We start from the raw sequence: 55,387 nt of genomic DNA, 5'->3' as shown, positions 1-55,387 counted from the left end.
ATCCGGCGTCGTTCGCGAGGCGTGGCTTCCTCATCCCCGACGTGGCGTCTCCGATGCCGACCCTGGCTAGCCTCCCGGTTCACCAGGTGAACCCATCCCGCGGGCGACGGCACCCTGCCCACGGGATGACCCGATCCTCGCCAGGCCGGAGGAGGAGGACGCACAACCGCTGCCTGACATGCGACATGGCTTCCAGGGAGCCTGGAGGCACGGCCTATTCTGAGCGGCATGAGCGATCTTGAAATACGCCCGGCCGCCGAGGACGACCTCCCGTCCATCGTCGCGATGCTCGCCGACGATGCCCTGGGCGCACAGCGCGAATCCCCCGACGACCTCGCCCCCTACCTCGCCGCCTTCGAGCGCCTGGCGAACGATCCGAACCAGCACGTGGTCGTGGCCGTTCGCGGGGGCAAGGTGGTCGGCACCCTCCAGCTGACGATCGTTCCGGGACTTTCCCGCCGGGGTACCACCCGCTCGATCATCGAGGGGGTCCGCGTGCACGCCGACGAGCGCGGCAGCGGCCTGGGAACGCAGTTCATCGAGTGGGCCGTCGAGGAGTCCCGCCGCCAGGGCTGCCGGCTTGTTCAGCTGACCTCCGACGTCACACGCACCGACGCCCACCGCTTCTACGAGCGGCTCGGCTTCGAGGCCTCCCACGTGGGCTTCAAGAAGACGCTCTGATCGAGGACGGGGACTCCGTCGCTCTGTTCTGCCGGAGCATGGGGCGAGTGCCAGGCGAGTTGCCCAGCCGACTCGTGCGGTCCGCGCAGGGCCGGCTGGACAGGCGTCCTACAGCATGCTGAGTGCCCGCATCGCATCACGTTCGATACGCGAGAGCTCATGGAGGACGGAGCCGGCCTCCACGAGGTGCTTCACGTCACCGGATTCGCCTGCTGCCGTGATGAGAGCGGCCACTTCTGTCCAGAGCGTGGCCGCCTCGGCATACAGGCTGTGGCCGGTGCGCAGATGACTGCTGTCGATCAGCTGGGCGCACTCGGCGAGGAAGTCCCGGTACAGATTGCGGAACAGGGCGCCGCCGGTGCCGGCCTTCTCCATGAGGACGGCGGCGCGGGGCAGGTCCTCGTGCGGGTTGTCGCTGCGCTGCAGCCATTTCCGCACTTGTTCCCCGGTCCGCTCGATGCCCCGGTGACCCAGGTTCGCGATGGGCGGGTTGAGGAAGGCGTCGGCGCAGGATGTGATCGCGGGGACGATCCGGTCTGTCGGTGGCGTCAGACCGGTGGGCGCTGTGACGGTGAAAGAGCGGTGCTTGGCGGTCATGGGGCCGCGCTCGGCTCTGGCCCTGGCCAGGCTGGCCAGGCTGGTCGAGACGGCTCCGCCCTGTGGGGCGGTGTCCACCAGATGGGCGTCCTGTTCGTCGTAGCCGTACATGGCCACGATGTGACCGCCGAAGTGCACCTTGGTGCTGAAGTAGTCCAGGTGGTAGCTGTCGAGTTGCAGGCCGACCGGCCGTCCGGCATCGACGGGTGCCGCCACGTTCTGCCACGCCTTGCGCGGGGAGGTGGTCTCCTTGACCACAAGCCCCAGTCCGAGTGCGGCGGCCAGGTTTTTGGTGAGCTCGAACGGCTTGACCCGGCCTCCCAGGAAGGGAAAGCCCATGGTCTTGCTGTCCCAGTAGATGAAGGACAGCCCGGAGCCGAGTCCGAAGAGCATGGGTTCGGACAGGTCGAGTCCCTCGTGCCGCAGCAGCACGCCCAATGCCGTCGTCTCACAGTGCTGCATACCGCGGACGTCGATGTCTTCCACTATGGCCATGCCGCTCATTCTGCTCCGTCGTCCTGGTCCGTCCGCTGCCGCCCCGCGGATGCCCGCGCCGGAGCACCGTTGCCGACTCTTCGCCGTACCGCTGCCGAGGTCGTCCGGCCGCCGCCGTCCTCCTGTCCTCAGCCCGGGCCGCGTGCCGCCCGCTGAAGGTGACCCGTGTTTGCTACCGCCGCTCTGTGCGGACCGCCTGCTGTGTTGCTGGCAGCCCTGCTGCTGTCTGTCCGACGTGCGCACGGGCGCCGCGCGCCGTCCGTTGCCAGGGGCGTCGCCGGTCCGCGTCTCACCGCTGCCACAGCAGCGTCGGACCGGGGCGTGGGCAGCGGCGCGCCGGGGGGTGTGACCGCACGGAGGCGAAGCAGTCCGGGAAGCGCTGGCGATGCCGGCCGTTACGCGGGGGTTCTCACTGCTCCGGTCGAGCGGGTTCGAGGGGGCAAGGGCGGCGGTGCGGGCCGGATGACGGGGGCCGAGGGCGGCGGCGTGGCCGGTTCCGCCGGGTGCGGGATGGGTGATCCGCGTCCAGCCGGCCCGTTGGTAGAAGGCCATGGCCGGTCGCGTGCTCTCGCGCACCGTGGTCGGAGCACATGATCGGAGGACGGCCACCCCGCGTCCGGTGCATCCCCGGGTGAGCGACTCGGTTCGAGACGCTATGCATCGGTCCACCCGGCAGTGTTGGAGTAGGACGCGTAGCTGTATCGGGTGCTGCGGTCCCATGCGTCGCCGGTGAGGCGCTTGTATGCGCTGTCGGGTACGTAGAGCAGTGCCTCGGCCCAGATGAGGGCGTTGGCGTATGGCATGAACCGCTGTGGGTCGCGAAGTACGCTCTCGTACTCCTCACGGCCGGCTGCGACGACCGCCGCTCGGGTGTAGAGAAACTGATCGCTCGACAGGCCATCTCCGTACTCCTTGCGGTCAAGCCTGTACAGGGCCCAGGAGAGTTGTTCGGCGAAGCCGACCACGTCGGATACGGGGCCGTGCGCCATGCGGGCTGTCAGGGCGGCAGCGAGCTCCTCGCCCTCGGGGTCGGGGAGGGACGGGCTGCACGCGTCGATGAGCTGCCAGAATGCGTTCTCGTTCATGTCGGGGAGCATGCTTGATGGGTGTGACAAGCCGGGGTGCGAGGTGCTTGCCCTGGCTGGCCGCCGGCAACCGATGAGGGCTGCGGCTGAGGGACCAGGGTGAGGAAGGGGTCGGCCTTGCGACAGAGGTGCCGCCCTGCACCTCCTGGAGATCGCGGAGTTCATCCACCGCTCGGTCGACAAGGCGCGTCACCGATGCGGGAGTTGATATCGATTGCGTGAACTTCCTGTCCCGGCCCTGTCCGGGGCAGGAAGACCCGTGGCCGGGTCGCCGCCCTCGTGTCACTGTGGAGACGGGACGGGTACCACGGGGGAGGTACAGCATGACGGGGGCGCGCGTAGAGGAGTTGCGTGGGGACGATCCACGTCAGCTCGGTCGCTACCGGCTGCTCGGTCGGCTCGGTTCGGGCGGCATGGGCCGTGTCTATCTCGGCCGCACACGCGAGGGACGGCTCGTCGCCGTGAAGACACTGCTCGCCGAGGGAGTCGTCGAGGAGACCGACCGCCGTCGCTTCGCGCGCGAGGTCGCGCTCGCCCAGCGGGTGACCAGCGTCCACACGGCTCAGGTGCTGGACGCGGACGCCACCACCGACCGGCCCTGGATGGCGATCGAGTACATCGCCGCTCCCTCGCTGGCGGAGCTGGTGCGCGCGAAGGGCGTGCTGCAGGCCTCGGCCGTACGGTGGGTCGCTGCCGGGACAGCGGAAGCGCTGGTCACCCTGCACCGGATGGGCATCGTCCACCGGGACGTGAAGCCGCAGAACGTCCTGCTGCCGCTGGACGGGCCACGCCTGATCGACTTCGGCATCTCGCACGCCAGCGACCTCACCCGGACCCAGCTGACGCTGGGGACCATAGCGTTCACCTCGCCGGAGCAGGCGAGGGGCGAGGAGTCGACGGCGGCGGCGGCGGACGTCTACTCGCTCGGTGCGACCCTCTTCCACCTCGCCGTGGGCCGGCCGCCTTACCCGGCGGACGGGGACACGCTGCGGCTGCTTTCCCGCGTCCAGCGCGGCGACCTGGACCTGGGTGGGCTGCCGAAGGAGCTGATCCCGCTGATCCGTCCGTGCCTGGCGACGGAACCGGCCGCGAGGCCCGAACCGGCCGAGGTCCTGGAGCAGTTCACCGCCTCGCTCGACGGCCTGCCGCACTCCCCGAGCGGCAGCCGCTGGTTGCCGCCGCGGTGGACGGAGCTGATCAGGGCGTACGAGAGCCAGGGGCGCCGCTTCCAGGAAACGGGGGAGGCCGAGGGGCCGACCCTGGACCGGAGGACGAGCCCGCTCCCGCCGCCGGACCCGACCCGGCTGCTCCCGGAGGAGCTGGCACGGCGCGCAGAACGGGCGCGGGCTGCGCAGGCCGCCATGGCCGCGGCCCTCGCCGCCCACGAGGAGCAGCTCAGGCGCGCCCGCGCCTCCAGGACACCGCCTGCGGCCTCCTCGACCAGTACGCCGTCGCCACCGCGCTCAGCACTGGCACCAGCGGCGGCGGCACCGACGGCGGGGAAAAGCGGCGGCGGATGGTTCGGATTCATCCTGCTCGCGGTCGTGGCGTTCTTCGTCTACCAGGTGAATACCGACAATTCCGGCTCGACGGGCAGCGGTTCGTCCTCGCCGCGCTCCACCTACGGCTCGTCGTACGGCTCCGGCTCCATCTCTGGGCATACCCCCGCGCCGACCCCTGCACCGGATGCCGTGGACCTGGCGTTCCGCTCGGTCGACAGCGGCGACTGTCTCACCGCGTACGACGACGGCTATGAATCGTGGTCGACGCGGACCCCACAGACGGTCCCCTGCTCCGCCGCCAACGCCTATCTGCGCGTGAGCTCGGCGAGGGAGGGAATCCACTTCGCCGACTGCCCCTCCGGCAACGGCCGCAGCTACTGGTACCACTCGGGCTCGCGCCATTCCTTCGCCACCACGCTCTGCGTGGAGCGCCAGTTCCGCAAGGGGCAGTGTTTCGTGGCCAAGCGCAGCGGCCACACGATCACCCCGTCGCGGACCCTGAATCTCTGGAACTGCGACGCGGCCAAGGTCCCCAGTGGTTTCAACACCGTGCTGCAGATCACCGGCTACCACAAAGCCCAGAAGTTCTATCCGGCCGGGTACTGCTCACGCAGCCGGGACGACCGGAACGTCTACTGGACCTACGAGGTCGACGGGGGAAGGAACGTGCTGTGTACGACGGCGGTCTGACCTGGCTCGTACCGCTCGTGGCGGCCGGGGCGACGCTGGTCGTGCTGGTGCGCAGACGGTCCCAGGGCGGTGCGCCGGCGGGGGCATCGGAGATGACCGACCCGCCCGATCCGCCCGACCCGACCGATCCCCTCGCCATGGCGCTGCTCGCCGGCGGTCCGGAACGCGTCGCGGACACGGTGCTCCTCCGGATGCACCGGGCCGGTCTCCTCGTGCTGGAAGGGAAGAAGGCCCGGGCGGGCGCAAGTGAGGCGTACGGCTCGGAACGCCTGCACCTTCTCGTACGGGAAACAACAGCCGGAGGGGAGACGAAAGCGCACCGTCTGCACGAGGCGCTGGTGACGTCCGGTCGCATGAATGTCCTGGATCAGGAACTCGTCGAGGAAGGGTTGTTGCGTCCGCTCCCGCCTCTGCGGGCGTGGCGGCGGGCCTGGCGATGGCACGTCGCGGTCCGCCTGATGTCCATTTTCCTCGGGCCGTTCGCCGCGCGCCGGGAAGAGCGGATCGGCGGCCTGGTTGAACGCCACCTCGCTGCTGGCGTTCGCGCTCCTGGCAGCGGGCCTCTTCCTTGCGCCCTTCGACCGGTTCTCGCCGGAGGGCCGGCTGACCCCGGCGGGCGCGGCGGCCCTGGCCCGGCTGCGGGAAGCCCACCGCCACCTGGACGGCTCCTCTTGGGCAAAGGCCCCGGCCTGCCCTCACGCCCAGGCCCACACCGACCGGGAAGTGGTCGGCGTAGCCCTCTTCGGGACGCGCACCATCCATGACAAGAGCCTGCGCCGAGCGATCCGCAAGGCGAGCGAGCGCCCGTCGTCCGGAGGGGGCGGCTGCGGCGACGGAGGAGGGTGCGGCGGCTGCGGCGGGTGAGGGCACACCGGCAAGGATTCAGACAGCGGGACTGAGGGCGGCCGCGCCGGCCAAGCCGACCAGGGCGTGCGGTGTTCGGCGGCTGCTCCCCGCCGGCAGGTGGCCTATGGTGTCCCGTCGGCAGCTCGGCGGAACCGCTCGAACTCCGAATCGCCTGGCGGCAGCAGGCCGGCCCGCACCATTGCCGTGCCCAGTTCCAGCTCGCGTTCCCCGTCAGCGCATTCCAGGCCGCACTGGACGATCTGTGCGACCATTTCGGTGGTCCCGGCCAGGAAGATCGACCCGCTGTCCGACTGGTAGAACCAGGCCTCGTAGAGGGGCGACCCGTCGGCCACAACGTCCCACAGCTCGCAGAAGTTCAGCACGGACTCGTCGTCGGGATCCGAGGAGAGCCGACGGTCGGCCGGGAGCTGTTCGTCGTCGTAAGCGGCACCGCAGAGTGCGATCTGCTCCCTCTGGATGGAATTGAGCTGCGCCACCGAAGTGATCCGTCGCCTGTTGGTGAAGTCGGCCATGTGGGAAAGCTAGCAGGACCGTACTGTCCGGCGCCCCGCCCCCTTGTGCGGCCTCCTGGAGGCTGCTGAACGGGCCAGACTGCTCAGCCACTCCGCCTGCCCCACTGCTGCGCTGCTGGCACCGTCCCACGATCCCTGCGGTGCGGAAGCGCACTGATGGCCGTCGGCAGCGGGCACCGTCGATCGGTCGTGGGCCCGCCGCCCCCGGCCGTCCGGCCGTTCATCCGTCGCTGCGTGGAGCTACTGGCCAGTCCCCAGCGCGCGGGCACGCAGATCATGGGTAGGAACGGCGCTTCACTCGGCTGACGTGTCGAGCGGCTGCGGACGTGTCGGCCTCGGTGGAGCGATGTCCTGGTCGGGAGCTCGGGTATGCGCTGCCCGGACCTGGCGAGGTCTGGCGCCCGCGGGTGCCGGCAAGGGTCGTGATGGTGGAGGCGCCGACGACGGCGGCGATGCCCAGTCCCCACTGGGCCGGGCCGAGACGCTGTCCGAGGATGAGCAAGCCGAACACGGCGCCCGCCGCGGGCTCCAGGCTGGTGAGAACGCTGAAGACGCGGGGCGGGATACGGCGCAGGGCCTCCAGGTTGAGTGTGTAGGGCAGCGCACTGGACGCGACTGCCACGATGGCCGCGATGCCCAGCACGTCCGGGTCGAGCAGGGCACTGCCGGCGCGGGCGATGCCGTAGGGGGCGCTGAGCAGGGCTACCACGGCCAGGCCCTGGCCCCACTGAGTTGGGTGGCCATGCGGGAGGAGACGAGGATGTATCCGGTCCAGCAGCATGCTGTTCCGGCCGCCAGAACGAGGCCGGCCGGGGGAAGGGGCCGGTGCCGGTGTTGCTGAGCACGATGACGCCACCTGCCGCCAGGCACGCCGGCAGGAGATCGATCAAGCGGCGCGAGCCGACCAGGCGATGGTGAAGGGGCCGAGGAATTCGATGGTGGCGACGACGCCGAGCGGGATGTGGTCGACGGCTTCGAAGAAGGCGATGTGATGGCCGGCGAGGAGGGTCCCGGCGGCGGGTGCTCGCCCCGCGTACGACGTGGCAGGCGCGACGCCTGGCCGCCGACTTCGGCGAGGGTATGGACGCGAGGACCGCGTGGGTGATGGCCCGCCTCGCCCGCCATCCGGACGAGCACGATTACGCCATGGCCTACCTGGACGACGACCGCCGCACTGCGAACTGAGGACATTGCGGACTGTCCTGCGCTCCGTCAGCTCAGGTCCGGCCGGGAGTCAGGCGAAGGCCTCGCGGTTCGCCTCCGCGACCATCTCGCGGCGCCGGGGCAGCAAGGATGCGGCCCACTTGGGCCGTCGCGCCCGCGAGGGGGACCCGCCGAGCCCGTCGGGCGGCACTCCCGTGCGCCGCGCGAGCTCAGCCGCCGTGCTCTCCAGGAACAGGGGGCCGGGTGGCTGAATGTCCGTGAACCGGCGCCTGCCGCGCCGGGGGCGCCGGTACGGTCCGACCCAGAGCGGGCTGGCAGCACGGTGGGAGGGTGGATGCCGACGACGGTGGTGGGGTTCCGGCTGGGGAACGGCATGTATCAGATGACGGCGATCGTGACGCAGACCGGCCGACTGCACCTGGCGAGCGGTGCGTACGGACTGCCCGGGCACACCTCGAAGCCGAGGATGCCGATCGGCGAGCATCCCGTGCACGTTCGTGTCGGGGATCTGCGGGGGCCTGTGGGGGAAGTACCAGGGCCGTGGGTACGAGGAGGCCCTCGTCCCGCCGGCCTGTGTGCGTCTGGCGGTCACCGAGGCTCCGCTGGTCGAACGGGCGGGAACGATCCTGCGCCTGCGTGGACGCCGCGGGCCGCGGAGCTGCTGCGCCTGCTGCGCCGCGGGGCGCAGGTATCGGGCCCTCCCCGCGGGGTGATCGGGTACTCGGTCACGGCGAACGGGGTGCGCCTGCGCGCCGGGCAGGCGGGCGTCGTGCTGGAGCGTGACGAAGTCTCCGAGCTTCATGCCGCGCTGACGGCGTGGCTGTTGCTGAACCCGCCGGCGAGCGGTGCCACATCCGAAGAGGCTGAGGACGTCCGGGGCGGCCGTACGACTCCACCGTGAGCCTTCCCGAACCGGGACCGGGACTTGGCACAGCTCCACCGAGTTCATCTCGTCGACGAACTTGGAGCCCGCAGCGAGCTGGACCTGATCGCAGTGTGCCATTGACTCCGTCAGCCAGAGGGCCGCGCAAGAAAAGGGGGGAGCCACTGACCGGACCGAATCCGACCGACCGAGGCAGGAACGGATCGAAGATCCAGAAAGTATGACTAAGATCGGCTGCAGCACCGCGTGTCGGTCACCGGCTGGGTGAGGCATGGAGGTGCCGGGAGATGCCCTTGGAGGCATTCCTTGTCAGTCGAGCTGAATCACACGATCGTCCATGCCCGGGACAATCGGGAATCCGCTGAGTTCTTCGCGGGCCTGCTGGGCCTTGAGATCACCGCAGAGTGGGGCCCGTTCATCGCAGTCGACCTGAGCAACGGCGTCACGCTGGACTTCGCCACGATCCCCGCGGACAGGATCACCCCGCAGCACTACGCCTTTCTGATTTCCGAGGAGGAGTTCGACGCGGCGTACGCACAAATCGAGCAGCGCGGCATCGAGCATTACGCCGACCCGCAGCGGCAACGGCCCGGCGTGATCAACGACCACGACGGCGGGCGCGGCGTGTACTTCATGGACCCGGCAGGCCACGCCATGGAACTCATCACGGTGCCCTACGGAGGCTGGCCGTCGTAAGCAGGCGCACCAAGGGCCGCGCCCCCGGCACGGGACGCGGCCCTCAACGCCACCGGCACCAAAGGAAACGTCGTCTTAGTGTTCGACGTCTCCGAGACACGCCGGCGCATGGCAGGGAGCCCGGCCGACGCGGACGCTGGGGCCAAGCCGGGGAGAAATCCGTTGTCGCGCCGTCGCTGCGGACACATGCTTGACGGCGTGACCACTGCAGACGACTCCGCCGACACCACTGTCACCATGCGTGTCAGCGTTCGTGATCTGCTGCCCCGGGATCTGCCGGCGTGCACCTGGGCCGGCTCGGCCACCCACCTGCGCCACGTAGGGCGAGAGCTGGCGCGCGCTGCGATGGGCGAGATGGACTACCTGGCGGTATGTACTCCCGTGGACGTGCCGGTGGCGATCGGCGGCATCGACTACCAGGTCTCCGAAGAAGCCGGGACCCTGTGGCAGCTCGCCGTGCTGCCGGCGCTGCAGTCCTGCGGCTTGGGGACGCTGCTGGTCCGAGCTGCCGAACGGCGGATCCGGGACCGCGGGCTGAGCAGGGCCGAACTCGCTGTGGAGGAAGACAACGTCCGGGCGCGCGCCCTGTACGAGCGCCTGGGTTATGTCGCACACGGTCGCGAACCGGACGCCTGGGACGAGGAAGGGCCCGACGGGTCGATCCATCGTCACGAGACGATGTGCGTTCTCATGCGCAAGGGCCTCTGAGCCCCGCCCGGCGGCTCTTGCTCGACAGGCGCAGCCAGGGGGCCGCCCTTTGGCTGCGTCTCTCGGGCACCGGCCGCCGGCACCGCTGGCCACCGTCGGCCGGCCGCCGCTGTGCCGCGATGTCTCCGGACCTGCGTCATGACCCTGGGCCGGGACGTCGGCGCGGTCGGGTCCGCCGTACCGGTGCCGGCCAGTCGTCGAGTGGAGTCGCGTTGCTGCTGGTTCGCTGGGCCGGCCTGTGTGCCGGAGCGCCCGGGGCCGCGCCCGTTGCCCGCCGACCGCCGTCTGGTTGCCCTCCGGTCCGTCGTCCCGAGACAGGGCTGATGCACTGCCCCGCTGAACGGCTGTCAGGGGCCCGGTCTGCTGGCGTGCTGCTGCTCCGGGGCCGGCAGCGCGCCCGGCTGTCCGCGCCGCCGGGCGCCGTGCGTCACGTTCTTCAAGCCGTCGGTCGTCGTGCTCCAGGCCCGGCGGGGTGGGAGAAGGCCGGGGACCTCACCGGATCCGGTTACCGGCAAACCCCTCGCAGGTGTAGTCAAACTTGACTAGGGTTCGGCACGTGAACGAGAAGACGATTCCGATACTGCCGTGCCGCACCATTCAGCCCGTGGTCGACTTCTACAGCGCCCTCGGGTTCGATGTGACGTTCCAGCAGATGAGCCCCAACCCGTACGCGGCTGTCGAACGCGGCGGTATCCAGCTCCAGTTCTTCGGGATGAAGCACTATGATCCGGCCGAATCGTTCAGTACGTGCTACATCAGGACCGATGACGTCGATGGGCTGCACCAGGCCTTCCGGGCTGGACTCAAAGCAAGGTACGGGAGGGTTCCGGCCCGCGGCCTGCCTCGGATCGGGGCGCTGAGGGACGCGTCGCACGGCATGCGGCAGTTCCTCATGACCGATCCGGGCGGTAACTGCATCCGCATCGGTCAGCCGATCAGTAAGGACCTGCATCACCGGCCCGCGCCCAAGGAGACCTTCTCCCGGGCCCTGCACTACGCGTCACTGTTCGCGGACTCCAGGGATGACCCGGAGGCAGCCGCGAAGGTCCTCGACCAGGTACTGCGCCTCGAGGACAAGCGCCCCACCGATGTGCAGTTGCTGCGCCTCCTGGTGCTGCGTGCGGATGTCGCCGGGCGCCTCGGTGACGAAGAGACCGCAAGCTCCGTGCTCTCGGCGGCCGCCGCGATCCACCTCACAGGCGAGGAGCAGGACTCGGTCCGCGACGACCTCGCGCGTCTCGCGGAGCTGCAGGTCTAGCGCTTTCTCCCCAGCGCTCATCCCAGCCGTTCGTTGAGGGCGGCGATCGGTATCGTCGCCGATCAGTTCTCGCCGCCCCGGTCGTCGTGCCGCCTGGCGGGGCCGCCGCCGTGTCGCCGCCCCGCTGCCCGGCTGAAGCGGGCAGCCGGGCGGAACGGCGGGGGCGACGCCCTCGCCGGCCCGGTCAAGAGCACTGCCCGACGCATTCCGGCGCTTGCACCGGCCTCATCGACGGCCGTCCCGTCTCCCGTCTGCGCCCCGCTCCTCGATGGGCGCCCTACGGCCGTCAGTGCTCGCGCGGGCCCGAGGGGCGCGGCAGTCCGGCCCGTACCTGGAGGAAACTGCGCGAGCCTCGCACCAGACTGTCCAAAACCCCGTCGTGCTCCAACGCCGCGATGGACCGAGCTCAGGTGAGGCAGCCGAGGTTCCTCGACTGCACGTCAGACCGGGGCGGACGGATGAGGGCCTGACCGGTCCGGCGAGCTCCGTGTCAGGGCGCCGGCGCGGGCGGCGGCGAGCGTGATCCGCACGGCCTGGTCGGCGGTACCCTCGTCGATCGGGTCGGCGCTGACCAGCAATCGGAAGTAGATCGGCGCGGCCAGTGTTTTGAGCACCTCGACCGGATCGGTTTCCGCCGGAAGTTCGCCTCGTTCGATGGCGCGGGTGATGACGGGCTCGGCGCGCCGGAACCGGTCGGCGAAGACTTTCCGTCGGGCCTCGGCGATCTCCGGCAGCCGGCCTGCGTCGGAGTGCATCGCGGTCTGCACCGCCCTGCCCACCGGTCCTGTCATGGAGTGCGCAAGTGCCCGTGCCAGCGCTTGCAGGTCGGTCTCGACGGCTCCGGTGTCCGGGGCCGGGATGTCGGTCGCGAAGTGCTCGGCCAGCGCGTCCACGACCAGGCTCGCGCGATCCTTCCAGCGCCGGTAGACGGTTGTCTTGTGCACCCCGGCCCGCTGGGCCACGCCCTCGACGGTCAGCTCGGCGTATCCCCGGTCCAGCAACTCGGCGAGAGTGGCGGCGCGGACCGCCGCCTGCGCCTTGCGGCCGCGCCCGACCGGGCGGGCGGGACCGGAGAAATCCTCATCCATTGCAACTCCTAGTTGCGCTACGGGCCGATTGCGTGCCAGGGTCCAGCGTATCGCAACTAAAAGTTGCAATGAGGGTGCGTCCGGTCCAGTTGTGTACCGGACGCCTCACCCGATGACCTAAGAGGAAAGCCATGCCCAGCGCTTGCCGCTCCTGGACGCCTGATTCCATCCCCGACCAGACCGGCCGCCTGGCGGTGGTGACCGGAGCCAACAGCGGCATCGGCCAGATCACCGCAGAGACGCTCGCTCGCCGGGGCGCCCACGTCGTGATGGCCTGCCGCAGTCACCGGCGAGGCCAGGCCGCCCTGGAGCGGCTGCTCGCCCGGGCGCCCGGCGCCCGTGCCGAGGTGCGCCTCCTCGACCTGGCCGATTTTGCCTCCATACACGCGTTCGCCGACGACTGGGACCATGACCGGCTCGATCTGCTGGTCAACAACGCCGGCGTGGCGATGGTGCCGTTCGCCCGGACCGCCGATGGCTTCGAGTCGCAGTTCGGGATCAACCACCTGGGCACCTTCACCCTGACCGGGTTGATGCTGCCCCGTCTGCTCGCCTCGGCCGATCCACGGGTGGTCACCGTCAGCAGCGAAGGCCAGCGGTTCGCTCGCTTCGACCTGGACAACCTCAACGCCGAACGCCGCTATCGCGCGATGTTCACCTACCTGCAGTCCAAGCGTGCCAATCTCTACTTCGCCACCGAACTGCAACGCCGCGCCGACGCCGCCGGCCTGAGGCTGCGCAGCATGGCCGTCGCCCCCGGCCTCACTCGCACCAACGTGCTCACCGGCGGCGCCAACGGCAACCGCGGCCGCCTCTATGCGACATTGACCCGGCTGCTGGTCCGCGTCGCCTTCCGCCCGACCCCCGAAGGCGCCAAGACCTCCCTGTACGCCGCGACCGTCCCGGACCTGCCGGGTGGAGCGTACGTCGTGCCCGACGGGCCGCTGCAGCTGCGCGGCGAGCCCGTGATGCGCAACCAGGAGCGCGCCATCCGTGACGTCACCACCGCCCGTCGGCTGTGGGAGGTGTCCGAGAAGCTCACCGGCGTCCGCTTCCGGCTGCTCGACCATGGTGCATGCCCCTCCCACCCCGTGCCGGATGTGTGAGTCCGCCGCCCGCGACGGCCGCGCCCAGCTGACCAACCCCCGCCAGCTGGAAGCCGTCACGGAACTGCGTACCCTCGACGAGCACGCGGTCCAGGATCCCGCCCCCGCGATGCCGGAGCGCCGCTGAATCACCCCGTCGAGGCCGCCTGTCCACGCGCACGTATGTCCAGCACGGTGTCAGCCCGGTCGGATCGGTCTCAAACGCGCTGAAGCGGGGCAGCCGGAAAGGGAGCGTGCGATGCTTCGCGGACACGTGGTGGTGTTCGTGTGACAATCGCGTGAGATAGGGCGGGGGAGTACATGGAGCAAGCCGCGGGGGACGAAGGACGGAAGACAGGGGACAGCCTGTCGTTGTCGGCGTCTGCCGCCTACGACGGAGACACCTCCTGTATCGGGGCGGCCCGGCATCTGGCGACCGGATTCCTCACCGAGGTGCAGGCCGTGCACGGTCTGCCGGTTTCCGAGCGGGCGATGGGCATGACCCAGTTGGTGGTCAGCGAGCTGGTCACCAACGCGGTGAAGTACGCACCCGGTCCCGTCATGCTCGAACTGCAGATCGTCGCGGGCACGGTGAGGGTGTCGGTGTGGGACAGCGACCCGGCCTTGCCGGATGTCGCCGCCACCGATCCGCAGCGCGTGGGCCGCCACGGCCTGGAGATCACCCATGCTGTCAGCCAGGCCTACGAGGTGCGCCGGGAACCGGTCGGCAAACGCGTCACCGCGGTGATCGCGCTGGCCGACGATCCCGGTGGAGACATCGCCGGGCGCACCACACCCTGACCCCCCTCGCACGACGAGCGCTGGTCAAGCCATGCCGTGCGAGTGGCGTGGTGTCTCCCCTCATCGTGGCTCCGCCAGCCGCTCACGGTAAGCCCGTGGCTCCGGCAGTCACGGGTGTTGCGGAGCCACCTGTTCCAGGGTGATGACCAGGCGCTGGGCGCAAGCCACGGCCTTCTCCAGCCGGCCGGCCCGCTCATAGCCGGAGGTCGGCCTCAGCAGGGTGTTGAGGGTTGTCCGCATGGTGCGGCTCCAACGCGCCTTCGCGGATGGCAAGGGCCCGTTCGAGGTGCGGCAGTGCTCGCTGTGGATGGCCGTCCTCCAGATGGGCGATGGCCAGGTTGTGGCGGAACGCGAGATCGGGGTGGCGCGGGCCGGTGATTTCCGTGAGGCCGTGGATCGCGCGCTCGTAGCAGGCGATGGCACCGGCGAGGTCTCCGGCGTCATGCAGGAGGTGGGCGAGCTTGTCCGTCCAGATGAACACGCTCGGATCGTCCGGCCCGCTAAACTCCGCCTTGTCGGCGATGATTTCCTCGCAGAGCGCGATGGCCTCAGGGTTGCGCCCGGCCTGGTGGTATGCCCGGAACAGCCGTTCTTGCGTTCGCCGAGCATGACGTCGCCGGGGCGGAGCGTACGGCGTCCCGTCTCGACGACCTGCTCCCACATGGTGATCGCTTCGTCGGTCCGGTTGGCCGCCTCGTACGCCTCGGCCAGCCGGGAGCAGCAGAACTGGGTGCGTTCGTCGTCCGGTCCCGCGGCGCGCCGGTATCCGGCGACGGCCTCCTCCGGGAAGCCGATGGACTTCTCGGTCCACCCCGCGGACAGCGCCACGGAGCCTGCGCCTTCCCAGACGGACAGGGCGTCGAAGGAGTCCGCGCCGAGAGCACGGGATGCGTGGATGATGTTCTCCACATGCAGCGCCAGGGCGTGCTCGTGAGCCTGGGTGTCGCCGGGTCGCAGCCGCTCGGCAGCCAGGGCCAGGACGGTCAGCATCGTGGCCAGCCGGCTCCGCATCTCGATGGTGTCCTCGTGGGCCGGGCCGTGCTGGTGCTCCAGCTCGTCCAGCCGTTCGCGCAGCGATCGGCAGCTGTCGGGGAGCAGCCGCTGTGCTCCCGGCTCGGGACGCTCCAGGCCCAGATCGAGCAGGGCGTGTTCGCCGGTCCGCGGCGGTTGCTCCGCCTGTCGGCCGGCAGAGTCCGTTCGGTCCGGTCCGTCCGTCCCGCGACATTTGCGGAACCAATTCCTCGCCATCGGCTCACTCATCCTGTGCGTACGGATTCGGGCGTGCCCTCGCCAGCGTTGCTGCCAGGCTCATCAGTTCGCGGGTGCCGGCGGGCCCGCTCTGTGGCCGGCCAGCGCCGCTGCCTCGGCCGGGGTCAGCGAACTCACCGGCCGGGTCAGCAGCGCGGCCGGGTGGCCCAGGTCGTGCACCACGACCGGGCTCCCGTCTAAGGCGCCGCGCCGCCAGCGTCGTACTGCTCGCGGTGCACCACGTACCGGCCGTCCGCCGAAGCCGTCATCCGGCACGGCCGGCTGCCGGCCGCTGGCGCGAGCGGGCCGGGTAGCGCCATCGGGGCCAGCGTCACCGCGTCGTGGCACAGGGCCCGGCCCTTCTTCCCCGACCCGCCCACAGCGCCCCACGCGGGCAGCGCGAAGAGGCCCTGTCCGTCCGGCCCGTCCCCGCTCACGCACGGTCGGCACCAGCTCGCCGGACTCCACCTCGAAGCGGCCCCACCTTCCCCGCGGGCCGGCGACCACCAGCTCGTCGGGGGACAGGAAGACCGCCTCGCGCACCGGTCCCAGCGCTGCGGGCAGCGGGCGGCGCCCGGCGACCACCACCTTCTCCAGCCTGTCGTCAGTGATCACCAGCCGGCTCCCGACCCGAAGGCAGTCTCGCGCGGCGGCGTCCGCGGACAGGGCGCGACGCAGGGCGACGGTCTCCTCGAGGAGCGGGCCCGCCTCTTGGGAGCGCCCCAGGGCGATCAGCATGTCGGCCGCCCGCTCCAGTCTCCCGGCGAGGCTCTCCCGGTCCTCGGGCCGTACGCGTGGAGGTCCTCGACACGGTGGCTCCGGCCGTGCTGATCAACGCGACGAGCGGCGGAGCGGACTGGGCGGTCACCGCCGAAGGCGGGATCGGACTCGCTCAAGCCTCGGCCGGCCGCATCCGCCTGGTGCTCGTCTCCAGCGACGCCGTCTTCTCCGGCACGGGCCACGACTGGTACGACGAGTCCTGCCTTCCGGATCCGCTCACCCCGTACGGGGCCGCGAAGGCGGCCGCCGAGACCGCCGTACGTCTCCTGTGCCCCGACGCGGCCGTCGCCCGTACCTCGCTGATTATGGGCCGCTCCGGGCACGAGCAGCTGGTGCACGCGCTGGCCGCCGGCCCCTGGCAGGGCGCCTTGTTCACCGACGACATCCGCTGCCCCGTACACGTGGAGGACCCGGCCGCCGCTCTGTGGGAGATCACCCGATCCGACACCGTCGGCATCTTCCACCTTGCCGACCCAAAACTGGTGGACCGTGAGGCCGGCGGGAACGGAGATGGGATGGAAGGGGAAGTGATGGTGGGCTCGGACGGTGCGCAGGAGGCCGACCCGGTCAAGGACGGTCGGGGCGATCGGGAATCCGTCCTCAGGGAACATGAGCCCGGCGCCGCTGATACGGGCGCGGAGCGCGGACAGGGCGCGGCGGGCGTCGCCCGGAGACATCAGAGCGGGCAAGTCAGCCGGCTCGACGAACTCGATGCCGTCGATCTCACCCGGTGCGGGACGGATCGCCGCGATCTGGTGCTCCTGCCAGACGCCGCCGTCGAAGACGTGCAGGAGCTCGCGGGGGAATCTCATGACGGGGGGCGTTGTGCGGCCGGTGAAGGATACCCAGTCGACAGCCAGCCCGCGGGCGACGGGCGCCATGACGCCGAGCTCCTCCTCCTCGCGGGCAGCGCCCTGCGCGGGGGACTCGTCCTTGTCGACGGCGCCACCGGGCAGCAGACGGTGGGGACGGTAGGTCACGCGCTGGAACAGGACCTGACCGCGCTTGCTGGTGATCAGCACGGAGGTGCCAGCCCAAGGGCCGGCGAGGGGCCGCCCGGCCTGCGTCCGGACAGCCCCTCAGCGTGAACCGCGTCAGCCTTCTAGGCGTTGTTGTTGATCCACGGTGCGTCGCTGATGTCACTGGGAGTGCAGGAGGTGTTCAGAAGGTCGCGACGGCAGGTCTGGAAGCGAACCCTGCTGCCTTGGCCTTCGTAGTAGTTGGTGCTGGAGGACTCGTAGTAGTCCTTGTTGCACGCACCCCAGTTGGGGGCACCATGGTTGTTGCTGCACCAGCCGTGCCGGTACGGCTGCCAGACTGCGTTCGCGCCCCTGAGCCAGTTCTCCCAGTAGATGAAGGTCTGGTTTCCATCCGCGAGGGAATCCTGGATGCTCCACTTGTCGCCGTACCTGGTGAAGCAGCCTTTGGCGGTCCTGTCGTACGAAAGCGATTTGGGGTTCCAGACGAAGACTTCCGAGCAGGACTCACCCGCCGATTCATAGGAGAGCGTGGAGATCTGATCTTCGAACGGTTTCTCGAAGTCCGCGGCGAGGGCTTGGCCCTGCCCCGCTATGAGAACGGTGAAGATGACTGCAATCGCTGCGACTGCCGATCGGATGCGCATCTGTCTCCTCGGAGATCACGCGGACGGATGGAGAAGCTTCCGGTGGCTGCCAGGGAGTACCACAGTCCGCCTGGCGATGCCGTACCAGGCCGATGACATCACCTTGGTTTCGGCTTGGTTCCCCGTGGCGTCGAGCTTGCCGACATCGTCCGCGCCGGAGCAACAGTTTGCAATGTCCCGGACAGTCTGCACCTGTCCGACCTGGTCAGCAGCTCGTCCCGGACACTGTCCGGGACGCTGGGCGTGACGCGCAGGGCCTCGCGCGCATCGGTTGTGACAGAGTTCCTCAGCCCGTCCAGGGCTCGCGGCGACATCATCGGCCATCCCGAACTTCTCGTCGCCGAGCCGCTGGTGCGAACCGAGATCAAGATCGGGTACGCGCAAGCGTCGACTGGCAGGCAGAAGCTCGAAGAGCGGATCGACGCCCTCACCGCCGCCGGGTGCCGGAAGATGTTCTCCGACAAGACGTCCGTCTTCGAGCGTCAGCCAAAGCGGACTGGGGACTTCGCCGCCGCCATCCTCACCGCGCACGAGTTCGACCATCACGTGATCCAACGAGCTCCAGATCCAGTACAAGAACAAGGGAGTGGCTGGCCCCCCCCGCCTTGGGAATCGGCCTCGCGTCGGCGACGAAGGCCGCCGACACGGCACGGGAATGCACGACCGAGTACCCGCTCGCGACGTGGCTGGAGCAGCCGCAGCAGCAGCAGTCGGTCGGCGCACGATGGGCTCGGTGGCGGCCCACCGCGCATGCCGCGGCCGCGCGCCCCGGAGGACCGACTCGCGCCGGGTCCTCACCGAGCACGCGGTCCAGGTGCTTGAACGCTCCTGGAGAAACGCGACGTTCTTCAGCGGCAGGTCGGCCGGCTGGGGGAGAAGCTGCAGGCGGCACGGGAGCCACCGCACTGGCATCGGCATCCGCCGCCCTGATCTGGTCGCTCCACCCAGACTGGACCGCAGCACAGGTCCTGCGCGTCATGTTCGACACCGCCGGCCGAAGCGACAACTGGAAACCGGGCACGCGCAGCCGCTACCTCGGCTACGGCACCATCCGCCCCGGCGCACACATCAACCGAGGTCTCGGCAACCCCGGCCCCGCGGACCGCAACACCGCCGCTCCCAGGTACGCCCGGTCAACTTCGTTCCTCCTGCGCAGCCCAGTGCCACTCCATCAAAACCGGCACCGGCAGGGAAGGACAAGACGGCGGCCACCAGTGAGAGCCCCACACCGTCGACTCCGCTGATCACCGGTGCCGCTGCAGTCGCGTCCGTCATCACTGCTGGAGCGGTGGTCGCTGTCCTGAGGCGTCGATCGAGGTAGCTTCGCCAACACCGGAGGAGTACCGCCCCAGCAGCCCGGATCGGCGAGGTCAGGTTCGCCCTGCGGGATGCCCCCGAGGGCGCGGTGCTCGGGTGGGACGCGGCGGGGGTGGTGCACACAGCCGCCGCCGACAGGTCCGGCCCGCCGGCCGGGACGCCGGTCGTCACCTTCGGCGTCGACGGCGCGTGGGCGGAACTGCGCGCCGTCGATACCGCCTGGATCGGAACCGCGCCCACCGGCACCGATCTCGCAGCCGTCAGTACGGTCCCCGTGGCAGGGACGAGCGCCTTCCGCGCATTGCACCGCCTCGGCCCGGTACTGGGCAGGCGCGTCCTGGTCACCGGCGCCACGGGCGGCACCGGGCGCTACGCCGTCCAGCTCGCCCGGCGCGCCGGTGCACACGTCATCGCCTCCACCGGCGACCCCGGCAAGCACGCGGCCGTCCTGCTGGCCCAGGGGGCCCACGAGGTGGTGGCCGGACCGCACGAGGTCGACGAGCCGGTGCACGGCGTCCTGGACATGGCCGGCGGCCCAACTCGTCGACAGCTATGGCCGTTTGGCGGAGGGCGGCACGCTGGTCGCGGTCGGACACTCCGCCCACGAAGGTGAGTCGTTCCCGTACGGCGCCCTGTTCGGCGACGGGGGACGGCACGACCGCTCCGTCGTCTCCTTCTCGCTGCCGGCCTGCACGGGACTGGCGCCGGATCTGAGCTGGCTCGCGGGCGAAGTCGCCGCCGGCCGGCTGGATCCGAACATCTCCTGGCGCGGGGGCTGGGACAGGGCGCGGCCGACGCCGTCGACGCCCTGCTGGAGCGCCGCCTGCACGGCAAGGCCGTCCTGGACATCTCCTGACCCGTGTTCCACCTCCCTGACGGCGGGTGGAACACCGGCGAGGCATGCCGCGCCGTCGCGACCGGCGTCCACCTGGTCGATGACAGCCGCGCGGAGGGAGCGGCGGGCCGGACACGCTTGTCCTACGGGACACAGGGCGCGGTGTGCGGAGCGGGCTGACGCGACGCCGCCTCCTCCAGCGCCTGGAGCAGAGTACCGAGGGGGCCCTGTGCCGGTGTCCCCTCGCGGACGGCCGCGTAAATGTACCTGACAGGCTCCGGATGCCGTACGCGGCGCAGGACCACGCCGTCACGGCGGTCCTGCGCTGCCAGGCGAGGGACGAGCGCGACCCCGAGGCCGGCCGCCACAAACCCCAGTGCGGTGGCGTAGTCCTCGCTCCTCGCGGTGAAGTTCGGGCTGAAGCCGGCCGCGGCACAGGCCTGGAGCGTCAGATCGAGACAGGGTCCCGGCGGTTCGCTGGCGACCCACGGCTCGGCGGCGAGGTCGGCGAGGTCCAGTACGGGTGGGGCCGCGAGCGGGTGCCCGGCAGGCAACGCGACCAGGTACTCGTCGTCGAGCAGGTGCACCAGGCGCAGGCCCCGACGGCGGTTGTCACGCGGTCCGACCACGATGGACACGTCGGCCTCACCGCGCTCGACCTGCGTCAACGGGTCCTCGGTTTCGAGCAACGAGAGGTCGATCCGCACGCCCGGGTGCTCACGGCGGAGCCGGGTCACCGCGGGGGCGACCAACGTGGGGCCGACGGAGGTGAAGTAGCGGATGGCGAGCCGGCCCGTTCGCCCGGCACGTAGATCGGCCAGTGTGGCCTCTGCCTCGGCGATGTCCCGGCTGATGATCTCGGTGTGCCGGGTGAGCAGTCGGCCCGCCTCCGTCGGCCGAACCCCGCGTCCCACGCGTTCGAGCAGGGCGATGCCGACTTCCTTCTCCAGCACCGCCACCTGTTGGCTTATAGCGGAGGGGGTGTATCCCAAGTGGGCCGCGGCCGCGGTGACCGATCCGCTGGTGACCACCGCGCGCAGTACCTGCAATCGCCTCACGTCGAGCATGTAGCACAGCTTAAGGCATGTACACAATCTTGCGATTGTGCTTACGACTTGACGCACGGCATCGTTCCCTGGACGCGGCCCCCGGGAGGAGAGAGACACGGTGAATGGTGCTGCGGGCCGGACGTCGGCCCTGGTGCGGATAGGCGTACTCGCCCTGCTGTGGGGGTCGACCTTCCTCTGGATCAAACTGGCCCTGCAGGCTCTGTCACCGGTCCAGGTCACCCTCGCCCGCTGCCTGTTGGGAGCCGGCTCACTGCTGCTCCTGTGCCTGGCCGCGCGGCAGCGCCTGCCCCGTGGCCGCGCCGTCTGGGGCCACCTCCTCATGGCGGCCTTCTGGTGCAACGCGCTGCCCTTCGCGCTGTTCAGTCTGGGTGAGCAGACCGTTGGCTCCGGGGTGGCCGGCATGCTGAACGCGACGACCCCGCTGTGGTCCTTCCTGCTCGGCATCGCGGTCGGCACGGAACGCGCGGTGCACCCCGTACGGCTGGGCGGACTCCTGCTCGGGTTCGGCGGAGTGGTGGTGATCTTCGCTCCGTGGCAGGGGGTCGGCGAGGTCGCGTGGGCCGGTGCCCTCGCCATCCTCGCCGCGGCGGCGAGTTACGCGGTCGGCTTCGCCTACATGGGACGTCACCTCGTCGGAAAGGGGCACGTGACCTTGTCCCTGGCCACCGCTCAACTCCTCGCAGCCGGCGGGCTGACCGCCCTGTGGCTGCCGATCGGTGGGACGACGCCCGTGCGCCTTCACCCGGCGGGCCTGGTCGCGGTGGTGATCCTGGGGGTTTTCGCCACGGGGATCACCTTCCACCTCACCTACCAAATCATCGCCGCCGAAGGCGCGACCAACGCGGCGACGGTCGGCTATCTGCTGCCCGTGGTGTCGGTGGGGCTGGGAGCAGTCGTGCTGGGCGAGCCCTTCGGTCTCCGGGTCGCGCTCGGGATGGTGATCGTTCTCGTCGGTGTCGCCCTGACCCGTCGCCGACCTCGCGACGTGCCCGAACTGCGCCGCGAGAATGCCGAAGCACACAAGAACAGGACTGTCGCATGACCGCACTGACCATAGCCACCTCCCTCGCGGATGCGCCGCCCGTGGACTGCGTGGTGATCGGTATAGCCAAGGGACGCTGGGGGCCGGTTCTGACGCCGGGGGCGGATGCCGTAAGCGGCGCGTTCGGCAGCAGAGGGGCCGAGGAGGTCATCGGCGTTCTCGGCATGACCGGCACCGAGGGTGAGACCGGCAAGGTGCCCGCCGTCCCTGGCTTCGGGGCCGGCATGGTGCTGGCGGTGGGTTTGGGCGACGCCGACGACGAAAACGGATACTCCTCCGAGACCCTGCGCCGGGCCGCCGGTGTCGCCGCCCGCGCTCTGACGGGCACCGGACGCGCGGCCTTGGCACTTCCGGCCGGCACCGCCGAAGCGGCGGAGGCGGTGGCCGTGGGCGGCCTGCTCGGCTCCTACGCCTTCAACGCCCGCCGGGCCGTCGGTGACGACCGGGCCCCCGTAGGCGAGTTGGTGGTCCTCACGACCGACGAGGCCCGGACCGACGCGGCGGCCGGCATCCGGCGCGGCACCGTGATCGGTCAGGAAGTCAACCGTGCGCGCGATCTCGTCAACATGCCGCCGAACGAGTTGACCCCCGAGACCTTCGCCGGGATCGTGCGGCAGGTCGGCGAGCGGTACGGACTGGACGTCGACGTACTCGACGAGAAGGCGCTCGCCGAGAACTCCTACGGTGGCATCCTCGGCGTCGGCCAAGGCTCCGCCACGGCACCGCGTCTCGTGAGAATCGCCCACACCCATCCCGCGGCGCGCACCACCCTCGCCTTCATCGGGAAGGGCATCACCTACGACTCCGGTGGCATCTCGTTGAAGCCCGTCGGCTTCAACGAGATCATGAAGCGCGACATGTCCGGTGCCGCCGCCGTCTTCGCCGCCGTGGTGGCCGCTGTCCGCCTCGGCCTGCCAGTCAACGTCACCGGATGGCTCCCGCTCGCCGAGAACATGCCCTCCGGATCCGCCACCCGGCCCGGCGATGTGCTGCGCATGTACGGCGGAAAGACCGTCGAGGTGGTCAACACCGACGCCGAAGGACGCTTGGTCCTCGCCGACGCCATGGTGCGCGCGGGCGAGGACGGTCCGGACGCCATGGTGGACGTGGCCACCCTGACCGCCGCGATGAAGATGGCCCTGGGCCACCGCACCTTCGGCGTGATGTCCGACGACGACGCCTTCCGTGATCACGTCGTGGACGCCGCCGGACGGGTGGGCGAGCAGGCTTGGCCCATGCCGCTGCCCGCCGAGCTGCGCGAGAGCTTGCACACCCCGGTGGCGGACATCGCCAACATGGGCGAAAGGATAGGCGGGGGCCTGGTGGCCGGTCTGTTCCTCAAGGAATTCGCACCACCCGGCGTACCGTGGGCGCACGTGGACATCGCCGGACCGGCCTACAACGAAGGCGCGCCCCATGGCTACACACCCAGGGGCGGCACCGGGTCCGCGGTGCGGACCCTGATCCGATTGGCCGAGGACGCCGCGACCGGCACCCCGTACCGTCTCCGGACGAGCCGGTGAGCCGTCTCCTGCGCGTCCTCCGACGGGTCCGTACGATGACGGCCCCCGAGCCCTTCGGTCATCACTCGCAGGCCACCGTCACCCCGGACGGCACCATCCGGGTGTCGGCGCAACTTCCCGTCGGGCGCGGCCTCCCGGCCGGATCCCCTGTCGCCGAGCAGACGCGCCAGGCGCTGTGCGACGTGGTGTCGGTCGTGGAAGCCGCGGGCGGACAGGGCGACTCGGTGGCCAGGGTCACCCTGTACGTCACCGACATCGCGGACTGGGAAGCCGTGGACGCCGCCTTCCGTGACGTGTTCGGCGCACATCGCCCTGCGCGGGCCGTGATCCAGGTGGCGGGGCTCCATCACGGGTACCGGGTGGCCGCTGACGCCGTGGCCTGGCGCGTACGGAAGCGGGCGCCACACCGGCGGTTCGTCCCCTGTGCCGGAAACCGGGGAGGAGGCCGACGATGAGCGTCCTGTACCAGGTCGACGCCTTCACCCGTACGCCGTTCACCGGCAATCCGGCGGGTGTGGTGCTCGCGGCGCAGGGCATGACGGACGCCGAGATGCTCGCGATCGCGCGAGAACTCAACAACTCCGAGACGTCCTTCGTCCTGCCCCCGGATGCCGACGACCATGACGTCCGGGTCCGCTTCTTCACCCCGACGACCGAGGTCCCCACCTGCGGGCACGCCACCGTGGGGACGCACTTCGCGCGGGCCGTCGAGTACGGTCTGCCGTCGGGCTCGCTGAGGCAGAAGACGGGCGGCGGGCTGATCCAGCGCGTGGACATCCAACGGGACGGGGAACGGGTCCGGATCGGCATGCACCAAGGAACGGCCGCATTCGGTCCCGAACTCGACGGCAGTCAGGTGGACCGGCTTCTGCGGGCTTTGGGGACCGACACCAGCGCCCTCGCGGACAACGGTCCTGTCCAGATCGTCTCGACCGGACATTCGAAGGTGATCGTGGAACTGCGCGACCGCGCCGACGTCGACGGGCTGCTACCGGATCCGGCCGCGTTGACGGCGCTGAGCGGTGAGGTGGGCAGCAACGGCTTCTTCGTCTTCACCCGTGCGACCGACGACGGCGAACTGCTCTCCTGGGCCCGCATGTTCGCACCGGCCATCGGCATTGTCGAGGATCCGGTCACCGGTAACGGCCACGGACCGCTGGGTGCCTACCTGGTACGGCACGGAATCGTGCCGGCGCCGGCCGGACGACTCACCTTCACCGGCCGCCAAGGGGCGGCGATGGGCAGGCCCGGAGAGGTCCGGGTCCTTGTCGACGTGCAGGAGGACGGCGCGCTCTCGGTGGCTGTCTCCGGTGACGCGGTGACCGCGTTCCGTGCCGAGCTTGCTACGAGGGGCCGTCGCTGACCCGTAAAGCGACTGCGGACAGAAAGCGGGCCCCGTGCACCGCAGCGCGGCCTGATCAGGAGAACCCCTAACCATGCGTTTTAGTACTAAAGTGCGGTTTCGTGATTTATCCCGTGGGTTCGTCGGTGGATCGTCGTCGGTAGTGGCTGCGACGGGCTGTGGCCTGGTGGTTTCGGCGGCGCCGCGGCCGAGGCGCTTCATCTCGTGACGGTGAAGATGACCCGCTGGTGGGGGACGGTCTTCTTGATGGTGCTGGCGAAGTCCATGGCCTTGGTGAACTCCGGGCGGACCTTGCTGCTGGTGCTGATCTTCTCGGAGAAGACCGGGTCACACCCGGCCTCCGCCAGCGCATCGAGCTGGCTCCGGAGTTCCTGCTGGGCGGCCGAGCAGCGCGCCTACCCAATCCGGGTCGGCTTGGTCTGCCGCTTGCATCCTCACCGGCCCGGCCAAGGAACTCGACGCGCTCGCGTTCTCCTACTACGTCCGCATGCTCGCCAGCGCCCCCAAGGGCTTCGACGACGTCACCGACCTGATCGTCCTCGACAGCATCCAGTGGTGCACCCCCGCGCTCGACACCACCGCCCAGGCCCGCGCACTGCGACTCGTCCAGGACTGACCCACCACCCCCGGAGCGCAGCCGACCGGGCTGCTCCGGCCCCCTTTGCGGCGGGGGGGGGCACCCCCGCCGCGCCGAGAACACCACCCCGACGAGAAAGGCATCTGTGATGAGCGCGCGCACCGTCGACACTGCCAGCCAGTTGGTCAGCGTTCTGACCCTGTCGGCCCGTATCGCCGAGTCCGGCAGCATCACGAACCTGCCGCAGAGCGTCCGCCCGGTGGGCTGGGCGGCGCACTACGCCGGGTCCGGACTGTCCTGGGAGCTGTGCGCCAGAGGCCCGTGTGAGCCTGGAAGTCGCTCCGCTGCTTGCCGAGATCGCGACGGCCGGGCCGCCGGCCGTCGTTGCGCAGCTCGCCCGGCCGCAGTCCTTGGCCGCTACGACGAAGACGACCGGCTGCGCCCCGTCGGCCGACGGCAGCATGCTTCACCGGGCGGCAGCGAATAGTCATGCTCTGGGTAGGACGGGCGGTCGTACGGGCGACAGTGGTCAGTCAGCTCTGGCACGACCTGCTTGGACCCGCCGACGGGCGGCAGGTAGTCACGTGAATGGTTTGCTCATGACTTGGAACAGTCCTGTTGTCGGTAGGCGAGAAGGACGGCCTGGCGTGGTGCGCCTACCCGCCGAAGGCGGGGAGCGCGAGCCGGTACGTGCCGTAGAGGACGGGCGCCGCGACGGCGAGGATGACCGCACCGCCGAGCATCGGCTTGATCACGCTGCCCCACCCCTCGCAGCGGACTGCCTCGCGCGGCCTGCGCGGGTGGTAGGCGACGCGGATGGAGTCCCCCCTGGGCGAGCTGGAGACGGCGCGCAGCTTGCCGCTGCTGTCCGTGTACGCGTACGTGGTCCGCCCGTCGAGGAAGACCTGCCTCCCTTCGACGGTGACGCCGTAGCGGGGCAGGTACCAGGCCTCCCACCCCGACCAGATCGCCGCGTACGCGACGAGGACGACCGCCATGCCGAGGCCGCCGAGCAGCAGCGTCGCGATTCCGCGGCTCGCGTTCACCTCGATGCCGACGGCCGCGGAGAGGGCGATCAGCGCGACACCGGAGACGATTCCCGCCCACTTGACGAAGGTGAACCCCGGGCCTGGGTCCGGTGCCTCCTCTTCCTCCTCGACCTCCTCGCCCGGATTCCTCAGGTCGAGGGTGACGACGAGTGTCGACCCATCGACCGTCTCCACCCCGTCGGCGCGGTCCGGCAGTACCCCGTTCACCGTGTCGGCGAAGACGGAGGCGGCGGCCCCGCTCACATCCGCCATCCGGTACACGGTGGGTTCGAGGTCCGCCGGTGCTCTCAACTCGAGCGCCACCTGCCGTCCCTCGGCGCGGACCCGCGCGATCGCCGCGAGCGGGATCCGCACCTCCTCGTAGGGGTGACGCAGCAGCAGTTCCTCGCCCACGGAGCGGAGTTCGCTGCCCGCGTCGTTCTGGAGAACCGGTATGGGCGAAGTGATGGACATGGACGTGATCGTAAGGGCGGAGACGGAACCGGTGAAGAGCCTCCGGGGTTACGAACAGGTCCTGGGTTGTCGTACGGTCCGGCCATGGTCATTTCCGTGCTCATCGGCTTCGTCGTCCTGTCCACGCTGGGCTTGCTCTTCGGCCTGGCCCTGATAGCCGGGGAGCGGCAGGAACTGAAGAAGATGACAGTGCTGGACGAGACCGGCATCGAGGTCCAGGCGCGCGTGAAGCACATCACGCCGGTCGGCACGAAGGGCTACGGGCGGGTGCTGTACGAGTTCGACGGCCCCGACGGCGGGGCCGTCCGGTACGAGAAGCCCGAGAGCCTCGCCCCCCACCACGTGGCGGGCGCCACCTTCCCGCTCGTCCACCACCCCCGGAACACGAAGAGCCTGCACATGGGGACGAAGGCGGTCGTCCGCAAGGAGCGCAAGGGGCGCCAGAGCTCCATCAAGCTCGCGTACGGGTTCACGCTCGCGTCCGCGACGGTGTGCGCCCTCGCGATCGTGGGCCTCGTCCTCAGCCCTTGAGCGCGGTTCAGGCGTCGGCCGCGTTATGTGGTGGGCGGGCGCCGGATCGCGCCCCGGCGGAGGGTGGGCGACGCGCAGACCGGGCTGCGGCCACTCGTACAAGCGCACTGACGAGCTGGGCATCAGCAGCTGGTACACGATCCGGCCGCCTTCGTAGGTGTGCCGGGGCCTGCACCACGGGCGTACCGCCAGCGGGATCCGTCCCACACGTACAGGGCGGGTCGCTGGCCCGGCGGCCAGCCGTGCACGCTCGGCCGCCGGCCGTCCTGCGGCCGCCACGGTCGAGACTCCACCGGCACAGCAACGGAACCGGACACTTGACCGATTCTAGGTGTCGCGGCCTGCGACGGGGCCTGCCCGCTCCGGCCACCCGCCGAAGCCCCCTGACCGCCTTGGGCGGCCGGTCTTAGCATGGTGGCATGCCCGCGCGCCGCTGGGTTCCGCCCGACCCGTGCGCGGCCGGCTGCTGCCCAGGCGGACGACCGTCACGGAACGAGGTACCGCTGCATCTGCGCCAGCAGCTGCGGATGGCCGCCTACCAGTTGCTGACGCCCGTGCAGAGGCCGTTGAAGCAGCCCGAGAACCGGCGCCTGCTGAGCGCCGTGCGGGCGGCCGGCCGGATGCGGGTGACCGGTACGCACTGGCTGCTGCTGACCGCCGAGCGGGCGGTCTTCGGCAGTCCGCGCAGCCAGCGGGCCAGCACGTTCTACGAGGTGCTGGAGCAGATCCTGGCTCAGCACCCGCCAGGGCCTCCGGGCGGCCTGACGAAGACCCCCAGCCGGCTGACCGCCGGACGGGCAGGGTCTCGCTGCTCTGCAGGGACGGCCCCGGCCGCGCCGGTGCCCGGGCGTAGCCGCGCCGGCGGTGGCCTATCGGGACGCCGCCCTTCGGCCGAATCAGGGCCCCGTGACGCCGGTCATGTTCGCGCCGGTCAGGTCCGCGCGGGTCAGGTCCTCGCCGTTCAGGTTCACGTGGGGCAGGAACGCGTCGGTCAGGTCCGCGCCGTTCAGGATCGCGCCGCGCAGGTCCGCGTCGGCCAGGTCCGCCCCAGGCAGGTACGCGCCACGCAGGTCCACGCTGGCGGTGCCGTCGTGGGCGGGCTCCCGGCTGCCGAGTGCGGTGAGGGCCGCCTGAATGTCGCTGGCCGGCTCGCTGTTGGAGGCGTCTGCGGCTTGCTTCGGCTTCTTGGCGTGGTTGCGGATGTAGGTGGACAGGATGTTGACGATGGAGGGCTGGTCGCGGGGGGGGGGAGTCCACCATGATGCGCTGCAGGGCGTAGATGCCGCCCAGACGCACTTCCAGGAGGCCTCACCGATGTTGGTGACGGCGGCGTTGTAGCGGTCGGTGACCTGTCCTTCCCGGGTGAGTGCGTGTTCGCCTTCAACCTGCTGGACCGACAGCCAGGTGAGGACGATTACGGCGAGGGCGCCCAGGGCAGCGAGAGTGCCCGCGGCCTGCTGGATGCGCGTCCACCGGTTTGGTGCGCTGACGGCCGACTGCCGTGCAGCGGCAGATACGGGGGCGGGCGTGCGGCGGCGTCGGCCTGGCAGACGCGAGCCGATCGGAGCGGCAGCGCGGCGGGGCGTGGTACGGGTGCGGCGGCGGGCGAAGCGGCCAGAGCGGCGGGGCGGTAGGGCGGTCATGCAAACGTTGATACGGGCAGCAGGCGGCCGGTGCGCCCGGTGCGCGCGTGACACACAAGAGTTGCATCACACGGGGGTCTGGCTCCTGGTGCAGGTTGACCGCCTACAGCACGTCGAGCAGGGCGTTGTCCTCCCACTGGTCGACGACTTCGAGGTAGCCGGCGAGCACCTTGGAGTGCGGGGCCCAGCCGCCCTGCCTGGCGATGACGATCTGGTCGTGGCCCTTCAGCCGGGAGGACGCGGTCAGTCCGCAGCGGGGACTGTGGCCGGTGAAGCGGATCGCGATCCCGGCGCGTTCGCCGGCGCGGGTGACGATGTCGCCGATGGGTTCGGGCTGCAGTCCGCTGTCCATGACGGTGTTCCAGCGGTTGTGCAGGCGGCGCCAGGCGTAGCCGTCGGGGTCGGTGAGGCCGGCGGCCTCCTTCCACGCCTGCCAGGCACGGACCCGGGGCAGACTGAGGGCCGTGAGCCGTAGGGGACCGAACACGACGCGGGGGCAGACCTTGGACACGCGCAGGTCGGCCTGGATGCCGCCGGGGGTCTCGGCGTAGTCCCGGACGCGGTTAAAGGCGAGATCGTGCTCGCGGCCGGCGACGGCGAAGTGCATGAGCACCAGGGCGCGGTCGCGGATGCCCCTGAGGTTGTCCGGGCAGGCGGCGCTGATCTTTACCAGGTGCTCGACCAGCAGCGGCGCGGCCTGGCCCCGGCCGCGGGTCTCCCCGCTGGCCTCCATCTCCTTCACCAGCTGCTTGAGCCGGTTGCGGGCGAGGCGGGCGACGCCGTCCTCCAGCCACACGCCGTGCTCGGCGCGGGCGGACACCACGGTGCCCGGAGATCCGGCGGTCGTTGGTCGACGGCGCGGTGCACGTCCCCTTCCTCCCGCCGGGCTCGGTCCACAGCCACTCGACGAACCTCACCAACGTGCCCGGGGTGACGACGAGCTCCGGTACTCCGGAGTCGGCGCAGAACTTCGTCCAGCTCGCCCAGTCCTGCGCGTAGCTTCGGCGGGTGCTCGACGGGCGGCCGTCCGCGACGGTGCGCACGGCCTGGCGGTCGATGTGGTCGAGCGCGGCCCGGGTCGCGGTGTCGTACTCCTCGGGCCGGGCCGGCGCCGCCGGGATGACGACCGCTTCTACCACATTCTGGCCGTCTGGCATGAGCCGCCCCATTCAACCGGTTTGAGCCCTCCCATGGACTCCGGATATGGGCCCTGGGCGGTGCGACCGCCCAGGGCCGTGACCCTTTCAGGGTCTGTGCCGCGTGCCTGGCTGCCGCTTGGGGGTCAGCCGCGCGGTGCGGTGGTCACCCAGTTGTAGTCCTTGCCGCGGAAGCAAGCGTTGATCCGGTTGACGCGGGCCTGTGTGCCGCACCGTTCCTTGGTGGTGTACCAGGGGCTGATGCGCAGTCCGGCCTGGGGGACCTGGGCTGCGGTCTGGTGCAGCCCGGCGTGGGCGATCCAGGCCTTCTGGCGCTTGCACCGGGAGTCGTAGCGCCACACGAATTCCCCGCCCATGGAGCGGAAGCGGACCTTGAGCGCGTCGTTGTCCGGAGCGAGGACCCAGCTGGAGGTGCGGTCCCACATGAACGTCTTGCGGGGCTTGTACGAGCGCCAGGCGGTGCTGCACTTCTCGTCCGGGCCCTGCTGCTTAGCGCGCTGCTGGGCGGCCACGCCGACGACGGTGTCGGCCGGCTGTCCGTCCTTGTCGAAGACGGCGCCGGCCCCGGCGGTGAGGGCTCCGGCCGCCACACCGAGCGTGGCGACGGCGATGGCCACTGGCCGGGCCCTGCGGGAGGTGAGGATGGACATACGGATGCTCCTTTGAACACGAAGGGATTCGAAGACCGGCCAAAGGCGTTGAGCTCGCCCGGGCGGCCGGGGATGGTGGGTTGCTCGCACCGGGTCGTCGGCACCGGCGTGACAGCGAGCGGGGAATCGAGGCGGCGGACCCGGATGTGCCGTCGACGAGGAGCGTGTTCCGGGTGGGTCGGTCGATGTGATGAGCCTGCCGGGCCCGGCGGGTGTCCGGCAACGGCTGTGGGCGGCCGGGACAGTCCGGGGCCGTCCCACCCGGGTGTCTGCCCTGGTCACAGGGGGTGCGGCGGGTACTCGGGGCGGTGGCTCAGGGCTTGCCTGGCCCAGTGGGTGCGGCCCTCTCGGTCGCCGGCCTCCCAGGCGCCGCCCGGCCGACGCGCCCTGTCGTCGTTTTCGACCGCGGCAGTTGGCGGTGGCCGGGACAGGGGTGTGAGCTGGAAGGACATCCCCGGACTGTCCCGGCCGCCCCGGGATCTTGCTGGACACCTGGGCGTCGCGAAGTCTCCTTCACCTGAGTCAATCCCCAAGCCCGTGTAGGAGACCGTGATGGCCCAGGTGATCATGCGCATTACCGCCGCGACGACCCAGCCGACACCCACCGCCATACCGGCGGCCCCGCCGGCTGCAGCGGCGATGAAGACGAAACCGTCTCCGGCGAAGGTGACCGTCACGACATCGAAGCCCTCGCAGGGCCGTCGCTCCGCGCCCGCCTCACCGGCCACGGCCCCCGCCCGTGACCAGCCGGCCGGCGAGGGCGAGGGCCGGCGCCGGCACGGGGCCCCGGTACGGTGGACGGTGCGCGACATGGCCGCCAAGTGGCTTTCGCCGACAGCCGCGTCGATCACTACGGAGGCCCTGCGGATCGCGGGCATCACCCTGCTGGGCATTCTGGCGGTCCTGTTCGGTGCTGTCCTGGCCCAGCACGCCATGCCCGACGAGCCGCACACCCCTCGCCCGGGCATCACGCTCCAGCCGCCTGCCCAGACCCCCGCCGACCGGGCCCCTGCCGAGCAGGTTCCGGCGGATCCGCCCGCGGCCAAGCCCAAGCCCAAGCCGAAGCCGCAGCCGTCTCCGAAACCAGCCCCGTCCTCGGTCCTGCTGCGGCCGGGGGACACTTTGTGGTCGCTGGCCCGGCGGCACCACACCACGGTGGCTGCCCTGCAGGACGCGAACGGCCTGGGCTCCTCGACCACCATCTACGCCGGTAAGCGCCTGTACCTGGCCCCGCCCCGCCCTGCCGGGCCGCCCACCGCGCCCACCGCGCCCAGCGGGCCCGTCCGGATCGAAGCCGCTCCGGGGGAGTCGGCGAGCTCGGCGAACGGGGCGGTGCGGGCCGTGTCGTTCGCCCGGGCCCAGCTGGGCAAGCCGTACATCTGGGGTGGCACCGGCCCGCGCGGTTATGACTGCTCCGGCCTGGTCCAGGCGGCCTGGAAGGCCGCAGGGGTGAAACTGTCGCGCACCACGTACACGCAGATCCACGACGGCCACCGCACGACCCGTTCGAACCTCGCCCCCGGCGACCTGGTGATCACCAACCACGGCCACCACGTCCTGCTCTACGTCGGTGGCGGCAAGGTGATCGAGGCACCCAAGCCCGGCACCGTCATCCGCACCGCCCCTCTGCCGCCCCATCACCAGGTCGTCGCGTACCGGCACATCACCGGCTGATGCGGCACAGCCAGGCGTGCGCGTTTCTACGGGTCGCAGAAGCCGGGTGCAGTCGTCGAAGCGCGTGCTGCACCGCGGCGGCCCGGCCCGCCGCTTGCGCCCCGCCCCCGGTGCAGCCCGCGCCCCGGCCGGGCGCCGCCGGTCTCCCGCCGTTGCCCACCGCCGCAGAGCAGCCGAATCCCCGGCGCTCCGCCGTGTGGTCGTCCGTCCGCTTCCCGTCCGCTGTCTGTCCACCGTGCGGCGAACAGGACTCCAGCGCGCCCTGCGCCGTTGGTACGGCCACGCGGTGGTGTCGGTCCCGGACAGCCGCGGGGCATCGAACGCGGCGAAGTGCGCCGCCCCGTTGGTGGTCGCGCTACTCGGCCGAGAACGACCCGTGGGCACCCGACCTCTCCTATCACGGAGGCCGGTACCTGATGTACTACTCCGTCTCCGCATTCCATTCCAACACCCCGGCCATCGGCCTGGCCACCTCCACGACCGGCAAGCCGGGCAGCTGGAAGGACCAGGGCATCGTCCACTCCTCCACGGCCGGCAGCGACTACAACGCCATCGACCCCGACCTGCTCGTCGACGACGACGGCACGTGGTGGCTGGCCTTCGGCTCCCACTGGAGCGGGATCAAGATGATCCGCCTCGACCCGCGGACCGGCAAGCAGTACGCGGGTGACACCACCCGCCACTCGCTCGCCTCGCGCTCCAAGGCGCCGAGGGCGGTCGAGGGCCCGACCGTGGTCAAGCGGAACGGCTACTACTACCTCTTCGCCTCGTACGACACCTGCTGCAGCGGTACCACCTCCACGTACAAGATCAAGGTCGGCCGGGCCACCAAGCCCACCGGGCCCTACTACGACCGCAAGGGCGTCGCGATGAACCGCGACGGCGGCACCGTGGTCATGGCGTCACACGGATCCGTGATCGGTCCCGGCGGGCAGGACATCATGCGCGACGGCGGCAAGGACCTGCTCGTCTACCACTACTACGACGGCAGGGACAACGGTGCTCCCAAGCTCGGGATCAACCTGCTGAAGTGGAGCGGCGGCTGGCCCACCGCGTACTGACCGGCGCTCGGCGGCGAGGAGACGGCGGTGCGTCAAGGACCGCCTGCCCCAGGCCTCGCGCCCGCGAAATCGTCCCCGGCCACTGAGGTGGATCCGTGGCTGCTGCCGTCCTCGCGCCGTGTCGCCGCCGGGCCTGTCGTCCCGTCGTATGCGACGCGCCGCCGGGCATCCCCGCCTGCGTGCTGTGCCGTTGTCGGTCGGTCATCGGCGCGCTGTCGTGCTGCCGCCGGGCCGGACTGCCGCTCCCCGGTGCGGCGCCGGCCGTGCCCACAGCCGCCCGCTGCGCCCCGCGGCCGTGGCGCGCCCGCCCCTGGTCCAGGTCCCGCCGTGCGGTCCGGCCAGCCACAGCGCGGAGATCGCCTCGAAGTCGCCGCGTTCCATCGCCGCGTAGTGCGTCCTGCCTACTGCTCGCCGCCGGGCCGCCGTGCTGCGGCCGCGGGGGCTCGCCTGGCTGCCGCACAGCGTGCAGCCGCCTCGTCGCCGGGTCCCCGTCGTCGTTCCGCGCGTCTGGTTGCCGTCTGGCTGCTGGGCACCGGCCACGCCTGCCTGCGGCGCCGCCGTTCAGGACCGCTCGTGGCGGGTGTACTCGTGCCCCGGCGCGGCACGTGTCGAGCACGTGCTTGCCGTCGACGGCCCTGGGGATGTCGGCACCCTGGCTATCTCCCCAGCGCCCCCCGCAGCGTCACACCCCACCGGGTCCGCAGCCTGCGCACCTCCCATACCGACAGCGCCGTGACCGAGAGGGGGCCGCCGAGGAGGAAGGTGTGGAGGACGAGGGGCGGAGCCGCCACGTCGGGGCCGTCGAACAGGCCCAGCCCGAAGAGGGACCACACCAGCAGCGGTGAGACCAGGGCCGGCAGCAGCTCGTGCACATCGCCCAGGCGGAAACAGGAGTTCACTCCGTACACCAGCGCGGTCAGCGTGCCCAGCAGCGCGAAGACCAGGACCAGCGCGCAGACCACCGCGCCGACGAAGAACAGCACCATGACCAACAGGCCGATCAGTATGCCGTGGTAGCCGATGTCGGCCGTCGAGATGATCTCACCCTGGAGCATCTTGACCATCAGATACGACACTCCGGCGCCCACAGCGATCACGCCCAGCGAGCACAGCGGACCGAGCAGCCGGGCGGCATACCGGCGGCCCAGCGGCGCGCGGGCCGCGACGATGAAGGCCGTCACCGCCACGAAACCGACCGTGAGCGTGAGCCCGCCTCCGATGAGCAGGTCCTCCAGCTTGCCCAGGACGACCTTCTCGCGGCCCTCGGCCAGCGGGAACGCCAGGAGCAGCCAGGCGGTGGCGATGAAGCCCACCGCCGTACGGGCCCACTGCAGGCCGGTGATGAGCGGGTCCTCGATCCGGCCGGGCCTGGACGGGGCGGTCATCGCCGTGGCGACCGCGAAGGGACTGGGTATCGACCGGAGGGACGGGGACGCGTCCCGGCGGGTGTTCACTGATGCTCCCCCGAACACATGAAACGTAGGAACGCGCAGGCGGATGGATACACGGATCGGAGAGATCTGCCCGCTTATCACGTGCGCGACTGTCCGCGGTGGCGGGCGCGCCTGCCGTGTCGGCATACCCGGCCACGGCAGAGCGGCGCTCACCCGCCGATGGCTGTAATGGCCCTGACACCCTAGCCGACCGGGCCGGACTTCTCGTCACCCTGCCGGAAAGTCCGGCCGCGCCGGTGCAAGGCGGCCTCCGCCGGCGATGGCCGAGCGGATCCCCGCACCTCCTGGTGCGCCTGGCGATCGGCATCGGCCCCCGCACCGCCACCGCGCACGGCGGCGCACCATGCGCGCCCGGCGAGTACGGTCACGGCATGACCGAGAGCTTGCCTGCCGACGTGGCCGATGTTCTGGCGCTGCTCCTGAGCGCGGATGATGCGGTGCATGTCGCGCTCCGAAGGCAGCTTCCGCTTGTCAGCGTGAGAGCGCGCTGCACATGCGGGTGCGGTACCGCCTACTTCGACCTTGATGCCGGCAAGGTGGAGCCCGCCCCCACCCGCCCCGGCACCGTCGTGGCGGCCGAAGCGCAGCTCGTCACCGAGGGGGGCGAGTGCCCCGGTGAGGTCCTGCTCTTCACGCAGGGCGGTTACCTGTCCTGGCTGGAAGTCAGCTCATGGAGCGACGGCATCGAGGTGACCCTGTCGGCCGCACGTCACTGGCTCCAGCCACGCCCCTGATTCCGACCGGCGAGCGCCCGAGCAACGAGCAACGAGCAACGAGGAATGACGAATGAGGAACTGACGTCGCCTGCGTGCCGGCCCTGGCGGGGCCTGCCGCTTCGCCTGTCGGCCCCCGGAGCCCGTTCGTGCTGTGCGGCCGCCTTCTTCGTGCACCGTCGTCCGGTCATCTACGCCGCTGAGCCGGGGCGCCGGTCACCCGCCCCGCCCGCCGCCGTCCCGCCGCTGCTCACTCGGGGTCCGGCGTGGCGAGCGCGACGGGTGATGCCGGGTTCCTGGCTCGCCACCGTCAGTTCGCGGTGACCAGCGGGGAGCGTCGGCGGGGGAGGGGCGGGGGCGGGCCCGGTACCAGCGTGCAGCGGGCGGCGAGGTGGGCATCGATTACTTCGGAGCGACGGGGCGGTGTAGTGCCACACCATGTTCCGCGAGCCGTTCCGGCAGGCCGGACAGGGCCGGGAGTTGCTCGATGTGATGGACCCCGGCAGGAAGGGAGGCGGTGAGCAGCTCCTGGGTGACGTACGCGGCGACCAGCGCGGTGACACGGCTTTGCGCCCGTCCGGTCACAGCGTACGCGGCATGGCGGTCCCCGCGGTGGGCGTCGGCCCGCAGGGCGAAGAGGTCACCTCCGAGGTGGACCCGGCGGAAGGAGGCGATCAGGGCTCGCCGTACGACCGCGTACCGGGCGGCCCGGCGCAGCGCGAAGAGGGCCGCGGTCAGTGGTGCGGAGTCCAGGCAGAGACGGGTGGTGACCCCCGCGCCGTCGAGGGTGCGCGGAAGGGTGTGCTGGTCGGAGAAGGGAAACGGGTGCGCGGTGCGCGTGCCGTGGCCGGGCAGGGGGACGCGCAGGCGCCCCGCCGCCGAGGGTGCTGCCAGGTTGTCGACCGTCCAGCGGACCGCGTCCGCGCCGTGGGCTTCGCCGGCGCCGAGCAGCACGGTCAGGTCGATGCGTTCGGAGCCGCCCACCGCCTCGTGAGCCCGGCGGGCCAGGAGATTCGTCAGCCCCGGGGCCACGCCGACACTCAGCACCCCGGTCGCTCCGGCGTCGGCCGCCACCTCGTGCAAGGCTGCCACCGACTCGAGCAGCCGGGGCGTGGCCCCGATGTCGACCACGTGCACGCCCCGCTCGAAGCAGACACGTGCGACGCGCGCGTCGGGCGGTTCCACGCACATCACGACCGCGGCCACGTCACCCAGCTCTGTCAAAGTCCGCCGGAAGGCGGCCGGATCGGTGACGTCCAGACGCACGCCGCCCAGGCGCCGCGCCCTAACTTCATCGCGTCCGCCGACCACGACCCGGTGCGGGAACCAACCGGAGAGCGTCGCGGCCACCGTCGCCCCCACGGCACCGTAGCCGCCGACCACCAGGACCCGCCCACCATTCACTGTAGTCATACTCCAGTGAAACACACTGTAGTGTCACTACAGTCAAAGATGATGGTCGACCTCCTGAGGAGGGGAGCGCGGTGCCCGCAGCCCTGACCCGAGCGGAGAAGGCACGCCGCACGCGGCAGCGGATGCTCGATGCCGCGGCCCGGCTGTTCACGGAGAACGGCTGGACCGCCACGACGGTCCAGGACATCGCCAGCACCGCCGAAGTCGGCGTACAGACCGTGTACTTCACCTTCGGCACCAAGCGGAAGTTGCTGAAGGAACTCCTGGACGCCACCGTCGCCGGCGACCTCGACCCGGTCGCCACCCTGGACCGGCCCTGGGCCCGCGAGATCCTCGACGAACCCGACCCCGCCACCCAGCTCGCCCTCCAGGCCGCCGGAGCGCGCCGCATCCTGGAGCGCTCCGCGCCCGTTCTTGACGTCGTACGCGCCGCGACAGCCGACCCGGAAATCGCTGAGCTGTGGCGCACCAATATCGAACAGCGACACGTAGTCCAGCTCCGCTTCGCACAAGCCCTCGCCGCGAAGGGCGCCCTGCGGCACGGCCACGACAGCGAGTCGGCAGCCGACATCACGCTGGCCGTCCTCGGCCCGGAAAGCTACGGCCTCCTCGTCACGAACAGGGGCTGGTCTCCGGCCCGGTGGGAGGAATGGGCCGCCGACACACTGACACGCCAGCTCCTCACCTAAGCGCATCTCCAACGCCCGGGCCCTCGACCATCGCGTGTACCCACTACCAGGCCCACGTCACTTCCGCCTGGGATGAACCAGCCTGTAGCGCTGGCCTGATCCGGCACTCCGCCGCCTCGGCCCCTTGCAGAGGTACGCTCCTGGCTGCGAGAGCGCGGCCGAGCATCCGGTTCGGCTCCCTCCGCGTGCTGTGGTTCCAGGACTCGAACCACAGCACCGCGGTGTCGTAGTCGCCGGGCTCGGCCTGCATCGGCGGGGACGCCTGCGAGTCGTCGGCGGAGCAGTCCCCGGCGGCCGCGGTACAGGAGCGGCTGCGCTCGTGGGCGGAAGGCGGGCCTGAACCGTCGTTGCCACGCTGGAGGGGTGGCGCCGGGGGATGTGCTGGTATCAGGTCATGGACGACAAGCGGCGCGTGCTGACCGTCGCCTACGACGGTGCGCAGATTCTCGACATCGCGTGCCCCAGTGGCGCGTGGACATCGCCAACCGGTACGGCGCCGAGCCGCCGTACTCCATCGAGCTGAGGACCCTGGGCCGTCGGGTTGCATGTAGCTCGGCGGGGATTGAGTTGGGAGCGGGGCAGGGGCTGGAGACGGTCGCAGGGCACCTTGACACCCTGTTCGTGGTAGGCGGCAGCGGCTGTGAGGACGCGGCGGCGGACGAGCGCCTACTGGGCCAGGTGCGCCGGTTGGCCGGACTCACTCGACGGGTGGCCTCTGTCTGTACCGGCGCCTATGTGCTCGCCGCCGCAGGGCTGCTGGACCATCGGCGGGTGACGGCCCATTGGGGATGGGGGAACGACTTGCCGAGCGTCATCCCGCCGTGGCCGTGGACGTCGCTCCTCTGTATACACGTGACGGCGACGTCTACACCTCGGCCGGGGTCACCAGCGCTCTCGACCTGACGCTGGCGCTGATCGAGGACGACCACGGGCCGACGCTGACTCGTGCCGTTGCCAGGGAACTCGTCACGCATCTGCTCCGGTCGGCCGATCAGGCGCAGATCTCCGTGTTTCTGGCCGCGCCGCCGCCGGAGGACCGTACCGCGCAGCCGTATGCCGTCGTCCCGTCCGCTGCGTCGCCCCGCCGCCGGCCCTGCACGACGGTCCGGGTGCGAGGGCTCGCGATCCGAAAGGCCGCGGCGGCGCACCCCCCCGCCCAAAGTGCCAGGCTTGACGGCAGAGGGAGTCGTTCGCCGGGGCGCGCGCGGCGCTCAGCCCTTCGGGGCAATGTTCGCGTTGAAGCGGAAAAGGTTACCGGGGTCGTACTTCGCCTTCACCTCGGACAGCCGCTCGTAGTTGCTGCCGTAGCCCTCCCGCAGGAGTTGCTCCCCCTCTTCCAGAAAGCCGGGGAAATTGAGGTAGACGCCCCCGGTGGTGAAATGACGCATGGCAGCGAAGGTGTCGCGGACCCAGGCCACGTTCCGCTCCGAGTCGGCTGGGTGGCCCCAGTTCCCCTCGATGCCGACCAGGTAGCGCGCGCCGCGGTTGGCGAAGGCGGTCGACTCCTCGGCCACCCGCGCCATAGCGCCGCCCTGGTACCAGACGTCGATGGTCGAGTCGGGCGAGGGTGCCGCGGCGGCGTGTTCGGTGAGGCTCTCGATCAGATTGTCGCTGAGCTCGGGAGCGTTCGCGGACTTCCAGTAGTAGCGCCCGCCGTCCGGGTAGTCGTCGTCCAGGAACTTCTGCGCCTCGGTGTACGTGGTGACCTCGCTGAGGTCGCAGAGAGGCTCCGCGATCTCCCGGAGCGGCCGCAGTGCGCGCTCACCCTCTTCGGCCGCGGCCTCACCGGCGCCGGTGGACACGGCGAAGAGTGCCACGAAGGGTTCTCCGTGCACCACTGCCGGGTACTCCTCGGCCCGCGGTATCCGGCCGAGGACGGCGAGCGGTGCCACCTCGTCGGGCACCTCCGCGACGTACCGCTCGCAGGCCCTGAGCACTTCCCCGGCGCATTCCATGGGGTAGTACACGTGGCAGAGGAAGACGCGGGGGCCCACGCGATGCAGGCGATACTCGAAAGATGTCACGACGCCGAAGTTGCCGCCGCCCCCGCGTATGGCCCAGAAGAGGTCCTGATTCTCGCTCCCGCTCGCGGTGAGCAGCTTCCCGTCGGCCGTGACCAATCCAGCCGATACGAGGTTGTCGCAGCTCAGGGCATGCTTGCGCCGGAGCCAGCCCATTCCGCCCGACAGGGTGAGCCCGGCGATCCCGGTTGCCGACACCACCCCCAGGGGGGCGGCGAGCCCGTACCGCTGGGTTGCGCGGTCGAGGTCTCCCAGGGTGCAGCCGCCCTGCGCACGGGCGGTGCGCCTCTCGGGGTGGACGTCGATGTCCGTCATCTCCGACAGGTCGACGACCAGCCCACCGTCGCAGAGGGCATGGCCGGCCACTCCGTGCCCGCCCCCGCGCACTGCGAGCGGCAGCAGGTTGTCCCGTGCGAAGTCCACGGAGGCGATCACATCGTCCTCACCGCGGCATCGGGCCACAAGCGCCGGCCGCCGGTCGATCATGCCGTTCCACAGTGCTCTCGCCGACGCGTAATCCCGGTCCCGGGGCCGGATGAGGCGCCCGCGCAGCCGTGAGGCGAAGCGATCCAGGACGGGGCCGGGAAGACCGGTATCCGTGCTGGTCCGTTCTCCACGGTCGGGAGCATTTCCACGGTCGTGCGTCTCACTCATGGGGGTCGCCTCCCGTTTTCAGCATCGCCCCGGAGGGAAGAGGCCGCCATCCGGGACAGTGGCACGGCCTGTGCGGGCGCCGCGACCCAGGCAGACCTGCGGAACCTGTGGGACGGTGGGAGTACGGGTGCGCTGGCGTGAGCTCTCCACGAAGATCCGCTTCCAGGAGGCCCGGCATGGGCGAACTGATCAAAGCCGACAGTGGCGAGATCTGGGTTGAGCGCCGAGGCAAGGGTCCGGACGTCCTGCTCATCGCGGGGCTCAGCGATCCCGCCGAAGCCTGGCAGGCACAGCTCGATGGGCTCGCCGACCATTACCGGCTCACTGCGTACGACAATCGCGGCACCGGACGTACGCCGCTGCCCGCGGGGCCTTTGTCGGTACCCGGGATGGCCGAGGACGCCGCCGCTGTGCTGCACGCGCTTGGCATCCCGGCCGCCCATGTCTTGGGATTCTCGGGAGGGAGCCGCATCGCACAGGAGCTGGCGCTCAACCATCCCCGGCTCGTCCGCAGCCTCGTCCTCATGAGCACATGGGGCCGCCCCGACGCCTACTTCCGGTCGATGACGGACTTCTGGCACTGGATGGCCGAGCGAGCCCCCACCGAGCGCGCCATGCTGGAGGCGTTCCTGCTGTGGATCTACACCCCGCGGGCGCACGCGGACGGCACGGTGGACCGAATCATCGAGGAGACGCTGGCCTTCCCTTATCCGCAGTCCATCGAGGCCTTCCAGCGCCAGCTCGCCGCGTTCAGGACCCATGACACGCTCGCCCGCCTGGCCGAGATCACTGCGCCGACCTTGGTGCTGGCCGGTGAACTGGACATCGCCACACCGCCGCACTTTGGCCGCGCAGTTGCCGAGAGGGTCCCGGGTGCCAAGTTCGAGATGTTGCCGGGCGAGGCGCATCAGCCGTTCCAAGAGGTTCCCGACATGTTCAACACACGGGTCGACGCCTTCTGGCGGGAGGTCGAGACCCGGGACTGAACCCTGATGCGCGCTTGAAAACCGAAGGGGAGCGCCCTGGCCGGCACCGTATCGGACCCTTCGGGACCCCGCTGACTGGCTGTGAGTGTGTCAGCACGAATGATCGAGTGTGACACCGCCAGCTTGATTGCGACGGGACATGCGGATTCCCCATCCCCCTGTCCTGTTGGCCACAGGATGGACATCACCGGTGGGAAAAGGACACGGTATCTGGGTCCCATACCGTGCGTAGCCGCGCGGCCAGACGGCGCAGCACGGGGGCGCGATCGCGGATGAAGGCGAGCCACGACCAGCTTGATCCCCCGCCGTGTTCCCCCTCGTCCCCGGTGTCGATGCCGCCGGAGTCATCGACGCCGTTGGTGAAGCCGTCACCGACTTCACCAACGGCGACGAGGTGTTCGGCATGACGCCGGCCGGCTCCTACGCCCAGTACGCCCTGATGCCCGCCCCGGTGGCCAAACCTGCCGCCCTGTCCTGGGAGACCGCGGCCGCACTGCCCACCGTGGGGCGAGACACCTACCGCGCCCTGAAGCACCTGAACCTCACGCCCGGGCAGACCCTGCTCATCCACGGAGCTGCCGGCAGCGTCGGCGCGATCGCCGCCCAGCTGGCCACGGCCCGGGGCGTCACCGTCGTCAGCACCGCCGGCACCGGCGACCTCGAACGGGTAACCGCCCTGGGTGTGACCGCCGTGCCTTACGGGCCGGGCTGGGCCGAACGCGTCCGCGACGCCGCCCCGCAGGGTGTGGACGCGGTGTTCGACACCTCCGGCGCCGGAGTCCTGCCCGACTCCGTCGATGCCGCCCAGCACGGAGTGCGCTTCACCGGCATGGACCCACCGACCGCGCCCCCGAAGCCCTCCCCGAACTGGCCGCCCTCGCCGCCACCGGCAAGCTGACGGTGGAAATCTGGCGAACCTACCCGCTCAAGGAAGCCGCCCAGGCCCAGGAGGACATCGACAACCGCCGCAACCGCGGCAAGGTCATCCTGCTGCCCTGACCAACCGCACAGGCGACCTGCGAGCCCCACTGACGGGCGCTGCGAGGTGCGGCTGCCGCCAGTGCCGGCCACGCGCCCTCTCCAGCCGCCCGGCAATTGGCTATGGAGGACTCAGGCGTCGAGGTACTGGTGGCCGTAGGGGTTGTCGACCAAGTAGATGAAGGTGCCGTCCGGGCGGCGGCGCAGCACGTCGGACGACACACCGCTCATGTCCAGCATCGTGCCGTCCGGCAAGGTTGCCTTGATGGTCCACTCATCCACCCAGGCGACGATGTCCCCGGTGGCCAAACCGGCCCAGCGATGCGCCCGCAGGTCCGGCCGCACGCTCACATAGGCCGATACCGCAGTGCGGATCTCCTCCAGCCCATGCACATACGCACCGGGCCCGGTGACGTAGATCGAATCCGGGTCGAAGCAGTCCAGCGCGGCATCCAGATCACCCGAACGCACACAGTGCTGAAAATACCGGGCAGCGCCCACCGGAGTGGACCGGTCGAACGGTCCGCTCGACGCGGTTCCCCTCTCGTGTGCCGGAGCGCCGCCAGGACCACGGGACTCCGTTTCGGAACTGGACATGATCCTCCTGTGCTTCGTCAGCCGCCTGCCCGGGACGGCGACCGGGGAGCGCCGTGAACCGCTCATCTCCTCTCTACAGTGACTCCGGGCACCGGGCGACCGGCGGCTGTCCTACAGCGGCCACCAAGGTGGAAATCCATCATGGTGGCCGTCCGCCGTCCGCCGTCCGCCGTCCGACTGGGTGCCAGGCGAGAGACGGTCGCCGCGAGCGAAGTGCAGAAAAACCATCGAATATGGGGTCGTGGGAATCCACTCTGCCGGGAGTGCCGGGCCCGGCTTGTGGAGTCACAGCAGAAGCCGGCCCACCCGGGGCCTGACTCGGCAGGGCCCTCTGACTCTATCCACGCGCCGTACATGCCTGGCCGGGGGAGGCTGTCGGGTGCCAGGCCCGGAGCGCCGGTAAGGCGGGGGCCTGGTAGACAATCGTACGTGTTGTCGATCCGCCAGGCCGCACCCCTCTGGTGCACGGATCTTGACAAGGCCCGGAAGCTGGCCGACGCGCTCGACGGCCTACCGGCTGAGCGCCGTCGAGCGGCCCGCCGGGCAGCCCGCTCGGCACGTCCATTCCACTGGGTGGACTTCACTGGATGGAGCCGGGTGGAACCCACTCGATGGGCCCCACCAGAGTGGACGCCATCGAGTGGACTCCACTCTGGTGCGCACGGCGATGCCCGCCACCGTGCCAGGTGCGCTCCACCGGGCGAGGGCTGGCCGCTGCTCCCCGCGCCTGCGGGGATGGCCCCGTCGGGGGCGGGGGTGGAGTGAAGGCGTGCAGCTGCTGCTCGCGCCCGCGGGGATGGCCCCCTGTGGCTCACCCCGTGGTCCTCCTGTGAGCTCCTGGACGCCCACACTGCGGGCCTCACCCGGCTCTTCCGCCACGCCGCCGGCACCATCGCTGCCCGCAGCACGCCGGGGGGAGGCCGGTGCTGCCACTGTGACGGGACTGGGCTCACCCGACGCTTGTGGGAGCCGGCTGCCGGGCATGCTTGAGTGACTCGCGAGAAGAACGCCCGCGCTCCGGGCCACCCTTCCGGACGGCGTGGGACGCGGGTGGGCGGAAGGAAGGCGGAGGCTTACGCCGGTACGGGCGCAGCGACGCGAGCGGGGAGCGTCGGCCCTTCTCCACGGTGCGCAGCTGCTCCCGGTCGGCCTCCGGTGGGCGGGGACGACTGCGTCGGCGGACGTCGTGGGGTAGAGCGCGATATCGACGGCTCCGGCTCGGCTGGTGCCGGAGCGGACCTCGATCGACTGTGGGGAGCGGACCCAGCCGAGCCGCACCATCCAGTCGAACTCGACCCTGCGCACCCCAAGCCGAGCGGCGGCCTGCTCGGGCCCGAGCGGGCGTGTCGGGGGGCGACCAGGTTCGCCAGGTCCTCGGGGTGGCAGACCTGGTCGACTTGACCGGGGTGGTGCAGCGTCGCTGTCCGGGTTCGCGCTCAGGTCGGCCAGCAGGCTGCGGTCGACGAACCGCCGGGCCGCGAAGGCCGTCACGTTTCGCTTTCCGTGATTACTGCGCTCAGTTGCGGCTGTTTCCGCGAAGCTTGCCGTGGGGTCGGGTGCGCTGTGGCGTTTGGGTACAGTGCTGGGGTGCTGACTGCCTGGTCGGCGTCTTCCCGGGGGGGGATGAGCGAAACGAGGGTTATGCCGGAGCAAGCGAGCCCGCCTGTGATAGCGCCGAAGGAACCTCTGGCCGCGTCGGCCGAGGCGGCGCGGATGGCGGCGGTGCGCCGTTACGACATTCTCGACACTCCTCCGGACGGCGCCTACGACCGGGTCGCAGCGCTGGCCGCGCGTCTGTTCGAGGTTCCGGTGGCGACGGTGACGATCGTGGACGAGGACCGGATCTGGTTCAAGGCCGCGCACGGCCTGGAAGGTGTCAGCGAGATCGGCCGGGATCCGGGCCTGTGCGCCTCGGCGGTCCTGACGGATGACACCACTGTCATCCCCGACACCCTGCTTGACCCGGTCGCCTGCTCCAACCCGCTCGTCGCCGGCCCGATGGGGGTGCGGTTCTACGCCGCCGCTCCGATCATCACCGCCGACGGGTATCGGCTGGGCACGGTCAACGTCCTCGATACCCGTCCCCGCGAGATCAGCGAGGCGGATTCGGCCACGCTCGCGGACCTGGCGGCGGTCGTGCGTGACCAGCTGGAGCTGCGGCTGTCGGCGTTGCACGCGGTGCGCGCCGAGCAGGAGCGCCGCAAGGTCGAGCAGGAGAAGCGCCAGGCGGAGGAAGAGGCCCGGCTGCGGGCGGAGCGGGACAAGGCGGCCATCGCCGCGTTCGCCTCCACCCTGCAGCGCACCCTGGTGCCTCCCGCGTTGCCCGCGGTACCCGGGCTGGAGCTGGCCTGCCACTACAAGACCGCCTCCCCGCAGGAAGTGGGCGGCGACTTCTACGACGTCTTCCCCATCGGCGGGGACCGGTGGGCGTTCTTCCTGGGCGATGTGTGCGGCAAGGGCGCCGAAGCCGCCTCGGTCACCTCATTGACCCGCTACACGCTGCGGGCCGTAGCCCTCGTCGACGCGGACCCGACGGCTGCGCTGAATGCCCTGAACACGGCGCTGCTGCTGGACGCGGCGGTTGGTACCCGCTTCTGCACTGCCATCTTCGGCCTGCTCGATCCCGCCCGGGATGGCGGTTTCACGGTCACGCTGGCCACCGGCGGCCATCCGCCCGCCTACCACCTGAGCCCCACCGAGGAAGGCGGTGTACGGGTGGAGGCGGTCCGCGCCAAGGGCGGCATGCTGGTCGGCGCGATCGCCGAAGCCACCTTCGCCTCACGCACCCTGCACCTGGCGCCCGGCCAGGGCCTGCTGCTCTACACCGACGGGCTGACCGAGGCCCGCACCGCCGATGGCCACATGTTCGCTGACACGGGCCTGACCGACTTCCTCGCCCGGCGGTCGGCGCCGGTCAGGGCCGGCTCCCTGATCGACGACACCGTCGTGCTCCTGGACACCCTCCCCGACACTGAACGTGACGACGTTGCCCTGCTGGCCCTGTCCGTCCCCCCAGCCGATGCCGCTCCCGCGGGCATCACCACTACCGCCCACAGCGCCGCCGCCCCGACCGCCGACGCCTCCGTCGGGCAGGAGAACCGACGCCCATGACCGACGCATTCCACATCGACGTCCCGCACACCGACGGCACCCTGGCCGTGATCGCACTGTCCGGTGAATTCGACATCACCGCCGCCCCCGCCGTGCGGACCCGCGCCCTGGAACTCCTTGAGAACGGCCACCCCGACCTGGTCGCCGACCTGGCGGGCGTCACCTTCTGCGACTCCTCCGGACTGGGCGCCCTCGTCGGCATCTGGCGCTGCGCCAAGGACGCCGACGGCTCGCTGACCCTGGCGGCCATCCCCGACCGGCTGAGCCGCCTGCTCAGCGTCACCGGGATGGACACCTTCCTGCCCACCTTTCCCAGCGCCGACGCCGCGCTTGCCGCACGCCAGAGCAACCGCACCACCGCCTGAAACCTCTCGCTCGCCAGGGCGGCGCCAACAACTGGCTAGCACTGCACGGCCCGGCCTTTCCTCCCGCAGGGCACGGGGCCATGGCCAAGCGCGCGCCGCGACCGACGTACCGGTCGCGACGCGCGCTGATCCGCTCCGCCAGGCGCTGCACGTCGGGCCGCGGCGTACAGCACACGGATGCTGCCTTTCCCCGCCGGGTTAGTGGGACTCGTCGTAGGGGTCGCGGCTGCCGGACTTGGCCAGCCCACGGCTGATCATGTAGCCGACGGTCAGGATCACGATGTCCAGCCATGCCTCGTCGGCGCGGAAGTAGTCGGTGTGTCCCTCTTCGGTGCCCACGACCATCGAAGCGATCAGTACCGCGACCACGGAGGCGAGGTAGATGAAGAATTCGGTCGTCTCCAGAGCCGACTTCGTCTCGGTCGACAGGCGACGGGGACGGTGCGCGAAGCCGGTGCCAGCAGGATCGTTCGGGTTGCCGGTCGGGGTTCCGATGTTCATGGCGATGCATCCGTCCAGTACGTGCAAAGCACCTCATGCACTCCACGAAGGCGGAAGTGCGATGTGCCGGTTTGGTGTCGGTGGGTGACTGTCAGTGACGGCATGTCAGTTCGGGGTGTTTTCGCTGATCGGGCGTTGATGATGGGCAGCGTCACTGCTGTGGGGCGGTATCTGCAGTTGCACGGCTGTCACAGGCCGTACACCCCACTCCGCTCCACTGTCTTGAGAACGGCACCTCTGATCCTTCGGTGGCTGCGCGCAGGCACAGTGGTCGGTGTCGGTCTCCGCGAGCGGAAGGGTGTGGGGTGGGGGAGCCGGGCGCGTGGGGTGAGGTCACGGCGGGGTTGAGGGTGTCCAGGCCGGTGCTGGTTGCGCGGCTGCTGGAGCTCGATGCGGCCGGGGCGTTGACGACGGCACATGTGCGTGCGGGCGCGCAGGTCGGCGGGGAATGCTTGCACGGTGTGGCGGTGGCTGGAGGCTGCGCGCACGGAGGGCCGCATGGAGCGCAGGTCGCGGGCTCGGCTGGAGTTGTCCCCGGAAGCTGGCCGACGCGCTCGACGGCCTACCGGCTGAGCGCCGTCGAGCGGCCCGCCGGGCAGCCCGCTCGGCACGTCCATTCCACTGGGTGGACTTCACTGGGTGGAGCCGGGTGGAACCCACTCGATGGGCCCCACCAGAGTGGACGCCATCGAGTGGACTCCACTCTGGTGCGCACGGCGATGTCCGCCACCGTGCCAGGTGCGCTCCACCGGGCGAGGGCCGGCACTCTTGCGCCCCCTCGGTGCACCGCACCCGATGTTGCGCACCGCACCGGCGCGCGCACCGCTGGCCGATCCCTTGACCAGGTGCGGCGTGGCGCGCGTCGGCCCCCTTGACCAGGTAGGCCACCCGGCACGTTTCTCCTTGACACAGCACGTTCCGGCCGCCGGTCAGGCCGCGGTCAAGGGGGTGCGTGATAGAGGGCCGGCCGCGCCGTCGGATGCTCCTGTGCGGTGCGGTGCTGCGCACGGCGCAGACCGGCAAGCCCGTACGTGGCGTATCGCCCCTTCCATGAACGACTGCACGCGGTTTCCGGTGTGCCGCCGGTCGGCTACCGATTACGAGCCCCCTCTCGTCGTCGTGCCGCCTGGCGGCCGCCGTCCAATCCGGCTGACCCAGCACCGGACAAACCGGCCGCGAAGAGACAAGCACCGCCTGCGAAGGGCGGCGGCCGAGGGTCAGCCGATCGAGGAGATCGAGCAGCGCGGGCAGACTCTGCTGCTCGCCCTCGCAGACACACCGCGGCCCGGCCGCCGACGGGGGTTGCGGGCCGGGCCGAGTGGGACGCGGGGTCAGAAGGGCATGTGGCCCCGCATGCGGCGGCCGGCCGAGCCACTCTTGCCGACCGCCTTCGAGCTGCTGCTGAACGGCTTGCTGAAGAGGCGGCCCAGCGGGCCGGGGGCCTTGCCGCCCGCGCGGGAACCCAGGCCGAGGGTCTTCTGAGTACCGCGCTCGGGGTGCTTGGAGAGGCGGGGCAGGAAGAACGCCAGAACGGCGAGTATGACGCAGACGGCGATGATTCCGGCGATCATCATGGTTGGACCCCACTTCCTCGGTGGTGCGCTGACGCTTCGTCGTGTGCGACCTCGTGTACCCGTCGAACCCTCGGTCACGCCCCGGCTCCGGCCGTCGTACGGCCGCTGGCCGAGGTCGCCGTACGGCCGAGGTCGCCTCAGGCCCCTGGGCCACTCCGCCGTACGGCCGCCGCGCCGGTACCAGACCACCCACCGGGGGATCACGGCGAAGGACTACCGCCAGGCGGTGCCCGTCGTCGTCACTACCCTGGAGCAGCTCCAGGAGCATGGCGCCGGCGCGGCGGTGTGGCGGCTCCTGGGACGAGCGCACGAGCAGACCCTGACTGACGCGCTCGACAATCCCGACGGCGACGCGGTGTGCAAGCGGTGTGGGCAGAATTTCACCGACCAGCGCTGGGAGGAGACCACCGCTCGCCGGACGGCCTGGAACGCCGGGGATGCCGCTGCCAGTACGCGCAGGCCGAAGCGGGGGACGAGCGGCGCCGCCGCTGAGCGAGAGGCACGGCCGCCTCCAGGCCGCCACACCGCCAGAGCCGGAGGACGACCAGGAGCCGGGCCGTGGCCGCTGGTTCCGCAGGCGGACCTGACCGGACAAGCCTGCTGTGCGGTGGGCCGCCGCCAGGCCGCACAGCGGGACCGCCCCCGAAGTCACCGCACCACTGGGCGGGACGGACGGGCCCATCCGACGGCGACAACCCACCCCAGGCCCTACACAGGCCGCATGCGGGGATGGCCCCGTGGCGTCCACCAAGCCGATGGTCAGGGCGTTCTGCTCCCTGTGCCCGCGGGTATGGTGCCTTCGCGTCCGGGTGGCTTTGCCACGAGATCGGACAGCAATTCGACACCGATTTGGTAGGCGGGAAGCCCTCAGGACCGGGGTGGAATGTTCACGAGAATCGGTTCTGGCTCACTTTCCGTGGAGTGATTACGAAGAGTCAGATCTTCGGAGCCAGGCGATGGCGGTTTGGATGAGCGCGAAGCTTCGGCGAGGTGAGTTCCAGGGCCCGGTTGTCGCGTCCGGCGCTCATGTGATTGAGCCAGCGTTCGTACCAGTCGAGGAAGTCGGTGGCGGAGGAGACGTTGGGGCCCCAGTACCCGTCGCTGTTACCAATGAGAACGCGGCCAGTGAGGGGCCCGGTCACCGCGATGAGGCATACGTCGGTGCAGCCCATCTCGATGATGTGGAGGAAGAGGTCGCGTCCGTGGGCCCTGGGGTCTCTGCCGTCAAAGCCGCGGGGTGTCCCTGGTTCTCCGCGCGGATTCATGACCCGCAGGGAACATCGCTCCAGCGGCATGAGGCCGTAGAACGGCGCCGCGCCTGAGCCGCCGATGTGCGTCAGGAACTGCCGATAGGCGTCGGGCAGGACGATGTCGTGCTTGGCCTCGAATGCAGCAACGCGTGCTTCCGCCAGCTTCGGCCCAAGGCGAAACTCGTGTTTCTCTTCTCCGAAGGAGTGGCTGCGCAGGGGTTGGAAAGGGATCGCGGCCAGCTTGCGACGCAGGCGGGGTATGCGGGGATCCATTGTGCTCTTCTCTCGTCCCCGTCACCCTATGGGTGGCTGTGGTCAGCTGGCCAGAAGAACTCTCTTCCGCAGGAGAGCGAAGCCGGCCCGGCCGAACATCTGGCGCTTGAGCATCTTGATCCGGTTGACATGCCCTTCGACGACACCTGAGTTCCAGGGCAGGGTGAGCCCGGCGATGACGGCATCACGGTCACGTTCGATGCCTGCGGCGAGGGTGTGGAGGCTGGGGAGATCGTCTTGCCGGACGGCGTCGAGCCACTGCGGTAGCCGTTCGCCCTGGCGCTCGGTGAGCATCTGGGCGAAGGACCGGACGTGACCGGTGAGAGCGTCGATTTCGGGGCAGTGGACCAAGACGGCCTTGAGCCGGAGGTGATCGATCTCCGGGAGGGTCCCAGGTCGCCGGAGGATCCAGCCGGCGACGACGCGGGGTGACGGCGGCCGAGCTGTGATCGGGTTGGGAGAGAGCCGCTTCTCCCGGAAGTAGGCGCGAACCCGCTGGTAGCTGCCCTGATAGCCGAGCGGCACGATCTCCTCCCACACGGTCCAGGCGTTCGTGCAGCCCTGGTTCCAGCGGTCATCCAGGTAGGGCTTGAACGCGTCGAGCTTGGACGGCCGACCCTGCCACTGCCCGTGGGATAGGTCCTCCGGGGTGGCTGCGTCGGCGAAGAGCTTCACGGTGCGGGATGTCATGTGGAGCTGGCGCCCGATTGCTCTCCGGCTGAGTCCGGCTGCCAGCAGTCCGTGAACGGTTGCGTGGTTGGCCCGGGTCCGGTCGGCGAAGCGGTGTCCCCGTGGCCAGGGCGAGCCGGACGGGTCTTCGAACTTTTCTGGCTCGGGGGCAGGCTGAGCTCGGTCTGCCGCCAGCACCCGCAGACATCCGCGGTGGTCTGCGACACAACGCTCGGCGGCCTCGCTCAGGTTGTGCCAGAGGTGCCACCTGTCCGCCACCTGCACCGCTTGGGGCGCCCCGGCGGCAGCGCCTTCGGCGAAGAACGGTGCCCGATCGCGACAGACCACTTCGACCCCTGGCCGCTTTGCGAGCCAAGCGGCCAGGCTAGAGGCTTCCCGGTCGGGCAGCAGGTCCACCGGACGCCGACTTTCGACGTCGACCAGGAGGGTCCCGTAGTGGCGGCCTTTGGGGGTCGCGTACTCATCGACGCCGACGACGCGCGGGGCGGGAACTTCCGGGTCGGGCAGGGCTTCGACCAGCCTCAGCACCGTGCTGCGGCTGACGGACAAACCGAAGACTCTCGCCATGCGGGCCCCGGCCCGACCGGCGAGCGCGAGGCCGACCGCAGCCAGCGTCGCCCGCAGGCGCTCGGTCCGTCGGCCATATCGACGAGTGAGGTCCGATATCTGCTCGGCGAAGGTCCGACGCCCACAGGAGATGACCGGGCAGTGGAACCGGCGGACGCGTAGGCAGAGGACGACCTGTTTGCCCCCACTCGGCACATCAGCGGGAAACCGCAGGCAGGAGCTGTGAATGCGTCGAGACCAGCTCCCGCAGCCAGGGCAATCGGACCCGGCCACCGTGCTTCGGGCCTCAATGCGTACCGCCTCATCGTTCACGTCGACCGACAGCACAGGGAACAGCAACTCCTCCAGCCGGAGCACCACTTCTTCCACGGGTCGAACTGTCAGCCAGACCGCACTGAGAACGGATCATTTTTAGGCAGCTTCCCGAGGCCCTGCCCACCCGGCGAACGTCACTTAGCGTGGTGGTTCACGGAAAGTGCGCCAGAACCCGAGAATCGACAGCACGACCAAGGGGGGCGGCCGGGGCGGGCGCCGGGCCTGACGTACGTTCGAATTTGTGACGCGCACCCTGAGATCCCGGCTGGTGGCCCAGTGAGCGGCTGGTGGGCCTACTTGGAGGAACGAACCTGCCGAGAGGTCGATGCCGACGTGCTGCGCGACCGCCGGCTGTCGGCGGTCAGGGCGGTCTGGGAGGCGCTGCGCCCGCTGGGGGTGGGCCTGCACGAAGCCGAGCGGGTGGTCCACGCGCGGTACGAGGTTCTGGGCGACCGCGTGCAGCGCACGCCGCCTGATCCGTTGGATCTTCCCGCGCTCGCAGCCCGCGCCGTGGCCCTCCCGGGCCGTGTGGCGGCGGTGGAGGGGCTCTGGGACGGCGATACGGTGCACGACTGGTTCGTGCTCCTGGTCGCGGTCCTTGACGCTCCAGAGGGGGAGGGCCACCTGGCGACCGTCTACCACCGGTCTGATGGCCCTCCTCCTGGTGTTGCCGCCGTCGAGGCCGGCCGGGCGCTGGCCGGTTACCTTCGCGTGCCGTTCCACTTCGCGTCTCCGGACGTTCCTGATGACGAGGCCCCGCGTTGGAGGGCGATCCAACGGTTGGGGGATAGGCCGTGACTGGGGAATGGACGGAGCGCGGCGACCCGCGGCGCCGAACCGGACGCAGCACCCAGGGGGTGCGGCCCGGAGTACCTGACCCGGCAGCATCGTCGGCGAGGCGGGCAACCTCGATGTGCTGTGGGTCAGGCAGCCGCCGCACACCGCCGACCGTCCACGGCTCGGAGGCCGCCTCCTCGTACCTCTCCTCTGGGCACTTCCGGCAGGAGCGGGGCGTCCCAGTTGCCGGGGTGGTCCAGCTCCCCGGTGCAGGCGATACGCACTGCGACCCGCTGCTTCTCCGGGAAGGAGGTGGCAGTCATCTCCCCGGCTACCACCATCCTTTGCTCGGCCGCCGCCCAGCTGGCCCACTGGCCGCTGGCTTGGCCGGCCAATAGGCTGTGGCGTCACTTGCGCGAGCCCAGAACTTACGGTTGGCGGCACGCAGCCTGTTTGAGCAGCCAGGTCCTGGCTGCCTCCAGGGTCCGGTCCTGGTGTGCGCCTGTGGAGGGCTGGCTGATGTCGACTTCCTCGTCCGGTGCGATCGGAGCGTCGTAGGTACGACCGGTACGATCAGCGCTTTGGGCTTCCGTGAGGACGAGCAGACCGCCATCGGACAGGCGGTGATCCGTGTTCCCCGTGGGAATGCCGTTCGTCTGTTTGCCGAAGAACCGCGTGTCGGGCCGTCCTCGGAAGGCGACGACGACTGCCTCGCCTGCACTGGCCGTGCTCATGCCGGTCAGGACGGCAACCGGAGCCTGAGGGTTGGCCACGGCCGGGCTGTCCCCGTAGTCGGGGGAGCTCTCGTTATGCGGGCTGCCGTTGATGATGACCCACGCTGACTTCTTGCCGTCCGCGTCCAGGGACATCCCGACTTTGCCATCGCCCAGGATCGGGCCTGCGACGGCAAGCATCGGCCACATGGACCCGCCGGTGTTGTCTCGCAGGTCGATCACCCAGCCACAGGGCCGGCTGCGATCTGTTTTCGCTACAGCCTCGCGGCCTTGGCGTACGTACCGGACGTATGTCTCCTCCGCTCCTTGCACGCCCGGCAAAGAGAGGTAGCCGATGCCTGGTGCCATGGAACGGCTTTCCAGCCCCTCGATGGGCCCGGAAGGATACGCTTTAAGCTGCTCTTTCGCCTGTTCCGGCGCCAGGAAAAAACTGTGGTTGTCACCGAGGGAGCGGAGCGCAGAGCGGATGGTGCCGTAGGTGTCAGCCGGCTTTTGCGCGCCTGCATCCTCCGCCTGTGAGAACGCTACGCGGCGCAGTTCCGCCCAATCCACTCGATGACGTACCAAAGAGCGCTTCTCCATGATGGCCAGCGCCTTCGATAGGTAGGTGCGTGCGCTGGGCGACATGCCAGGCTCTGGAGTGCCCTCCGGACGATCATCGCACGCCGTCACCCCGGCAAGTGCAGCGGCCAGTCCGGCGCAAAGAGCTAAACGAAGCTTGCCCCAACCCACTATTCCCCCTATGCCCTGGCGCTCCTCAGCATTGGTATGATAGCCAATCACGGCTAATTGCCTCTGACGACATGGAACTTGGCCATATAAAGGCTGAATCCTATTACCTTGTAGGGCGTTCGGGCCCGAGCCGCAGTGCTTTTTCACTGTATGACGGCAGCTACGGTGCACCTGTAGAGGCTCTGTGTCCTCGAGGTCCGAGAGGGCAGCCTTTGGCAGGGCGGCCCTGACCGTGGGCAGCAGACGTTCGATCACCGCCCACAGTGCGTCGTCGACTTCCCACGGCTTCATCCGCGCCACCTCCCACCCCTGGATCATCGGTTCCGGAGTGATCCAACCACCTCGGAGATCACTTCGTTAGACGGTTTTGAATGAGCCCGTGAGAGTCGGGCTACGGCCGCCGGCTGTCCGCCTTGGCGGGCATGGGCAAGTAACGACGCGTCCGTAACCATTACCCCGATCGGAAGGAACGGCATGGGCATCCTGGGCGACGGGCTCGAGATCCAGCCGGGTAGGGCCGGGGCAGCTCGAGGCAAGGACCGGGCCTTGGCCGACGCAGCGGGGGCCCGACGTACGGCACCGGCATCAACACCACCTACTACAAGTCCGGTGGCTCCTCCGTCAGTGTCCGCCTCGGCTACAACATGAACGGATCCACCACCTACTCGTCCTACTTCACCATCAGCTCCGGCCAGACGGTGACGAGGTCGTGGAAGGCGAGCCCCAGTTCGCTGTGCCTGAACAGCGTCGGCATCTTGAACTACTCGGGCGGCCATTTCCAGACGCCTGCTGCCCACTGCTGAACCGACAGCACGCGGGGTTCCGTCTTCGTCCAGGCGGGCCCCGCACCGCTCTTGATATAACGTCAGCAAGGAACCGACCGTGTTTACCGCCATCTTCCAAGACCACTACGGCTACCTCGTCGCCTGCACCTTGGTCGCGCTCGTCTTCGGCGCCGGGGCCTGGCTGCTCGCCCGCCGCCTGCGCAGCCCGCACGGCGTCTGGTTCGCCTGCCTCGCCGCCACAGTTGCCGGAGTCCTCGGCGTCACCTTCATGGGCAGCGGCCCCGCCAGCGGCCAGTGCGTCGTCAACCACGATGTGCTCGAGCCTTTCCGGACCACGCAAGGGCTGTGGAACCTCGCCATGACGGTTCCGCTCGGCTTCTTCGCACTCATGGCGGCCAGGCGCCCACCTTTGTGCCCATCACCCACCCCGACACCATCCTCGGGTTCAAGGACCACGCGGTGGCCGCCAAGAGCGAGGTGCGCCTCACCTACAACTGGG

At 70.2% G+C, this 55,387-nt stretch carries 54 protein-coding genes and 5 pseudogenes; 34 read left to right on the top strand and 25 right to left on the bottom strand.

Going from position 1 to position 55,387, the window contains the following annotated elements; all coding sequences use genetic code 11:
* The first annotated feature begins 228 nt into the window (after positions 1 to 228).
* Complete coding sequence (locus tag ACIA79_RS26330; RefSeq protein ID WP_399430804.1) at positions 229 to 681, top strand: GNAT family N-acetyltransferase; 453 nt, start codon at positions 229 to 231, stop codon at positions 679 to 681.
* 108 nt (positions 682 to 789) lie between these two features.
* Here ACIA79_RS26330 and ACIA79_RS26325 read toward each other — a convergent pair whose 3' ends face one another.
* Together ACIA79_RS26325 and ACIA79_RS26320 are read right to left on the bottom strand one after the other, a co-directional pair.
* Positions 790 to 1,773: a BtrH N-terminal domain-containing protein gene (locus tag ACIA79_RS26325; protein ID WP_399430803.1), complete on the bottom strand. Its 984-nt coding sequence runs from the start codon at positions 1,771 to 1,773 to the stop codon at positions 790 to 792.
* A gap of 653 nt (positions 1,774 to 2,426) precedes the next feature.
* Positions 2,427 to 2,858: a DUF4240 domain-containing protein gene (locus ACIA79_RS26320; protein ID WP_399430802.1), complete on the bottom strand. Its 432-nt coding sequence runs from the start codon at positions 2,856 to 2,858 to the stop codon at positions 2,427 to 2,429.
* Positions 2,859 to 3,181: 323 nt separating this feature from the next.
* Here ACIA79_RS26320 and ACIA79_RS26315 point away from each other — a divergent pair, with 323 nt between their 5' ends.
* From ACIA79_RS26315 to ACIA79_RS26305, 3 genes and pseudogenes are all read left to right on the top strand, one after another.
* Positions 3,182 to 5,050 carry a serine/threonine-protein kinase gene (locus ACIA79_RS26315; protein ID WP_399430801.1) on the top strand — a complete coding sequence of 623 codons (1,869 nt, stop codon included), beginning with the start codon at positions 3,182 to 3,184 and terminating at the stop codon, positions 5,048 to 5,050.
* A pseudogene (locus ACIA79_RS26310) lies at positions 5,032 to 5,505 on the top strand (TIGR04222 domain-containing membrane protein); the annotation flags it as partial. The gene ACIA79_RS26315 and the pseudogene ACIA79_RS26310, both read left to right, overlap by 19 nt.
* A gap of 61 nt (positions 5,506 to 5,566) precedes the next feature.
* Complete coding sequence (locus tag ACIA79_RS26305; RefSeq protein ID WP_399430872.1) at positions 5,567 to 5,914, top strand: hypothetical protein; 348 nt, start codon at positions 5,567 to 5,569, stop codon at positions 5,912 to 5,914.
* Positions 5,915 to 6,018: 104 nt separating this feature from the next.
* Here ACIA79_RS26305 and ACIA79_RS26300 read toward each other — a convergent pair whose 3' ends face one another.
* Both ACIA79_RS26300 and ACIA79_RS26295 read right to left on the bottom strand, forming a co-directional pair.
* Positions 6,019 to 6,429: a hypothetical protein gene (locus ACIA79_RS26300; RefSeq protein ID WP_399430800.1), complete on the bottom strand. Its 411-nt coding sequence runs from the start codon at positions 6,427 to 6,429 to the stop codon at positions 6,019 to 6,021.
* A gap of 274 nt (positions 6,430 to 6,703) precedes the next feature.
* Positions 6,704 to 7,138: an EamA family transporter gene (locus ACIA79_RS26295; RefSeq protein WP_399430799.1), complete on the bottom strand. Its 435-nt coding sequence runs from the start codon at positions 7,136 to 7,138 to the stop codon at positions 6,704 to 6,706.
* Between the two features lie 311 nt (positions 7,139 to 7,449).
* Here ACIA79_RS26295 and ACIA79_RS26290 point away from each other — a divergent pair, with 311 nt between their 5' ends.
* The 5 genes and pseudogenes from ACIA79_RS26290 (at position 7,450) to ACIA79_RS26270 (ending at position 11,138) form a co-directional block, all read left to right on the top strand.
* Positions 7,450 to 7,614 (top strand): hypothetical protein, encoded by a 165-nt coding sequence (locus ACIA79_RS26290; RefSeq protein ID WP_399430798.1) that lies wholly within the window; start codon positions 7,450 to 7,452, stop codon positions 7,612 to 7,614.
* 910 nt (positions 7,615 to 8,524) lie between these two features.
* Positions 8,525 to 8,685, top strand: a pseudogene (locus ACIA79_RS26285) (IS5/IS1182 family transposase); the annotation flags it as partial.
* 97 nt (positions 8,686 to 8,782) lie between these two features.
* Complete coding sequence (locus tag ACIA79_RS26280; protein WP_399430797.1) at positions 8,783 to 9,172, top strand: VOC family protein; 390 nt, start codon at positions 8,783 to 8,785, stop codon at positions 9,170 to 9,172.
* A gap of 186 nt (positions 9,173 to 9,358) precedes the next feature.
* Positions 9,359 to 9,880: a GNAT family N-acetyltransferase gene (locus ACIA79_RS26275; protein ID WP_399430863.1), complete on the top strand. Its 522-nt coding sequence runs from the start codon at positions 9,359 to 9,361 to the stop codon at positions 9,878 to 9,880.
* A gap of 556 nt (positions 9,881 to 10,436) precedes the next feature.
* A complete protein-coding gene (locus ACIA79_RS26270; RefSeq protein WP_399430796.1) occupies positions 10,437 to 11,138 on the top strand; it encodes a bleomycin resistance protein in 702 nt (233 codons plus the stop codon).
* 440 nt (positions 11,139 to 11,578) lie between these two features.
* Here ACIA79_RS26270 and ACIA79_RS26265 read toward each other — a convergent pair whose 3' ends face one another.
* Complete coding sequence (locus ACIA79_RS26265; protein WP_399430795.1) at positions 11,579 to 12,226, bottom strand: TetR/AcrR family transcriptional regulator; 648 nt, start codon at positions 12,224 to 12,226, stop codon at positions 11,579 to 11,581.
* Between the two features lie 131 nt (positions 12,227 to 12,357).
* Between ACIA79_RS26265 and ACIA79_RS26260 the strand changes: the two genes are divergently transcribed.
* The 3 genes from ACIA79_RS26260 to ACIA79_RS26250 all read left to right on the top strand — a co-directional run bounded on the left by ACIA79_RS26260 (position 12,358) and on the right by ACIA79_RS26250 (position 14,112).
* Entirely contained in the window at positions 12,358 to 13,332 is a 975-nt protein-coding gene (locus ACIA79_RS26260) for an oxidoreductase (protein WP_399430794.1), read from the top strand.
* Positions 13,325 to 13,459: a hypothetical protein gene (locus ACIA79_RS26255; RefSeq protein WP_399430793.1), complete on the top strand. Its 135-nt coding sequence runs from the start codon at positions 13,325 to 13,327 to the stop codon at positions 13,457 to 13,459. Before ACIA79_RS26260 ends, ACIA79_RS26255 begins: the two co-directional genes overlap by 8 nt.
* A 173-nt stretch (positions 13,460 to 13,632) precedes the next feature.
* Entirely contained in the window at positions 13,633 to 14,112 is a 480-nt protein-coding gene (locus ACIA79_RS26250) for an ATP-binding protein (RefSeq protein WP_399430792.1), read from the top strand.
* 193 nt (positions 14,113 to 14,305) lie between these two features.
* Here the strand turns inward: ACIA79_RS26250 and ACIA79_RS26245 are convergent, their stop codons facing one another.
* Positions 14,306 to 15,337 (bottom strand): tetratricopeptide repeat protein, encoded by a 1,032-nt coding sequence (locus ACIA79_RS26245; protein ID WP_399430791.1) that lies wholly within the window; start codon positions 15,335 to 15,337, stop codon positions 14,306 to 14,308.
* An 817-nt stretch (positions 15,338 to 16,154) separates the two neighbouring features.
* Here ACIA79_RS26245 and ACIA79_RS26240 point away from each other — a divergent pair.
* Positions 16,155 to 16,550: pseudogene (locus ACIA79_RS26240) on the top strand (sugar nucleotide-binding protein); the annotation flags it as partial.
* 312 nt (positions 16,551 to 16,862) lie between these two features.
* On the opposite strand, the pseudogene ACIA79_RS26235 reads toward ACIA79_RS26240, so the two are convergent.
* From ACIA79_RS26235 to ACIA79_RS26225, 3 genes and pseudogenes are all read right to left on the bottom strand, one after another.
* Positions 16,863 to 17,120, bottom strand: a pseudogene (locus tag ACIA79_RS26235) (NUDIX domain-containing protein); the annotation flags it as partial.
* Between the two features lie 122 nt (positions 17,121 to 17,242).
* Positions 17,243 to 17,764, bottom strand: a complete 522-nt coding sequence (locus tag ACIA79_RS26230; RefSeq protein ID WP_399430790.1) for a hypothetical protein — start codon at positions 17,762 to 17,764, stop codon at positions 17,243 to 17,245.
* Between the two features lie 15 nt (positions 17,765 to 17,779).
* On the bottom strand, positions 17,780 to 18,307 hold the full coding sequence (locus tag ACIA79_RS26225) for a hypothetical protein (protein ID WP_399430871.1): 528 nt from the start codon (positions 18,305 to 18,307) through the stop codon (positions 17,780 to 17,782).
* Here ACIA79_RS26225 and ACIA79_RS26220 point away from each other — a divergent pair.
* On the top strand, positions 18,205 to 19,008 hold the full coding sequence (locus ACIA79_RS26220; RefSeq protein WP_399430789.1) for a S8 family serine peptidase: 804 nt from the start codon (positions 18,205 to 18,207) through the stop codon (positions 19,006 to 19,008). The genes ACIA79_RS26225 and ACIA79_RS26220 overlap by 103 nt on opposite strands.
* Before the next feature lie 185 nt (positions 19,009 to 19,193).
* A complete protein-coding gene (locus ACIA79_RS26215) occupies positions 19,194 to 19,694 on the top strand; it encodes a hypothetical protein (protein WP_399430788.1) in 501 nt (166 codons plus the stop codon).
* 365 nt (positions 19,695 to 20,059) lie between these two features.
* Here ACIA79_RS26215 and ACIA79_RS26210 read toward each other — a convergent pair whose 3' ends face one another.
* Positions 20,060 to 20,983, bottom strand: coding sequence for a LysR family transcriptional regulator (locus ACIA79_RS26210; RefSeq protein ID WP_399430787.1), 924 nt, complete (start codon positions 20,981 to 20,983; stop codon positions 20,060 to 20,062).
* Between the two features lie 100 nt (positions 20,984 to 21,083).
* Between ACIA79_RS26210 and ACIA79_RS26205 the strand changes: the two genes are divergently transcribed.
* From ACIA79_RS26205 to ACIA79_RS26190, 4 genes are read left to right on the top strand one after another with little or no spacing between them, the layout of a single operon-like run.
* Complete coding sequence (locus ACIA79_RS26205) at positions 21,084 to 22,028, top strand: DMT family transporter (protein ID WP_399430786.1); 945 nt, start codon at positions 21,084 to 21,086, stop codon at positions 22,026 to 22,028.
* Positions 22,025 to 23,551, top strand: a complete 1,527-nt coding sequence (locus ACIA79_RS26200; protein ID WP_399430785.1) for a leucyl aminopeptidase — start codon at positions 22,025 to 22,027, stop codon at positions 23,549 to 23,551. The genes ACIA79_RS26205 and ACIA79_RS26200 overlap by 4 nt, the downstream gene beginning before the upstream one ends.
* 35 nt (positions 23,552 to 23,586) lie before the next feature.
* On the top strand, positions 23,587 to 24,006 hold the full coding sequence (locus tag ACIA79_RS26195) for a RidA family protein (RefSeq protein ID WP_399430784.1): 420 nt from the start codon (positions 23,587 to 23,589) through the stop codon (positions 24,004 to 24,006).
* Positions 24,003 to 24,914 (top strand): PhzF family phenazine biosynthesis isomerase, encoded by a 912-nt coding sequence (locus ACIA79_RS26190; RefSeq protein WP_399430783.1) that lies wholly within the window; start codon positions 24,003 to 24,005, stop codon positions 24,912 to 24,914. The genes ACIA79_RS26195 and ACIA79_RS26190 overlap by 4 nt, the downstream gene beginning before the upstream one ends.
* A gap of 197 nt (positions 24,915 to 25,111) precedes the next feature.
* Here ACIA79_RS26190 and ACIA79_RS26185 read toward each other — a convergent pair whose 3' ends face one another.
* Complete coding sequence (locus tag ACIA79_RS26185) at positions 25,112 to 25,261, bottom strand: hypothetical protein (RefSeq protein ID WP_399430862.1); 150 nt, start codon at positions 25,259 to 25,261, stop codon at positions 25,112 to 25,114.
* Positions 25,262 to 25,401: 140 nt separating this feature from the next.
* Between ACIA79_RS26185 and ACIA79_RS26180 the strand changes: the two genes are divergently transcribed.
* Positions 25,402 to 25,530 (top strand): hypothetical protein, encoded by a 129-nt coding sequence (locus ACIA79_RS26180; RefSeq protein ID WP_399430782.1) that lies wholly within the window; start codon positions 25,402 to 25,404, stop codon positions 25,528 to 25,530.
* A gap of 617 nt (positions 25,531 to 26,147) precedes the next feature.
* Here the strand turns inward: ACIA79_RS26180 and ACIA79_RS26175 are convergent.
* Positions 26,148 to 26,993 (bottom strand): hypothetical protein, encoded by an 846-nt coding sequence (locus tag ACIA79_RS26175; protein ID WP_399430781.1) that lies wholly within the window; start codon positions 26,991 to 26,993, stop codon positions 26,148 to 26,150.
* Positions 26,994 to 27,077: 84 nt separating this feature from the next.
* On the opposite strand from ACIA79_RS26175, the gene ACIA79_RS26170 reads away from it, so the two are divergent.
* Positions 27,078 to 27,524, top strand: coding sequence for a hypothetical protein (locus tag ACIA79_RS26170; RefSeq protein WP_399430780.1), 447 nt, complete (start codon positions 27,078 to 27,080; stop codon positions 27,522 to 27,524).
* Between the two features lie 535 nt (positions 27,525 to 28,059).
* On the opposite strand, the gene ACIA79_RS26165 is transcribed toward ACIA79_RS26170, so the two are convergent.
* The 3 genes from ACIA79_RS26165 to ACIA79_RS26155 all read right to left on the bottom strand — a co-directional run bounded on the left by ACIA79_RS26165 (position 28,060) and on the right by ACIA79_RS26155 (position 29,990).
* Positions 28,060 to 28,227, bottom strand: a complete 168-nt coding sequence (locus tag ACIA79_RS26165; protein ID WP_399430779.1) for a hypothetical protein — start codon at positions 28,225 to 28,227, stop codon at positions 28,060 to 28,062.
* A gap of 193 nt (positions 28,228 to 28,420) precedes the next feature.
* Positions 28,421 to 29,167: a pentapeptide repeat-containing protein gene (locus tag ACIA79_RS26160; RefSeq protein WP_399430778.1), complete on the bottom strand. Its 747-nt coding sequence runs from the start codon at positions 29,165 to 29,167 to the stop codon at positions 28,421 to 28,423.
* A 103-nt stretch (positions 29,168 to 29,270) separates the two neighbouring features.
* Positions 29,271 to 29,990, bottom strand: a complete 720-nt coding sequence (locus ACIA79_RS26155) for an integrase (RefSeq protein ID WP_399430777.1) — start codon at positions 29,988 to 29,990, stop codon at positions 29,271 to 29,273.
* A gap of 23 nt (positions 29,991 to 30,013) precedes the next feature.
* Here ACIA79_RS26155 and ACIA79_RS26150 point away from each other — a divergent pair, with 23 nt between their 5' ends.
* Positions 30,014 to 30,166 (top strand): hypothetical protein, encoded by a 153-nt coding sequence (locus ACIA79_RS26150; protein ID WP_399430776.1) that lies wholly within the window; start codon positions 30,014 to 30,016, stop codon positions 30,164 to 30,166.
* 283 nt (positions 30,167 to 30,449) lie between these two features.
* On the opposite strand, the gene ACIA79_RS26145 is transcribed toward ACIA79_RS26150, so the two are convergent.
* Complete coding sequence (locus tag ACIA79_RS26145; RefSeq protein WP_399430775.1) at positions 30,450 to 30,974, bottom strand: hypothetical protein; 525 nt, start codon at positions 30,972 to 30,974, stop codon at positions 30,450 to 30,452.
* Between the two features lie 552 nt (positions 30,975 to 31,526).
* Between ACIA79_RS26145 and ACIA79_RS26140 the strand changes: the two genes are divergently transcribed.
* Positions 31,527 to 32,648: an NlpC/P60 family protein gene (locus ACIA79_RS26140; RefSeq protein ID WP_399430774.1), complete on the top strand. Its 1,122-nt coding sequence runs from the start codon at positions 31,527 to 31,529 to the stop codon at positions 32,646 to 32,648.
* A 110-nt stretch (positions 32,649 to 32,758) separates the two neighbouring features.
* On the top strand, positions 32,759 to 33,709 hold the full coding sequence (locus tag ACIA79_RS26135) for a family 43 glycosylhydrolase (RefSeq protein ID WP_399430773.1): 951 nt from the start codon (positions 32,759 to 32,761) through the stop codon (positions 33,707 to 33,709).
* 656 nt (positions 33,710 to 34,365) lie between these two features.
* Here the strand turns inward: ACIA79_RS26135 and ACIA79_RS26130 are convergent.
* Positions 34,366 to 35,163 carry a hypothetical protein gene (locus tag ACIA79_RS26130; RefSeq protein ID WP_399430772.1) on the bottom strand — a complete coding sequence of 266 codons (798 nt, stop codon included), beginning with the start codon at positions 35,161 to 35,163 and terminating at the stop codon, positions 34,366 to 34,368.
* A gap of 371 nt (positions 35,164 to 35,534) precedes the next feature.
* Here ACIA79_RS26130 and ACIA79_RS26125 point away from each other — a divergent pair, with 371 nt between their 5' ends.
* Positions 35,535 to 35,897, top strand: a complete 363-nt coding sequence (locus tag ACIA79_RS26125) for a hypothetical protein (protein ID WP_399430771.1) — start codon at positions 35,535 to 35,537, stop codon at positions 35,895 to 35,897.
* Positions 35,898 to 36,278: 381 nt separating this feature from the next.
* On the opposite strand, the gene ACIA79_RS26120 is transcribed toward ACIA79_RS26125, so the two are convergent.
* Complete coding sequence (locus ACIA79_RS26120) at positions 36,279 to 37,289, bottom strand: saccharopine dehydrogenase family protein (RefSeq protein ID WP_399430770.1); 1,011 nt, start codon at positions 37,287 to 37,289, stop codon at positions 36,279 to 36,281.
* Between the two features lie 71 nt (positions 37,290 to 37,360).
* On the opposite strand from ACIA79_RS26120, the gene ACIA79_RS26115 reads away from it, so the two are divergent.
* Both ACIA79_RS26115 and ACIA79_RS26110 read left to right on the top strand, forming a co-directional pair.
* The gene (locus tag ACIA79_RS26115; protein WP_399430768.1) at positions 37,361 to 37,978 is read left to right on the top strand and encodes a TetR/AcrR family transcriptional regulator; all 618 of its coding nucleotides are present in this window, start codon (positions 37,361 to 37,363) and stop codon (positions 37,976 to 37,978) included.
* Positions 37,979 to 38,341: 363 nt separating this feature from the next.
* Positions 38,342 to 38,881, top strand: a complete 540-nt coding sequence (locus ACIA79_RS26110) for a DJ-1/PfpI family protein (RefSeq protein ID WP_399430767.1) — start codon at positions 38,342 to 38,344, stop codon at positions 38,879 to 38,881.
* A 308-nt stretch (positions 38,882 to 39,189) separates the two neighbouring features.
* On the opposite strand, the gene ACIA79_RS26105 is transcribed toward ACIA79_RS26110, so the two are convergent.
* The gene (locus tag ACIA79_RS26105) at positions 39,190 to 40,536 is read right to left on the bottom strand and encodes an FAD-binding oxidoreductase (RefSeq protein WP_399430861.1); all 1,347 of its coding nucleotides are present in this window, start codon (positions 40,534 to 40,536) and stop codon (positions 39,190 to 39,192) included.
* Positions 40,537 to 40,829: 293 nt separating this feature from the next.
* Here ACIA79_RS26105 and ACIA79_RS26100 point away from each other — a divergent pair, with 293 nt between their 5' ends.
* From ACIA79_RS26100 to ACIA79_RS26090, 3 genes are all read left to right on the top strand, one after another.
* On the top strand, positions 40,830 to 41,639 hold the full coding sequence (locus ACIA79_RS26100; protein ID WP_399430766.1) for an alpha/beta fold hydrolase: 810 nt from the start codon (positions 40,830 to 40,832) through the stop codon (positions 41,637 to 41,639).
* A gap of 307 nt (positions 41,640 to 41,946) precedes the next feature.
* Positions 41,947 to 42,537, top strand: coding sequence for a zinc-binding alcohol dehydrogenase family protein (locus ACIA79_RS26095; protein WP_399430765.1), 591 nt, complete (start codon positions 41,947 to 41,949; stop codon positions 42,535 to 42,537).
* Positions 42,507 to 42,638: a zinc-binding dehydrogenase gene (locus ACIA79_RS26090; protein ID WP_399430860.1), complete on the top strand. Its 132-nt coding sequence runs from the start codon at positions 42,507 to 42,509 to the stop codon at positions 42,636 to 42,638. Before ACIA79_RS26095 ends, ACIA79_RS26090 begins: the two co-directional genes overlap by 31 nt.
* Before the next feature lie 111 nt (positions 42,639 to 42,749).
* On the opposite strand, the gene ACIA79_RS26085 is transcribed toward ACIA79_RS26090, so the two are convergent.
* Positions 42,750 to 43,214 carry a YybH family protein gene (locus ACIA79_RS26085; RefSeq protein WP_399430764.1) on the bottom strand — a complete coding sequence of 155 codons (465 nt, stop codon included), beginning with the start codon at positions 43,212 to 43,214 and terminating at the stop codon, positions 42,750 to 42,752.
* 1,665 nt (positions 43,215 to 44,879) lie between these two features.
* Here ACIA79_RS26085 and ACIA79_RS26080 point away from each other — a divergent pair.
* Positions 44,880 to 46,325, top strand: coding sequence for a PP2C family protein-serine/threonine phosphatase (locus ACIA79_RS26080; RefSeq protein WP_399430763.1), 1,446 nt, complete (start codon positions 44,880 to 44,882; stop codon positions 46,323 to 46,325).
* Positions 46,322 to 46,690, top strand: a complete 369-nt coding sequence (locus ACIA79_RS26075; RefSeq protein ID WP_399430762.1) for an STAS domain-containing protein — start codon at positions 46,322 to 46,324, stop codon at positions 46,688 to 46,690. Before ACIA79_RS26080 ends, ACIA79_RS26075 begins: the two co-directional genes overlap by 4 nt.
* Before the next feature lie 198 nt (positions 46,691 to 46,888).
* Here the strand turns inward: ACIA79_RS26075 and ACIA79_RS26070 are convergent, their stop codons facing one another.
* From ACIA79_RS26070 to ACIA79_RS26055, 4 genes are all read right to left on the bottom strand, one after another.
* Positions 46,889 to 47,191: a hypothetical protein gene (locus ACIA79_RS26070; RefSeq protein WP_399430761.1), complete on the bottom strand. Its 303-nt coding sequence runs from the start codon at positions 47,189 to 47,191 to the stop codon at positions 46,889 to 46,891.
* Positions 47,192 to 48,522: 1,331 nt separating this feature from the next.
* A complete protein-coding gene (locus tag ACIA79_RS26065; protein ID WP_064070239.1) occupies positions 48,523 to 48,765 on the bottom strand; it encodes a DUF6411 family protein in 243 nt (80 codons plus the stop codon).
* Positions 48,766 to 49,700: 935 nt separating this feature from the next.
* The gene (locus tag ACIA79_RS26060; RefSeq protein WP_399430760.1) at positions 49,701 to 50,288 is read right to left on the bottom strand and encodes an SMI1/KNR4 family protein; all 588 of its coding nucleotides are present in this window, start codon (positions 50,286 to 50,288) and stop codon (positions 49,701 to 49,703) included.
* 42 nt (positions 50,289 to 50,330) lie between these two features.
* Positions 50,331 to 51,914 (bottom strand): ISL3 family transposase, encoded by a 1,584-nt coding sequence (locus ACIA79_RS26055; RefSeq protein ID WP_399430759.1) that lies wholly within the window; start codon positions 51,912 to 51,914, stop codon positions 50,331 to 50,333.
* Between the two features lie 222 nt (positions 51,915 to 52,136).
* On the opposite strand from ACIA79_RS26055, the gene ACIA79_RS26050 reads away from it, so the two are divergent.
* Positions 52,137 to 52,658: a hypothetical protein gene (locus ACIA79_RS26050; RefSeq protein ID WP_399430758.1), complete on the top strand. Its 522-nt coding sequence runs from the start codon at positions 52,137 to 52,139 to the stop codon at positions 52,656 to 52,658.
* Positions 52,659 to 53,065: 407 nt separating this feature from the next.
* Here ACIA79_RS26050 and ACIA79_RS26045 read toward each other — a convergent pair whose 3' ends face one another.
* Complete coding sequence (locus tag ACIA79_RS26045) at positions 53,066 to 54,394, bottom strand: S41 family peptidase (protein WP_399430757.1); 1,329 nt, start codon at positions 54,392 to 54,394, stop codon at positions 53,066 to 53,068.
* A 591-nt stretch (positions 54,395 to 54,985) separates the two neighbouring features.
* Between ACIA79_RS26045 and ACIA79_RS26040 the strand changes: the two are divergent.
* A pseudogene (locus ACIA79_RS26040) lies at positions 54,986 to 55,387 on the top strand (hypothetical protein); the annotation flags it as partial.

Origin of the sequence: Streptomyces sp. NPDC051310 (assembly GCF_044455245.1) — a bacterium.
In the GTDB taxonomy this organism is placed as follows: Bacteria; Actinomycetota; Actinomycetes; order Streptomycetales; family Streptomycetaceae; genus Streptomyces.
This window is presented reverse-complemented; position numbering and strand designations above follow the sequence as displayed.

Bases quoted from the DNA above. Each gene is read 5' to 3' on its own strand.
- ACIA79_RS26230 (WP_399430790.1), bottom strand. From the start codon at position 17,764: ATGCGCATCCGATCGGCAGTCGCAGCGATTGCAGTCATCTTCACCGTT.
- ACIA79_RS26300 (WP_399430800.1), bottom strand. From the start codon at position 6,429: ATGGCCGACTTCACCAACAGGCGACGGATCACTTCGGTGGCGCAGCTC.
- ACIA79_RS26060 (WP_399430760.1), bottom strand. From the start codon at position 50,288: ATGGATCCCCGCATACCCCGCCTGCGTCGCAAGCTGGCCGCGATCCCT.
- ACIA79_RS26255 (WP_399430793.1), top strand. From the start codon at position 13,325: ATGTGTGAGTCCGCCGCCCGCGACGGCCGCGCCCAGCTGACCAACCCC.
- ACIA79_RS26065 (WP_064070239.1), bottom strand. From the start codon at position 48,765: ATGATGATCGCCGGAATCATCGCCGTCTGCGTCATACTCGCCGTTCTG.
- ACIA79_RS26125 (WP_399430771.1), top strand. From the start codon at position 35,535: ATGACCGAGAGCTTGCCTGCCGACGTGGCCGATGTTCTGGCGCTGCTC.
- ACIA79_RS26180 (WP_399430782.1), top strand. From the start codon at position 25,402: ATGCTCGCCAGCGCCCCCAAGGGCTTCGACGACGTCACCGACCTGATC.
- ACIA79_RS26085 (WP_399430764.1), bottom strand. From the start codon at position 43,214: ATGTCCAGTTCCGAAACGGAGTCCCGTGGTCCTGGCGGCGCTCCGGCA.
- ACIA79_RS26120 (WP_399430770.1), bottom strand. From the start codon at position 37,289: ATGACTACAGTGAATGGTGGGCGGGTCCTGGTGGTCGGCGGCTACGGT.
- ACIA79_RS26245 (WP_399430791.1), bottom strand. From the start codon at position 15,337: ATGTCGCGGGACGGACGGACCGGACCGAACGGACTCTGCCGGCCGACA.
- ACIA79_RS26320 (WP_399430802.1), bottom strand. From the start codon at position 2,858: ATGAACGAGAACGCATTCTGGCAGCTCATCGACGCGTGCAGCCCGTCC.
- ACIA79_RS26160 (WP_399430778.1), bottom strand. From the start codon at position 29,167: ATGACCGCCCTACCGCCCCGCCGCTCTGGCCGCTTCGCCCGCCGCCGC.
- ACIA79_RS26145 (WP_399430775.1), bottom strand. From the start codon at position 30,974: ATGTCCATCCTCACCTCCCGCAGGGCCCGGCCAGTGGCCATCGCCGTC.
- ACIA79_RS26265 (WP_399430795.1), bottom strand. From the start codon at position 12,226: ATGGATGAGGATTTCTCCGGTCCCGCCCGCCCGGTCGGGCGCGGCCGC.
- ACIA79_RS26250 (WP_399430792.1), top strand. From the start codon at position 13,633: ATGGAGCAAGCCGCGGGGGACGAAGGACGGAAGACAGGGGACAGCCTG.
- ACIA79_RS26075 (WP_399430762.1), top strand. From the start codon at position 46,322: ATGACCGACGCATTCCACATCGACGTCCCGCACACCGACGGCACCCTG.
- ACIA79_RS26200 (WP_399430785.1), top strand. From the start codon at position 22,025: ATGACCGCACTGACCATAGCCACCTCCCTCGCGGATGCGCCGCCCGTG.
- ACIA79_RS26275 (WP_399430863.1), top strand. From the start codon at position 9,359: ATGCTTGACGGCGTGACCACTGCAGACGACTCCGCCGACACCACTGTC.
- ACIA79_RS26195 (WP_399430784.1), top strand. From the start codon at position 23,587: ATGACGGCCCCCGAGCCCTTCGGTCATCACTCGCAGGCCACCGTCACC.
- ACIA79_RS26070 (WP_399430761.1), bottom strand. From the start codon at position 47,191: ATGAACATCGGAACCCCGACCGGCAACCCGAACGATCCTGCTGGCACC.
- ACIA79_RS26140 (WP_399430774.1), top strand. From the start codon at position 31,527: ATGGCCCAGGTGATCATGCGCATTACCGCCGCGACGACCCAGCCGACA.
- ACIA79_RS26170 (WP_399430780.1), top strand. From the start codon at position 27,078: ATGGTCATTTCCGTGCTCATCGGCTTCGTCGTCCTGTCCACGCTGGGC.
- ACIA79_RS26330 (WP_399430804.1), top strand. From the start codon at position 229: ATGAGCGATCTTGAAATACGCCCGGCCGCCGAGGACGACCTCCCGTCC.
- ACIA79_RS26325 (WP_399430803.1), bottom strand. From the start codon at position 1,773: ATGGCCATAGTGGAAGACATCGACGTCCGCGGTATGCAGCACTGTGAG.
- ACIA79_RS26225 (WP_399430871.1), bottom strand. From the start codon at position 18,307: ATGGTCGAACTCGTGCGCGGTGAGGATGGCGGCGGCGAAGTCCCCAGT.
- ACIA79_RS26100 (WP_399430766.1), top strand. From the start codon at position 40,830: ATGGGCGAACTGATCAAAGCCGACAGTGGCGAGATCTGGGTTGAGCGC.
- ACIA79_RS26175 (WP_399430781.1), bottom strand. From the start codon at position 26,993: ATGTCCATCACTTCGCCCATACCGGTTCTCCAGAACGACGCGGGCAGC.
- ACIA79_RS26315 (WP_399430801.1), top strand. From the start codon at position 3,182: ATGACGGGGGCGCGCGTAGAGGAGTTGCGTGGGGACGATCCACGTCAG.
- ACIA79_RS26045 (WP_399430757.1), bottom strand. From the start codon at position 54,394: ATGAAGCCGTGGGAAGTCGACGACGCACTGTGGGCGGTGATCGAACGT.
- ACIA79_RS26260 (WP_399430794.1), top strand. From the start codon at position 12,358: ATGCCCAGCGCTTGCCGCTCCTGGACGCCTGATTCCATCCCCGACCAG.
- ACIA79_RS26190 (WP_399430783.1), top strand. From the start codon at position 24,003: ATGAGCGTCCTGTACCAGGTCGACGCCTTCACCCGTACGCCGTTCACC.
- ACIA79_RS26210 (WP_399430787.1), bottom strand. From the start codon at position 20,983: ATGCTCGACGTGAGGCGATTGCAGGTACTGCGCGCGGTGGTCACCAGC.